Annotated in this window: 54 protein-coding genes; 26 read left to right on the top strand and 28 right to left on the bottom strand. The window is 68.6% G+C overall.

The genetic code is table 11. The features are described 5' to 3' along the window. Positions 1 to 157: 157 nt before the first annotated feature. On the top strand, positions 158 to 484 hold the full coding sequence (locus tag AC1DYK_RS24385) for a thioredoxin family protein (protein ID WP_478168628.1): 327 nt from the start codon (positions 158 to 160) through the stop codon (positions 482 to 484). A gap of 264 nt (positions 485 to 748) precedes the next feature. Here the strand turns inward: AC1DYK_RS24385 and AC1DYK_RS24380 are convergent, their stop codons facing one another. Next, the gene (locus AC1DYK_RS24380) at positions 749 to 1504 is read right to left on the bottom strand and encodes a TOBE-like domain-containing protein (protein WP_478168627.1); all 756 of its coding nucleotides are present in this window, start codon (positions 1502 to 1504) and stop codon (positions 749 to 751) included. Positions 1505 to 1547: 43 nt separating this feature from the next. Here AC1DYK_RS24380 and modA point away from each other — a divergent pair, with 43 nt between their 5' ends. From modA to modC, 3 genes are read left to right on the top strand one after another with little or no spacing between them, the layout of a single operon-like run. Continuing rightward, on the top strand, positions 1548 to 2342 hold the full coding sequence (gene modA, locus AC1DYK_RS24375; RefSeq protein ID WP_478168626.1) for a molybdate ABC transporter substrate-binding protein: 795 nt from the start codon (positions 1548 to 1550) through the stop codon (positions 2340 to 2342). A 13-nt stretch (positions 2343 to 2355) separates the two neighbouring features. After that, positions 2356 to 3030, top strand: coding sequence for a molybdate ABC transporter permease subunit (gene modB, locus AC1DYK_RS24370; RefSeq protein ID WP_478168625.1), 675 nt, complete (start codon positions 2356 to 2358; stop codon positions 3028 to 3030). Beyond that, on the top strand, positions 3027 to 4118 hold the full coding sequence (gene modC / locus AC1DYK_RS24365; protein ID WP_478168624.1) for a molybdenum ABC transporter ATP-binding protein: 1092 nt from the start codon (positions 3027 to 3029) through the stop codon (positions 4116 to 4118). Before modB ends, modC begins: the two co-directional genes overlap by 4 nt. A 16-nt stretch (positions 4119 to 4134) precedes the next feature. On the opposite strand, the gene AC1DYK_RS24360 is transcribed toward modC, so the two are convergent. The 5 genes from AC1DYK_RS24360 to AC1DYK_RS24340 are packed head-to-tail and all read right to left on the bottom strand — an operon-like array spanning position 4135 to position 9530. Continuing rightward, positions 4135 to 5523 carry an FAD-dependent oxidoreductase gene (locus tag AC1DYK_RS24360; protein WP_478168623.1) on the bottom strand — a complete coding sequence of 463 codons (1389 nt, stop codon included), beginning with the start codon at positions 5521 to 5523 and terminating at the stop codon, positions 4135 to 4137. Positions 5524 to 5536: 13 nt separating this feature from the next. Then, positions 5537 to 6103, bottom strand: coding sequence for a phosphonate degradation HD-domain oxygenase (locus AC1DYK_RS24355; protein ID WP_478168622.1), 567 nt, complete (start codon positions 6101 to 6103; stop codon positions 5537 to 5539). 2 nt (positions 6104 to 6105) lie between these two features. Beyond that, positions 6106 to 7554: a phosphonoacetaldehyde dehydrogenase gene (gene phnY, locus AC1DYK_RS24350; RefSeq protein WP_478168621.1), complete on the bottom strand. Its 1449-nt coding sequence runs from the start codon at positions 7552 to 7554 to the stop codon at positions 6106 to 6108. 19 nt (positions 7555 to 7573) lie between these two features. Continuing rightward, positions 7574 to 8800, bottom strand: coding sequence for a phosphonoacetate hydrolase (gene phnA, locus AC1DYK_RS24345; RefSeq protein ID WP_478089078.1), 1227 nt, complete (start codon positions 8798 to 8800; stop codon positions 7574 to 7576). Between the two features lies 1 nt (position 8801). Further along, entirely contained in the window at positions 8802 to 9530 is a 729-nt protein-coding gene (locus AC1DYK_RS24340) for a phosphonate utilization associated transcriptional regulator (protein ID WP_478089079.1), read from the bottom strand. 139 nt (positions 9531 to 9669) lie between these two features. Here AC1DYK_RS24340 and AC1DYK_RS24335 point away from each other — a divergent pair, with 139 nt between their 5' ends. From AC1DYK_RS24335 to AC1DYK_RS24320, 4 genes are all read left to right on the top strand, one after another. Next, positions 9670 to 10716: a putative 2-aminoethylphosphonate ABC transporter substrate-binding protein gene (locus tag AC1DYK_RS24335; RefSeq protein ID WP_478157510.1), complete on the top strand. Its 1047-nt coding sequence runs from the start codon at positions 9670 to 9672 to the stop codon at positions 10714 to 10716. 233 nt (positions 10717 to 10949) lie between these two features. Then, positions 10950 to 12080, top strand: coding sequence for a putative 2-aminoethylphosphonate ABC transporter ATP-binding protein (locus AC1DYK_RS24330; RefSeq protein ID WP_478168620.1), 1131 nt, complete (start codon positions 10950 to 10952; stop codon positions 12078 to 12080). Next, positions 12077 to 13810 (top strand): putative 2-aminoethylphosphonate ABC transporter permease subunit, encoded by a 1734-nt coding sequence (locus tag AC1DYK_RS24325; protein WP_478168619.1) that lies wholly within the window; start codon positions 12077 to 12079, stop codon positions 13808 to 13810. The genes AC1DYK_RS24330 and AC1DYK_RS24325 overlap by 4 nt, the downstream gene beginning before the upstream one ends. Positions 13811 to 13852: 42 nt before the next feature. Next, positions 13853 to 14983, top strand: a complete 1131-nt coding sequence (locus AC1DYK_RS24320) for a 2-aminoethylphosphonate--pyruvate transaminase (protein ID WP_478168618.1) — start codon at positions 13853 to 13855, stop codon at positions 14981 to 14983. Between the two features lie 55 nt (positions 14984 to 15038). Here the strand turns inward: AC1DYK_RS24320 and AC1DYK_RS24315 are convergent, their stop codons facing one another. Next, on the bottom strand, positions 15039 to 16349 hold the full coding sequence (locus AC1DYK_RS24315; protein WP_478168617.1) for a D-amino acid dehydrogenase: 1311 nt from the start codon (positions 16347 to 16349) through the stop codon (positions 15039 to 15041). A gap of 129 nt (positions 16350 to 16478) precedes the next feature. On the opposite strand from AC1DYK_RS24315, the gene AC1DYK_RS24310 reads away from it, so the two are divergent. Together AC1DYK_RS24310 and AC1DYK_RS24305 are read left to right on the top strand one after the other, a co-directional pair. After that, complete coding sequence (locus AC1DYK_RS24310) at positions 16479 to 16946, top strand: winged helix-turn-helix transcriptional regulator (RefSeq protein WP_478168616.1); 468 nt, start codon at positions 16479 to 16481, stop codon at positions 16944 to 16946. Between the two features lie 44 nt (positions 16947 to 16990). Beyond that, positions 16991 to 17794, top strand: coding sequence for a ParB N-terminal domain-containing protein (locus AC1DYK_RS24305; protein WP_478168615.1), 804 nt, complete (start codon positions 16991 to 16993; stop codon positions 17792 to 17794). 68 nt (positions 17795 to 17862) lie between these two features. On the opposite strand, the gene AC1DYK_RS24300 is transcribed toward AC1DYK_RS24305, so the two are convergent. Genes AC1DYK_RS24300 through AC1DYK_RS24290 form a run of 3 tightly spaced genes read right to left on the bottom strand, consistent with a single transcriptional unit; the run spans position 17863 to position 20170 of the window. Continuing rightward, a complete protein-coding gene (locus tag AC1DYK_RS24300) occupies positions 17863 to 18708 on the bottom strand; it encodes an ABC transporter substrate-binding protein (RefSeq protein WP_478168614.1) in 846 nt (281 codons plus the stop codon). After that, positions 18705 to 19424: an ABC transporter ATP-binding protein gene (locus AC1DYK_RS24295; protein WP_478168613.1), complete on the bottom strand. Its 720-nt coding sequence runs from the start codon at positions 19422 to 19424 to the stop codon at positions 18705 to 18707. The genes AC1DYK_RS24300 and AC1DYK_RS24295 overlap by 4 nt, the downstream gene beginning before the upstream one ends. Beyond that, complete coding sequence (locus AC1DYK_RS24290) at positions 19421 to 20170, bottom strand: ABC transporter permease (RefSeq protein WP_478168612.1); 750 nt, start codon at positions 20168 to 20170, stop codon at positions 19421 to 19423. Before AC1DYK_RS24290 ends, AC1DYK_RS24295 begins: the two co-directional genes overlap by 4 nt. 127 nt (positions 20171 to 20297) lie before the next feature. Here AC1DYK_RS24290 and AC1DYK_RS24285 point away from each other — a divergent pair, with 127 nt between their 5' ends. Next, positions 20298 to 21413 carry a substrate-binding domain-containing protein gene (locus tag AC1DYK_RS24285; protein WP_478168611.1) on the top strand — a complete coding sequence of 372 codons (1116 nt, stop codon included), beginning with the start codon at positions 20298 to 20300 and terminating at the stop codon, positions 21411 to 21413. Positions 21414 to 21432: 19 nt separating this feature from the next. Here the strand turns inward: AC1DYK_RS24285 and AC1DYK_RS24280 are convergent, their stop codons facing one another. From AC1DYK_RS24280 to AC1DYK_RS24250, 7 genes are all read right to left on the bottom strand, one after another. Next, entirely contained in the window at positions 21433 to 22905 is a 1473-nt protein-coding gene (locus AC1DYK_RS24280) for a M81 family metallopeptidase (RefSeq protein WP_478168610.1), read from the bottom strand. Next, positions 22902 to 24194 (bottom strand): Zn-dependent hydrolase, encoded by a 1293-nt coding sequence (locus AC1DYK_RS24275; protein ID WP_478168609.1) that lies wholly within the window; start codon positions 24192 to 24194, stop codon positions 22902 to 22904. The genes AC1DYK_RS24280 and AC1DYK_RS24275 overlap by 4 nt, the downstream gene beginning before the upstream one ends. Before the next feature lie 32 nt (positions 24195 to 24226). Next, a complete protein-coding gene (locus AC1DYK_RS24270; protein ID WP_478168608.1) occupies positions 24227 to 24934 on the bottom strand; it encodes an ABC transporter ATP-binding protein in 708 nt (235 codons plus the stop codon). Next, on the bottom strand, positions 24931 to 25701 hold the full coding sequence (locus tag AC1DYK_RS24265; protein ID WP_478168607.1) for an ABC transporter ATP-binding protein: 771 nt from the start codon (positions 25699 to 25701) through the stop codon (positions 24931 to 24933). Before AC1DYK_RS24265 ends, AC1DYK_RS24270 begins: the two co-directional genes overlap by 4 nt. Beyond that, a complete protein-coding gene (locus tag AC1DYK_RS24260) occupies positions 25698 to 26690 on the bottom strand; it encodes a branched-chain amino acid ABC transporter permease (RefSeq protein ID WP_478168606.1) in 993 nt (330 codons plus the stop codon). Before AC1DYK_RS24260 ends, AC1DYK_RS24265 begins: the two co-directional genes overlap by 4 nt. Before the next feature lie 5 nt (positions 26691 to 26695). After that, a complete protein-coding gene (locus tag AC1DYK_RS24255) occupies positions 26696 to 27556 on the bottom strand; it encodes a branched-chain amino acid ABC transporter permease (RefSeq protein ID WP_478168605.1) in 861 nt (286 codons plus the stop codon). Positions 27557 to 27694: 138 nt separating this feature from the next. Further along, positions 27695 to 28900, bottom strand: coding sequence for an ABC transporter substrate-binding protein (locus tag AC1DYK_RS24250; RefSeq protein WP_478168604.1), 1206 nt, complete (start codon positions 28898 to 28900; stop codon positions 27695 to 27697). Positions 28901 to 29107: 207 nt separating this feature from the next. Between AC1DYK_RS24250 and AC1DYK_RS24245 the strand changes: the two genes are divergently transcribed. Then, positions 29108 to 29872 (top strand): FadR/GntR family transcriptional regulator, encoded by a 765-nt coding sequence (locus AC1DYK_RS24245; protein WP_478168603.1) that lies wholly within the window; start codon positions 29108 to 29110, stop codon positions 29870 to 29872. 134 nt (positions 29873 to 30006) lie between these two features. On the opposite strand, the gene AC1DYK_RS24240 is transcribed toward AC1DYK_RS24245, so the two are convergent. Genes AC1DYK_RS24240 through AC1DYK_RS24230 form a run of 3 tightly spaced genes read right to left on the bottom strand, consistent with a single transcriptional unit; the run spans position 30007 to position 33484 of the window. Next, a complete protein-coding gene (locus AC1DYK_RS24240; RefSeq protein ID WP_478168602.1) occupies positions 30007 to 31035 on the bottom strand; it encodes an alcohol dehydrogenase catalytic domain-containing protein in 1029 nt (342 codons plus the stop codon). Positions 31036 to 31058: 23 nt separating this feature from the next. Further along, positions 31059 to 32351: an SUMF1/EgtB/PvdO family nonheme iron enzyme gene (locus AC1DYK_RS24235; protein WP_478168601.1), complete on the bottom strand. Its 1293-nt coding sequence runs from the start codon at positions 32349 to 32351 to the stop codon at positions 31059 to 31061. Between the two features lie 50 nt (positions 32352 to 32401). Beyond that, positions 32402 to 33484, bottom strand: a complete 1083-nt coding sequence (locus AC1DYK_RS24230) for a TRAP transporter substrate-binding protein (RefSeq protein WP_478168600.1) — start codon at positions 33482 to 33484, stop codon at positions 32402 to 32404. A 115-nt stretch (positions 33485 to 33599) separates the two neighbouring features. On the opposite strand from AC1DYK_RS24230, the gene AC1DYK_RS24225 reads away from it, so the two are divergent. The 5 genes from AC1DYK_RS24225 (at position 33600) to AC1DYK_RS24205 (ending at position 38173) form a co-directional block, all read left to right on the top strand. Beyond that, positions 33600 to 34751, top strand: coding sequence for an ABC transporter substrate-binding protein (locus tag AC1DYK_RS24225; protein WP_478168599.1), 1152 nt, complete (start codon positions 33600 to 33602; stop codon positions 34749 to 34751). Between the two features lie 150 nt (positions 34752 to 34901). Then, entirely contained in the window at positions 34902 to 35783 is an 882-nt protein-coding gene (locus tag AC1DYK_RS24220) for a branched-chain amino acid ABC transporter permease (RefSeq protein ID WP_478088633.1), read from the top strand. Between the two features lie 7 nt (positions 35784 to 35790). Next, entirely contained in the window at positions 35791 to 36654 is an 864-nt protein-coding gene (locus AC1DYK_RS24215; protein WP_442281715.1) for a branched-chain amino acid ABC transporter permease, read from the top strand. Beyond that, positions 36651 to 37448 (top strand): ABC transporter ATP-binding protein, encoded by a 798-nt coding sequence (locus tag AC1DYK_RS24210; RefSeq protein WP_478168598.1) that lies wholly within the window; start codon positions 36651 to 36653, stop codon positions 37446 to 37448. The genes AC1DYK_RS24215 and AC1DYK_RS24210 overlap by 4 nt, the downstream gene beginning before the upstream one ends. After that, the gene (locus AC1DYK_RS24205) at positions 37445 to 38173 is read left to right on the top strand and encodes an ABC transporter ATP-binding protein (RefSeq protein WP_478168597.1); all 729 of its coding nucleotides are present in this window, start codon (positions 37445 to 37447) and stop codon (positions 38171 to 38173) included. The genes AC1DYK_RS24210 and AC1DYK_RS24205 overlap by 4 nt, the downstream gene beginning before the upstream one ends. On the opposite strand, the gene dxs is transcribed toward AC1DYK_RS24205, so the two are convergent. From dxs to xseB, 3 genes are all read right to left on the bottom strand, one after another. Continuing rightward, a complete protein-coding gene (gene dxs / locus AC1DYK_RS24200) occupies positions 38170 to 40020 on the bottom strand; it encodes a 1-deoxy-D-xylulose-5-phosphate synthase (RefSeq protein WP_478168596.1) in 1851 nt (616 codons plus the stop codon). The genes AC1DYK_RS24205 and dxs overlap by 4 nt on opposite strands. A 16-nt stretch (positions 40021 to 40036) precedes the next feature. Further along, positions 40037 to 40954 carry a polyprenyl synthetase family protein gene (locus AC1DYK_RS24195; protein ID WP_478168595.1) on the bottom strand — a complete coding sequence of 306 codons (918 nt, stop codon included), beginning with the start codon at positions 40952 to 40954 and terminating at the stop codon, positions 40037 to 40039. A gap of 100 nt (positions 40955 to 41054) precedes the next feature. Beyond that, positions 41055 to 41321, bottom strand: coding sequence for an exodeoxyribonuclease VII small subunit (xseB, locus tag AC1DYK_RS24190; RefSeq protein WP_478168594.1), 267 nt, complete (start codon positions 41319 to 41321; stop codon positions 41055 to 41057). A gap of 243 nt (positions 41322 to 41564) precedes the next feature. Between xseB and AC1DYK_RS24185 the strand changes: the two genes are divergently transcribed. From AC1DYK_RS24185 to AC1DYK_RS24155, 7 genes are all read left to right on the top strand, one after another. Continuing rightward, on the top strand, positions 41565 to 42815 hold the full coding sequence (locus tag AC1DYK_RS24185) for an aromatic ring-hydroxylating oxygenase subunit alpha (RefSeq protein WP_478168593.1): 1251 nt from the start codon (positions 41565 to 41567) through the stop codon (positions 42813 to 42815). A gap of 139 nt (positions 42816 to 42954) precedes the next feature. Then, complete coding sequence (locus AC1DYK_RS24180; protein ID WP_478168592.1) at positions 42955 to 43887, top strand: DMT family transporter; 933 nt, start codon at positions 42955 to 42957, stop codon at positions 43885 to 43887. A gap of 165 nt (positions 43888 to 44052) precedes the next feature. Further along, entirely contained in the window at positions 44053 to 44970 is a 918-nt protein-coding gene (locus AC1DYK_RS24175) for a sulfurtransferase (RefSeq protein ID WP_478168731.1), read from the top strand. After that, a complete protein-coding gene (locus tag AC1DYK_RS24170) occupies positions 44967 to 45512 on the top strand; it encodes a DUF2796 domain-containing protein (RefSeq protein WP_478168591.1) in 546 nt (181 codons plus the stop codon). The genes AC1DYK_RS24175 and AC1DYK_RS24170 overlap by 4 nt, the downstream gene beginning before the upstream one ends. Before the next feature lie 91 nt (positions 45513 to 45603). Then, positions 45604 to 46281: an ABC transporter ATP-binding protein gene (locus AC1DYK_RS24165; protein ID WP_478168730.1), complete on the top strand. Its 678-nt coding sequence runs from the start codon at positions 45604 to 45606 to the stop codon at positions 46279 to 46281. Beyond that, entirely contained in the window at positions 46278 to 47540 is a 1263-nt protein-coding gene (locus AC1DYK_RS24160) for an ABC transporter permease (protein ID WP_478168590.1), read from the top strand. Before AC1DYK_RS24165 ends, AC1DYK_RS24160 begins: the two co-directional genes overlap by 4 nt. Before the next feature lie 2 nt (positions 47541 to 47542). Continuing rightward, positions 47543 to 48145, top strand: coding sequence for a DUF3299 domain-containing protein (locus tag AC1DYK_RS24155; RefSeq protein ID WP_478168589.1), 603 nt, complete (start codon positions 47543 to 47545; stop codon positions 48143 to 48145). A 17-nt stretch (positions 48146 to 48162) separates the two neighbouring features. Here AC1DYK_RS24155 and AC1DYK_RS24150 read toward each other — a convergent pair whose 3' ends face one another. Beyond that, complete coding sequence (locus AC1DYK_RS24150; RefSeq protein ID WP_478168588.1) at positions 48163 to 49443, bottom strand: alpha/beta hydrolase; 1281 nt, start codon at positions 49441 to 49443, stop codon at positions 48163 to 48165. A 74-nt stretch (positions 49444 to 49517) separates the two neighbouring features. On the opposite strand from AC1DYK_RS24150, the gene AC1DYK_RS24145 reads away from it, so the two are divergent. After that, positions 49518 to 49727 (top strand): dodecin, encoded by a 210-nt coding sequence (locus AC1DYK_RS24145; RefSeq protein WP_442281728.1) that lies wholly within the window; start codon positions 49518 to 49520, stop codon positions 49725 to 49727. Between the two features lie 230 nt (positions 49728 to 49957). Here AC1DYK_RS24145 and AC1DYK_RS24140 read toward each other — a convergent pair whose 3' ends face one another. From AC1DYK_RS24140 to AC1DYK_RS24125, 4 genes are all read right to left on the bottom strand, one after another. Beyond that, the gene (locus AC1DYK_RS24140) at positions 49958 to 50191 is read right to left on the bottom strand and encodes a hypothetical protein (protein ID WP_478157496.1); all 234 of its coding nucleotides are present in this window, start codon (positions 50189 to 50191) and stop codon (positions 49958 to 49960) included. A 115-nt stretch (positions 50192 to 50306) separates the two neighbouring features. Then, entirely contained in the window at positions 50307 to 51191 is an 885-nt protein-coding gene (locus AC1DYK_RS24135) for a ZIP family metal transporter (protein ID WP_478168587.1), read from the bottom strand. A 78-nt stretch (positions 51192 to 51269) separates the two neighbouring features. Next, entirely contained in the window at positions 51270 to 52178 is a 909-nt protein-coding gene (locus AC1DYK_RS24130; protein ID WP_478168586.1) for a dienelactone hydrolase family protein, read from the bottom strand. A 97-nt stretch (positions 52179 to 52275) separates the two neighbouring features. Then, positions 52276 to 53160 (bottom strand): transporter substrate-binding domain-containing protein, encoded by an 885-nt coding sequence (locus tag AC1DYK_RS24125; protein ID WP_478168585.1) that lies wholly within the window; start codon positions 53158 to 53160, stop codon positions 52276 to 52278. A gap of 208 nt (positions 53161 to 53368) precedes the next feature. Between AC1DYK_RS24125 and AC1DYK_RS24120 the strand changes: the two genes are divergently transcribed. Then, on the top strand, positions 53369 to 54580 hold the full coding sequence (locus AC1DYK_RS24120; protein WP_478168584.1) for a D-amino acid dehydrogenase: 1212 nt from the start codon (positions 53369 to 53371) through the stop codon (positions 54578 to 54580). Positions 54581 to 54766: the final 186 nt, after the last annotated feature.

Genomic DNA, 54766 nt, shown 5'->3' with positions numbered 1-54766 from the left:
AAGGCGACCACTGCGCCTCTTCGTTCGGCCGGCGCAGCCAGGCCCGCTGGGGGAACACCGCGGAGCCGGCTTCGCCGGGCCGCTGGTGTTGCCCCCGGTAGGGGGTGGGCGCCCGACACGAAGTGCGGGCAACCTGGGGGTGAGCAACAATCCAGCTATGAACTCAAGCTATGCAACGGGCGAGCCTTCGCGTGCGGAGGTCGACGCTCTCCCCGGCCCTACGTTGGTCGAGTTCGGCACCGCGTGGTGCGGCTTCTGCAAGGCAGCGCAGCCGCTGCTCGCCGAAGCGCTGGCCGACGCGCCGGCGCTGCGCCACTTGAAGATCGAAGATGGGAGCGGGCGGGCACTGGGCCGCTCGTTCAAGGTCAAGCTGTGGCCCACGTTCGTCTTCATGCGCGACGGGCAGGAGCTCGGACGGCTGGTGCGGCCCGGCAGCGCCGAGCTGATCCGGCAGGAACTGGCCCGGCTCAAGGTCGCTGCCTAGGGCCTGTTCCCCCTATTTCCGGGGTCGCGAAGGCATGCCAGGACGGGCCAATCAAGGCGCGTGACGCGGCATGTGCGTTGGCACATGCTAGGAGCGCAACGCTGAGTGGCTCGTCCTGGCATGCCTTCCCTTCGGGTTGCCGCGCGAAGGGGCCGTCTGCGGCGTTGCCCGCGCTTGCAAGGCGAAAGCCTTGCTGCGCGCAGGCGCCTTGCATCCAGCCCCTTCGCGTGGCAACGCGATCCCCGGAAATAGGGTGAACAGGCCCTAGCCCGGCAGCGCAACCACGACGGCCGACTCGTCGACGATCGCGGTGACGCGCTGGCGGGTGCGCAACGCGCTGCCGCTGGCCGCGAATCCCACCAGCTGCAGGTCCGCTTCGAGCGTCACCGAGATCTCGTCGCCGTCCTCGCCGCGCGCGACGCCGGCCACCACGCCGCCGAGCTGGTTGCCCTTGCTCCGGCTCGCGGTGCCGGCGCGCTCGATGCGCACGGCGGTCGCCTTGCACAGCGCGATCGCCGCCATCCCCTCGGCGAGCCCGAGCAACTCGGCGCTCTCCTGCGTGATGCGGGCGGCGATGGTCTGGGCATGTCCCAGCCGCAGGCCGACCCGCACGATCCGGCCCGTGGACTCGATCGCGGTCACGGTGGCAGGCAACTGGTTGCGCATGCTGGTGCGGATCGCCAGCCGCGCCACCGCGCTGCCGGCGCCCGCCAGCGCCCCGGCGCCCGCCTGCACCGTGCGCCGTGCCGCCGCCAGCGCGTCGGCGAGTTCGAGCAATTTCGCGCCATGCGAGGTCAGCGACGCGCCACCGCCGCCGGCCCCGCCGACCGCGCGCTCCACCAGCGCAACGCCCGCCAGGTTGGTCAGGGTGGCGACCGCCTGCCAGGCGGCCTTGTAGCTCACGCCGGCCTCGCGCGCCGCTTGCGAGATGCTGCCGGTGCGGCCGATGCCGCGAAGGATGTCGATGCGCTTGTCGCTCAGGCCGTGGCCGAGCGCGTCGCCGAAGCGGGGTGATGCCATGCGCGGATTGTGCCGGCTGGCCTACACTCGCGCTATTCCATTCATGAATAGCGAACCACGCCAGACCTCGACCGCCATGAAAACCAGCCGCTCCCCCCGCCTGATCGCCACCGGCCTCCTCGCCTTCTGCTTGTCGCTCTGCAGCCACGCGGGCGAAGTGCAGGTGGCCGTCGCGGCCAACTTCTTCGGACCGATGAAGGTGCTGGCCGCCGATTTCGAGAAGGCGACCGGCCACAGGGCGGTGCTGTCCTCCGGCGCCACCGGCAAGTTCTACGCCCAGATCCAGGGCGGCGCGCCCTTCGACGTCTTTCTCGCCGCCGACGACGAGACGCCGGCCCGGCTCGACAAGGACGGCGCCACGGTGGCCGGCAGCCGCTTCACCTATGCCACCGGCAAGCTGGTGCTGTGGTCCGCGAATCCCGACCTGGTCGACGGCAAGGGCGAGGTGCTGCGCACCGCCAGGTTCGCCCACCTCGCGCTCGCCGCGCCCAAGCTCGCGCCCTACGGCGCGGCCGCAGTGCAGACGATCACGCGGCTCGGCCTGCTGGCCCAGCTCGAACCGAAGTTCGTGCAGGGCGAGAGCATCGGCCAGACCTACAGCTTCATCTCCACCGGCAACGCGGAGCTCGGCTTCGTGGCGCTGTCGCAGGTCTGGGAAGCCGGCAAGATCAAGACCGGCTCGGCCTGGATCGTGCCGGCCGAGCTGCACAGCCCGATCCGCCAGGACGCGGTGCTGCTGGGCCGTGCCAGGGACAACGCCGCGGCCTCGGCCTTGATGGGGTTCCTCAAGACCGAGGGCGCGAAGACGGTGATCCGCTCCTTCGGCTACGACGTCTGAGGCCCACGCAACGATGCCGTCCGCCGCCGACCTGGGCGCCGTCACGCTGACGCTGAAGCTGGCCTCGGTCACGACGCTGGTCCTGCTGCTGCTGGGCACGCCGCTGGCCTGGTGGCTGGCACGCACCCGCTCGGCCTGGAAAGGTCCGATCGGCGCGATGGTGGCGCTGCCGCTGGTGCTGCCGCCCTCGGTGCTGGGCTTCTACTTCCTGGTGTCGATGGGCCCCAACGGGCCGCTCGGTGCGCTCACCCAGTGGCTGGGCCTGGGCCTGCTCCCCTTCACCTTCACGGGGCTGGTGGTCGGCTCGATGGTCTATTCGATGCCCTTCGTGGTGCAGCCGATCCAGAACGCCTTCGAGGCCATCGGCGAGCCGGCGCTCGAAGCCGCCGCCACGCTGCGGGCCTCGCCGCTCGACACTTTCTTCAGCGTGGTGCTGCCGCTGGCGCGCCCGGGCTACCTGACCGCCATCGTGATGGGCTTCGCCCACACCGTGGGCGAGTTCGGCGTGGTGCTGATGATCGGCGGCAACATCCCCGACAAGACGCGCGTGATCTCGGTGCAGATCTACGACCATGTGGAGGCCCTCGAGTACACGCAGGCTCATTGGCTCGCGGCCGGCATGGTGGTGTTCTCGTTCCTGGTCCTGCTGGCGCTGTATGCGCTCAATCCGACGGGACGGCGGCGATGAGGGCGCCGCCATCCGAAGGCCTGCGGCTGCGCCTCGCGGTCGACTTTCCCGCCTTCTCGCTGCAGGTCGACCTGGACCTGCCCGGCCGCGGCGTGACCGCGCTGTCCGGCCCTTCGGGCTGCGGCAAGACCACCTGCCTGCGCGCCGTCGCGGGGCTGCAGCGCGCGCCGGGCGCCCTGGTCTCGGTCAATGGCGAGCGCTGGCAGGACGACGACTGCGCCATCTTCCTGCCGACGCACCGGCGGCCGCTGGGCTACGTGTTCCAGGAGACGCGACTCTTCACCCACCTGGACGTGCGGCGCAACCTCGAATACGGGATGAAGCGGGTGGCGCCGGCGCTGCGCCGGGTCTCGCTCGCGCAGGCGGTCGAACTGCTGGGCATCGGCCCGCTGCTGGCGCGCCGGCCCGACACGCTGTCGGGCGGCGAGCGCCAGCGCGTGGGCATCGCACGCGCCCTGGCGACCAGCCCGAAGCTGCTGCTGATGGACGAGCCGCTGGCCTCGCTCGACCTGGCGCGCAAGCGCGAGGTCCTGCCTTACCTCGAACGGCTGCACGCCGAACTCGACATCCCAGTGCTCTATGTCAGCCACTCGCCCGACGAGGTCGCGCGGCTGGCCGACCACCTGGTCCTGCTGGACGCCGGGCGCGTGATCGCCAGCGGGCCGACCCATGCGCTGATGACCCGCCTCGACCTGCCGCTGGCGCACGGCGACGCCGCCGGATCGGTGATCGAGGCCGTGGTCGCGAGCGTCGACGCGGCCTATGGCCTGGTCCAGGTCGACTTCTCGGGCGGCACGCTGAGCCTGCCGCACAGCGGGGTCGGCGTCGGCCAGCGCGTGCGCGTGCGCGTCCAGGCCCGCGACGTCAGCCTGACGCTGCGGCCGCAGGAGGGAACCAGCGTGCTCAACATCCTGCCCGCGACGATCACGGACCTCGCCGACGACGGGCCGGCGCAGCGGATGGTCGGACTCGATGTCGGCGGCGTGCGAATGCTGGCGCGCATCACGCGCAAGTCGGCCGACCTGCTCGAGCTGGCCGTCGGCATGGGCGTCCATGCGCAGGTCAAGGGCGTGGCGATCGTGGAGTGAGCGGGGGGAGCCCCGTTCAGCCCTTGTCCGCCTTGCCGGCCGCGTTCGCCAGCTTGCTGAGCATCCTGTCGACGATCCACGGCTGCCGGTCCTGGTCTTCCGCGCGCTCCTTTCGGCGAATCGCGTTGCGAACCGCGATGGAGCCGACATAGCGGATCGGCTCGGGCGGGAAATGCCCCAGCGGCCCCTGCGTCAAGGGGCTGCGGGTCCACGCATTGTCCTGGTCCAGCAGCATGGAGGAAAGGATCTGGCCGCCCATGTAGCTGGGGCCGACCCCGTTGCCGGAATAGCCGAAGCCGTAGCAGATGTGGGGCGCGCCATCGAGCTTGCCGAAGAAGGGAAAGCCGGTGACGGACCGGTCCGACGGCCCGTTCCAGCTGGCCGTGATCGGCGTCTCGCGCAAGGCCGGAAAGAACGAATGCAGCGCGCGCGTCAGCTCCGCCTCGTAGGGCGAACGCTGGTCGAAGACCGGCGCGATGCGGCCGCCCCAGGCGAAAGTGTTGCCGCCCTTGCCCAGCATGATCCGGCCGTCGACCGTGCTTCGGTAGTAGTAGACGAAGGTCCTTGAATCGAGCACCGAGACGCCGCTGTCGAGGCCGATCTCGCGCAGCAGGTCGGGGCACTTTTCGGTGATCACCATGTCGCTCGACACGACCGCGATGGTTCGCTCGAACTGCGGCAGGCTGCGTGCCATCCAGGCATTGAGGGCCAGCACCAGCTTCTTTGCTTCGATGCTGCCGCAAGGCGTGCGCACGACGACCGGACGGCCGCGGCTGAAGTCCAGCATCGGGCTGCGTTCGTAGATGCGGATGCCCATGGCGAGTGCGGCGCGGCGCAGGCCGCGCACGAGCTTGCCGGGATGCACCGTGGCGGCGATGGGCGAGTACACGCCCGCGAGGTTGCGGGCCGACCCGGAGCGGCGCGCCACCTCTTCGGGCGGCAGCGCGCGGTAGGAGTGGATGCCGCAGTCCTCCAGCGCCCGCATCACCGGATCGAGGGTGCCGACCTGGGCTTGCGAGGTCGCGGTGTAGAGCGTGCCGTCCTGCCGCAACTCGGCGTCGATGCCGTGCGCGCGACAGAAGTCCGCGATGTGGTCGACCACCGCTTCCGAGGCCTTGACGAGGCGGATCGCCTCGGCCTCGCCGAAGAGCCGTCGCAAGGTGAAGAACTTCGCCGACCAGGTGAGCAGGCAACCGCCGTTGCGCCCGCTGGCGCCGGCGCCGCACAGGTCGCTCTCGATGAGTGCGATGTCCAGCGACGGATCCTGCTGCTTGGCCTGGATCGCGGTCCAGAGGCCGGTAAAGCCACCGCCGACGATGCAGACATCGGCACGCTGCGCCCCTTGCAAGGCAGGCGCCAGGTCGCCGTCGTTGAAGAGCGCCTGCTCGATCCAGAAGGGCCGCATGGCAGGGCAGGCCCTAGGCCGCGACGCGCCGATGCTCGGCGGCGCAGATTTCCAGGTGGCGGACGAAATGCGCGAGAGCGGGCATGTCGGCATCGGCCGATTTCGCGCGGTCGTCCCAGCGCCGCAGCTCGACCGCATCGCCGGCAAAGGGCAAGGCCTCGAAGGCCGCCGCCTGCGCCTCGCTGAAGACGCCGCCCTGCAGCGCCAGGCTGCGCTTCGAGTCGGGCGACAGCGCCTCGAGATAGCCTGGCTCGCGGGCGCACAGGAAGCGCTTGGCATCCACGTGCAGCCGGATCGGCTCCAGCGTCGCCGGGCCGAACAGGGCGCGCAGGAAAGGCAGGCAGCGGTACTGGTGCAGGTCGTCCAGGCCCTGCTGCGTCGGCGTGCCGCCGAAATCGTGCAGCAGATGACCCAGGTCGTGCAGCAGGGACGCCGCGATCAGCGCGCTGCCGGCACCGGCCTGCTCGGCCAGGTGGGCGGACTGCAGCGCATGCTCGAGCTGCGTCACGGGCTCGCCGTCGTACTGGGCATCGCCCTTCGATTCGAACAGGCCGACGATGTCGGAAATGGTGAGGCTCATGGCTACCAGGGGAGCGAATAGGTCTTGCTGTTGGTGAAGCTCTTCATCGCCTCGAGCACGCCTTCCTTGTAGCCCAGGCCCGAGTCCTTGATGCCGCCGAAGGGCGTGAGTTCGAGCCGGTAGCCCGGCACCTCGCGCACGTTGACGGAGCCGACGTGGAGTTCGCGGATGAAGCGCGTGATGTAGTCGAGGCGGTTGGTGCACACCGACGACGACAGCCCGTAGGCCGTGCCGTTCGAGATGCGGATCGCCTCCTCGATGCTGCCGAAGCGGATGACCGGCGACACCGGGCCGAAGGTCTCGTGCCTGGCCACCGTCATCTCCGGGTCGACGTGGTCGAGGACGGTCGGCGCATACAGGGCGCCCCGGCGCACATGGCCGCAGAGCAGCTTGGCGCCGGCCGCGATCGCCTCGTTGACGACCGCCTCGAATTGGATCGCGGCGGCCTCGTCGATCACGGTGCCCATGTCGGTGTCCGGGTCCATCGGATCGCCGTATTTGAGCGCCTCGGTCTTGCGCACCAGCAGCTCGACGAAACGGTCGGCCACGGCTTCGTGCACCAGCATCCGCTTGACGGCCGTGCAGCGCTGGCCGGAGTTCTTGTAGGAGCCGCTGGCCGCGAGCGTGGCGGCCTCCTCGATGTCCGCGTCTTCCATCACGATGATCGGGTCGTTGCCGCCGAGCTCGAGGATCTGCCGCTTGTAGACGGCCTTGCCGGCGATGTACTTGCCGATCGCCACGCCGCCGGTGAAGGTCACGAGGTCGACGTCCGGATGGGTCAGCATCTCGTCGGCGATCTCGCGCGGGTCGCCGGTGATCACCGACAGCATCTGCGGCGGCAGCCCCGCCTCGTAGAGGATGTCGGCCAGGATGAAGGCGGTGAGCGGCGTCTTCTCGCTGGGCTTGAGCACGATGCGGTTGTTGGTCGCGACGGCCGGCGCCACCTTGTGGATCACCTGGTTCAACGGATGGTTGAAGGGCGTGATGGCGGTGATGACGCCCAGCAGCGGCTCGCGCAGCGTATAGACCTTGCGGCTCTTGCCGTGGTGCGTGAGGTCGCAGGAGAACACCTGGCCGTCGTCGACCAGTGCCTGGTTGGCGGCGAACAGCAGCACGTCGGAAGCGCGGCCCACTTCGTACAGCGAGTCCTTGCGGCACAGGCCGGATTCGAGCGTGATCGTGCGCGAGATCTCGTCGAGGCGCGAGGCGATGATCTCGCCGGCGCGCATCAGGATCTTGTAGCGCTCGTAGCGCGTCAGCGTCGGCTTGTAGTCGCGCGCGATGCGGTAGGCGCGCCGCACGTCTTCCAGCGTCGCCTTGGGTACGGTGGCGATCACCTCGCCGGTGTAGGGATAGCGGACCTCGATGACCTCGTCACGATAGACGCGTTCGCCGGCGATGCGCAACGCTTCGCAATGGATGTCGGCTGGCTTCGGCATGGGCTGGCTCATGGTGGTGGATCCGGACGATTTACTGGACGTGGTTCAGGGCCAGGTCGAGGGCGTCGAAGTTGCGCAGCCGGCGGCTGCCGGAGATGCCTTCGACCGGACGGTTGCAGATCAGCGGCACGCGCTGCTCGGACACGCCGCCATGCGAACGCAGCGGCACTTCCAGCGCGGAAAGATCGTGCCGGCTGGCGGACGTGCCGATCACCGTGCTGCGCTCGCTGACGACCACGATGTCGCCGATGCGGTCGGGCGGCAGCTCGAAGCGCTTCGCGGCCTCGGCGCGCGACAGCACGGACTCCATGCCGGGAACCTCCCGGATGCGCAGGATCCATTGCGCCGCGGTCGCCTCGTCGGGCGCATAGACGGTGGCGAACGAGCCGAGGGCGCCGTGGTGGACCACGTAGGGGTCGGTGATGGGCAGGATGACCCGCGCCTTGCCGGCCCCGTACCAGTCGTCCAGCACGTCCTGCAGGTAGATCACGTTGGGCTTGCCGTCCGTGTCGTGCTTGTCGTTCATGCCATGGTCGGCCGTCAGCACGATGGTGGCGCCGAGTTCGTCGAGCTGCGCCAGGTAGCGGTCCATCATGGCGTAGAAGGCATTGGCGGCCGGGCTGCCCGGCGCGGCCTTGTGCTGCACGTAGTCGGTGGTCGACAGGTACATCAGGTCGGGACGGCGCGTCTCCATCAGCTTCACGCCGGCGGCAAAGACGAACTCGGACAATTCCGCGCTGTACACCGACGGCACCGGCAGGCGCACCAGGCCGAGCACGTCCTCGATGCCGTTCTCGGCCAGCGTCACCTGGTCGGCCTTCTCGGAGGAAAAGCAGATCCCTTCCATGCGGTTGCCGAGCAGCTTGCGCAGCTTGTCCTTGGCGGTCACCACGGCCACCTTGGCGCCCGCATCCGCGAACGCGGCCAGCACGGTGCCGGCGCGCAGGTACTTGGGGTCGTTCATCATGACTTCCTCGCCGATCTCGCGGTCGAAGAAGTAGTTGCCGCAGATGCCATGGACCGCCGGCGGCGCGCCCGTGACGATCGACAGGTTGTTCGGGTTGGTGAACGAGGGCACCACGCAATCGGCCAGCAAGTTGGCGCCGGACTTCATGATGCGCCCGAGGTAGGGCGCCACGCCGGCCGCCACCGCGGCGTCGAGGTAGGCGGGCTCGCAGCCGTCGACGCAGACCACCACCACGGGGCGGCTCATCCAGCGGTAGTTCCTGGCATTGACTTCGATCGTCTCCGGTGTCATTTCAAGCTTCCTTGGTGGGTGAGTGAGTCATGGACGGGGGCTGGGCGATGTCGAGGCGGCCGAAGGCCTTGTGCATGCGGGCGCGGCTTCCGGCCACGTGCTTGCGCATCACGCGACCGGCCTGCTCGGCATCGCCGGAAGCGATGGCCTCGACGATCTCGCGGTGCTCGTCGACCGACACGCGCAGCCCGCCGCCGCCGTCGAGCGCGCGCATGCGGAACAGGGACAGCTCCTTGATCAGGCGCTTGTAGGTCTCGGTCAGCTTCTGGCTGCCCGCGGTGTCGAGCAGGATTTCGTGGAACTGCAGGTTGAGCTGCGCGTACTGCTCCAGGTCCGAGGCCTGGGCGGCCGACTTCATCGGCTCGAGCATGGCCTTGAGACGAGCGAGCGCATCCGGCGCGATGGCGCGCGTGACGCGCCGGCCGATGATCTCCTCCAGCGCCTCGCGCAGTTCGTAGATCTCATCGGCTTCCTCGAACGCGATCTCGCGCACGAAGACGCCGCGGTTTTTCTCGTTGCGGACCAGGCCGGCCTCCTCCAGCGCGCGCAAGGCCTCGCGGACCGGCCCCCGGCTGGTATTGAAGCGCAGCGACAGCTCGCTTTCATTGATGCGGCTGCCGACGGCCAGCTCGCCCGTCATGATGAGCCGTTCGATTTCTTCCTGCACCAGCATCGGAAGCGAGCTGGACTGCAGGAAAGCCAGCGCCGCGGTCGATTTGTTCGTTTGCATGGGCTGTATTCTTGGCCTCAGATTGCAAACTGTCAACAATTTTTTATTGACAGTCATCAATCGACGTTCTACATTGGATTCACCGACGCACGGCAACGAGCTCGGGCGTGACAAGCCAATCCCCCTACAGGAGTGAACGATGAACGCAAGAAAAAGCACGAGCCGCCTCGCCATGGCGCTGTGCGCCGTGGTGCTGGGCGTCGCCGCCGGCGCCGCGCTGGCACAGCAAAAAACCTCCCTGCTGGTCTACACCGCGCTCGAAACCGATGCGATGAAGCTCTACAAGGACGGCTTCGAGAAAGCCAATCCGGACATCGAGATCAAGTGGGTCCGCGACTCCACGGGCATCGTGACCGCCAAGCTGCTGGCCGAGAAGGCCAATCCCCAGGCCGACGTGGTGGCCGGCGTCGCCGCCAGCAGCCTGGCCCTGCTGGAGCAGGAAGGCATGCTCCTGGCCTACGAGCCGAAGGGCTTCAAGGAACTGTCGCCCGAGTACTCGGACAGCAAGCGGCCGCCCGCCTGGGTCGGCATGGACGTCTGGGCGGCCACGGTCTGCTTCAACACGGTCGAGGCAAAGAAGCGCGGCCTGCCCAAGCCGGAGAGCTGGAAGGACCTGACCAAGCCCATCTACAAGGGTGCGATCGTGATGCCGCATCCGGCCTCCAGCGGCACCGGCTACCTCGACGTGGCCGCGTGGCTGCAGATGTGGGGCGAGGCCGACGGATGGAAGTACATGGACGCGCTGCACGAGAACATCGCGCAGTACGTGCACTCCGGCTCCAAGCCCTGCAAGCAGGCCGGCGCCGGCGAGTTTCCGATCGGCATCTCCTTCGAGTTCCGGGCCCACCAGGTCATGAAGTCGGGCGCGCCGGTCGAGCTGGTCTTTCCGAAGGAAGGACTGGGCTGGGACATCGAGGCCACCGGCCTCATGAAGACCAGCAAGAAGATGGAGCAGGCCAAGCGCCTCGCCGACTGGATGGCCAGCAAGGAGGCCAACCAGATCACCGCCAACTGGTGGGCCGTGGTCGCCTATCCGGGGGTGGCCAAGAAGCTCGAAGGCATCCCCGAGAACTACGAAAAGCTGCTGGCCAAGAACGACATCAACTGGGCGGCGAAGAATCGTGAACGCATCCTGGCCGAGTGGAGCAAGCGCTACGAAGGCAAGGCGGAAGCCAAATCTAACTAACTAGGCTCGCCCCCAGGTTGGCTCACTTCGTGTAGCCGCCCACCCCCTACCGGGGGCAACACCAGCGGCCCGGCAAAGCCGGTTCCGCGGTGGCATTGTTGCTCGCCCCCAGGTTGGCTCACTTCGTGTAGCCGCCCACCCCCTACCGGGGGCAACACCAGCGGCCCGGCAAAGCCGGTTCCGCGGTGTTCCTGGAAGGGGTTCGCGTTTTGTGCGTCTCGGAGTTATCGAAAATGGATATGACCGCCGCCAAGTTCATCGCAGACGAACTGCAAGCCACCGCCGCGCTGGAAGTCGTCGGCATTCGCAAGGACTTCGAATCCTTCAGCGCCCTGCGCGACGTGCATCTGCGCGTGAAGCCGGGCGAGATGCTGTGCTTCCTCGGCCCCTCCGGCTGCGGAAAGACCACCTTGCTGCGCATCATCGCCGGGCTGGAGACGCAGACCTCGGGACAGATCCTGCAGAACGGGCGGGATGTTTCCTGGCTGCCGCCCGACAAGCGCGACTACGGCATCGTGTTCCAGTCCTACGCCCTCTTCCCCAACCTGACCATCGCCGACAACGTGGGCTACGGCCTGGTCAACGGCAAGGCCAGGAAGGCGGAGATCAAGGCGCGCGTCGACGAGCTCCTCACGCTGGTGGGCCTGCCGACCTCGGGTGCGAAGTACCCGAGCCAGCTCTCGGGCGGCCAGCAGCAGCGCGTCGCGCTGGCGCGCGCGCTGGCCACGCGGCCGGGCCTGCTGCTGCTGGACGAGCCGCTGTCGGCGCTCGACGCGCTGGAACGGATCCGCCTGCGCGGAGAGATCCGCCGACTGCAGAAGCAGGTCGGCATCACCACCATCATGGTCACGCACGACCAGGAGGAAGCGCTGTCGATGGCCGATCGCATCGTGGTCATGAACCACGGCGTCATCGAGCAGGTCGGCACGCCGATGGACATCTACGAGCGGCCCGCCACGCCTTTCGTCGCCGATTTCGTCGGCAAGGTCAACGTGCTGCGCGGCCACGCGCTGGGCGGCAACCTCTTCCGCGTCGGCGACATGGAGCTGCAGTGCGACGCCTGCGACAGCGGCTTCGAGCCCGGCGACGCCGTGAACCTCTACCTGCGGCCGGAAGACCGCATCGCAGAGCACCTGGGCCCCGACACGCCCAACCGCCTGAGCGCACTGGTCACCAAGGTCGAATTCCTCGGTGGCCTGTGCATCGCCGAAGTCACCGCCGACGAGTTGCACGGCCAGAGCCTCGGCCTGCACTTCTCGCTCAACCAGTTGCACGACCTCGACATTCGCGAAGGCAACCGCATCGACATCGCGCTGCGCGCGAACCGCATCCGGGCTTTCTGCGAGAGAAAGAGCAAGTCATGAACACGCTGGCACGCGTTCATCCGGCGGCCGCCGCCCGGCCTCGCCGCGCCGGCCTGCGCTGGAGCCGCGACGAGCTGATCGCCCGCGCCGTGCTGCTCGCCGTGATGGCGATGCTGTTCGTCTTCCTGATCGCGCCGCTGTTCTCGATCCTGGTCAACGCCGTGCTGGGCAAGGACGGCCGCTTCGTCGGCCTGGCCCACTTCATCACCTACTTCCAGACCCCGAGCCTGATGCGCGCGGCCTGGAACTCGATCTGGGTGTCGACCGTGGTGGTGCTGATCTCGGTGCCCGCGGCCTTCGTCTGCGCCTACGCCATGACACGCACCTGCCTGCCCACGCCCTTCAAGGCCACCTTCCGGCTGATCGCGCTGATCCCGTTGCTGGCGCCCTCGCTGCTCTCGGCGATCTCCTTCGTGCAATGGTTCGGCAACCAGGGCGCGCTCAAGTTCCTGCTCGGCGGCGCCTCGATCTATGGCGCGCCGGGAATCATCCTGGCCGAGGTCTACAACACCTTCCCGCACGCGCTGATGATCCTCGTCACCGCGCTCTCGCTGGCCGACGGGCGGCTCTATGAAGCGGCGACGGCGCTGCGCACGCCCGGCTGGCGGCAGTTCACGACGATCACCCTGCCCTCGTGCAAGTACGGACTGATCAGCGCCTCGACGGTGGTGTTCACCTACGTCATCAGCGACTTCGGTGCGCCGAAGGTGATCGGCGGCAACTTCAACGTGCTGTCGGTGGACGTGTTCAAGCAGGTGGTCGGCCAGCACAACTTCTCGATGGGCGCGGTGGTCGGCCTGCTGCTGCTGGTGCCGTCCATCCTCTCGTTCGCCATCGACTACACGGTGCGGCGCAAGCTGAAGGCGCAGCTGACGGCGCGCTCGGTGCCGTTCAGCCCCAAGCCGCGCCGCCTCGCCGACACGCTGCTGGCACTGTTCTGCGTGGGGGTCTGCACGCTGCTGCTGGCCACGATCGGCATGGCGGTCTACACCTCGCTGATCACGCTCTGGCCCTACAACCTGTCGTTCACGCTCAAGCACTATCACTTCGCGCTGGTCGACAGCGACATGGCGGCGGCCTACACGAACAGCCTCATCCTCGCGATCTCCACCGCGATCGGCGGCTCGCTGATCGTCTTCGTGGGCGCCTACCTGATCGAGAAGACGCGCAACCTCGGCCTGATGCGGCGCGCGATGCACCTGATGGCGGTGCTGTCGATGGCGGTGCCCGGCCTGGTGCTGGGCCTGGGCTACGTGATGTTCTTCAACCATCCGGCCAACCCGCTCAACTTCCTCTACCAGACGATGGCGATCCTGATCATGTCGACGATCGTCCACTACTACACCTCGAGCCACCTGACCGCCGTCACCGCGCTCAAGCAGATCGACAACGAATTCGAAGCCGTGTCCGCCTCGCTCAAGGTGCCCTTCTTCAAGACCTTCCTGCGCGTCACGGTGCCGGTCTGCCTGCCCGCCATCCTGGACATCGGCCGCTACTACTTCGTCGTCTCGATGGCCAGCCTGTCCTGCGCGATCTTCCTGTATTCGCCCGAGACCATCCTGGCGTCGGTCGCGATCATGCACCTCGACGAAGCGGGCGACATCGGTCCGGCCGCGGCGCTCGCCAGCCTGATCGTCATCACCTCGGCCGTCGTCTGCGTGGCCTATGCGCTGCTCACGCGCGTGATGCTCGCCCGCACCCAGGCCTGGCGCAACCTGCGACGCACCTGACCCCCTCGCCTTCATCCGGACCTTCCCTCACCTGGAGACACCATGAGCCAAGCCTCTCACCCGATCCTTCTCACCCCCGGCCCGCTGACCACCTCCGACCGGACCCGGGCCGCCATGCTGCGCGACTGGGGATCGTGGGATTCCGACTTCAACCAGATCACCGCGCGCATCCGCCAGCAGGTGCTGCGCATCGTTCACGGCGAGGGCACGCACGAGTGCGTTCCGCTGCAGGGCAGCGGCACCTTCTCGGTCGAGGCGGCGATCGGCACCCTGGTGCCGCGCCACGGCCATGTGCTGGTGCCGAACAACGGCGCCTATTGCCAGCGCATCGCCCGCATCTGCAAGGTGCTGGGCCGCAAGCTGACGACCATCGACTACACCGAGGACAAGCAGGTGCTGGCCGCCGACGTCGACCGCGCGCTGGCCGCGGACCCGACGATCACCCATGTCGCGCTGGTCCACTGCGAGACCGGCACCGGCGTGCTCAATCCGCTGCACGAGGTCGCGCTGGTGGTGGCCAGGCATGGCCGCGGACTGATCGTCGACGCGATGAGCTCCTTCGGCGCGCTCGACATCGATGCGCGCAAGACGCCCTTCGATGCCGTCATCGCGGCCTCCGGCAAGTGCCTGGAAGGCGTGCCTGGCATGGGCTTCGTGATCGCCAGGCGCAGCATCCTCGAGAAATGCGAAGGCAACTGCCATTCGCTCGCCATGGATCTGTACGACCAGTGGGTGTACATGGAGAAGACGACGCAGTGGCGCTTCACGCCCCCGACCCACGTGGTGGCCGCGCTCGACGAGGCCATTGCGCAGTACGTCGAGGAAGGCGGCCTCGAGGCGCGCGGCGGCCGCTACGCGCGCAATTGCAAGGCCCTGATCGTGGGGCTTGCGGCGCAGGGTTTCCGCAGCTACCTCGACCCGGCATTGCAGGCGCCGATCATCGTCACCTTCCACGCGCCGGACGATCCGAAGTACGACTTCAAGACCTTCTACCAGGAGGTGAAGAAGCGAGGCTACATCCTCTACCCGGGCAAGCTCACGCAGGTGGAGACCTTCCGCGTCGGCTGCATGGGCCACTTCGGCGAGGCCGGCATTCCGGGCGCGGTCGCGGCGATTGCGGACACGCTCAAGGCGATGGGCATCCGGCAGGTGTCGGCGCCCGCCCTCGCTTGAACTGGCGCCGGCCTGAAGTACCGGCGAATCGCCGGACGGTCAGGCCGGTTGCGGTTCAGGCCGGAACGCCGGCCGGCCGGCCTGCGCCGCGCGGGCCCGACACCGCCGGCTGGTAGCGATCGACGGCCAGCCCGTCGGTGCGGATGTCGGGACGCCGGCCCATGACCTGGTCGGCCACCAGCTTGCCCGAGCCGCAGGCCATGGTCCAGCCGAGGGTGCCGTGGCCGGTATTGAGGAACAGGTTGCCGTAGCGCGTCGCACCGACGATCGGCGTGCTGTCGGGCGTCATCGGCCTGAGGCCGGTCCAGAAGGTGGCGCGCGGCAGGTCGCCGCAGGGGAACAGGTCGGTGATGACGCGTTCCAGGGTCTCGCGCCGGCGCGGGTTGAGGCGCAGGTCGAAGCCGCCGAGCTCGGCCATGCCGCCGACCCGGATGCGATCGTCGAAGCGCGTGACCGCCACCTTGTAGGTCTCGTCGAGCACCGTGGACTGCGGCGCCAGCGAGGCGTCGACCAGCGGCACGGTCAGCGAATAGCCCTTGACCGGATACACCGGAATGTCCAGTCCCAATGGCGCGAGGAAGTCGCGCGAATAGCTGCCGAAGGCCAGCACATAGCGGTCGGCGGTGAGCACCTCGTTCGCGGCGCCGCCCAGGCGCACGCCGGTGATGCGGCCGCCGTCGGTGACCAGGCCGTCCACCGACTGATGGAAGCGGAAATCGACGCCGAGCCCGCGCGCGATCGCGGCCAGGCCCTGGGTGAACAGGTTGCAGTCGCCGGTTTCGTCGTTGGGCAGGTGCAGGCCGCCGGCCAGCAGGTCGCCGGTGCGGGCCAGGGCCGGTTCGACCGTGGCAAGCCGGCTGCGGTCGAGCAGGGTGTAGGGCACGCCGCACTCCTCGAGCACGGCGAGGTCGCGCTGCACGGCGTCGAGCTGCGCCTGGCTGCGGAACAGCTGCAGCGTGCCTTGCGTGCGCTGCTCGTAGTGGATGCCGGTCTCGGCGCGCAGTTCGCGCAGGCAATCGCGGCTGTACTCGGCCACGCGCATCATGCGTTCCTTGTTGAGCGCGTAGCGTTCGGGCGAGCAGTTCTTCAGCATCTGCGCCATCCAGCGCAGCTGGAACAAGGTGCCGTCGGGCCGGATCGCGAGCGGCGCGTGCTTCTGGAACATCCACTTCAACGCCTTGAGCGGGATGCCCGGCGCGGCCCACGGCGTGGAATAGCCGGGCGACACCTGGCCCGCGTTGGCAAAGCTGGTTTCCTGCGCCGGGCCGCCCTGGCGATCGATCAAGGTGACCTCGGCGCCATTGCGCGCCAGGTAATACGCGGTCGTCACGCCGATCACGCCGCCGCCCAAAACGATCACTTTCATCGCCGAACTCCCAGAGAACAGGTAAGGAGTCAATGGTATGAATTCAATCCCGATAAACTCCACTGAAATAATGCCCGTCTGCAGTGATTTCAGCTGCCGCCCCGCCTCCAACCGCCCTCCAGGAGTGAAATGACCGAACTCGACCGCACCGACCGGAAAATCCTCGACATCCTGCAACGCCAGGGCCGCATTTCGATGACCGATCTGGCCGAGCAGATCGGCCTGTCGACGTCGCCCTGCTCCGAGCGCGTACGGCGCATGGAGCGCGAGGGCGTGATCACCGGCTACCACGCGCGCATCGATCCGCAGGCCGTCGGCAAGACCTTGCTGGTGTTCGTCGAGATCACGCTGTCGTCGAAGTCGGGCGACGTCTTCGACCAGGTGCGCGAGGAGCTGCTGCACGTGCCCGAGGTGATGGAATGCCACCTGGTGTCGGGCGGCTTCGACTATCTCATCAAGGCGCGGCTGCGCGCCATGAGCGACTACCGCGACCTGCTGGGCGGCCTGCTCAAGAAGCTGCCCGTGACCGCCGAATCGCGCAGCTATGTCGTGATGGAAGAGGTCAAGGAAAGCCTCTACCTGCCGATGGACCGCTGAGCCTGCACCTAGAATCCCGCCCCTCGTCCCCGAACCCCGCCTCCATGAACATCGTCGTCAACGAAGACCTGAAATCCTATATCGACCCCCTGACCCCGGAGGAATACGAAGCGCTCGAGCGCAGCATCCTGGCCGAAGGCTGCCGCGATGCCCTGGTGCTGTGGGGCGAGGTGCTGGTGGACGGCCACAACCGCTACGGCATCTGCCAGAAGCACGGCCTGCCGTTCCAGACGGTGCAGAACACACGCTTCCAGTCCCTGGAGGACGTGCACCTGTGGATGATCGACCAGCACCTGGGCCGGCGCAGCGTCTCGGACTTCCTGCGCGGCGTGCTGGCGCTGCGAAAGAAGGAGATCGTGGCCGGACGGCAAGCCCGCGCATCCGCGGCCCCGTCCGACGCCGCCGACGATCCGCCCTTCGATGCCGATCCGGCACTGCCGCCACCCGCGCCCCTGAACAGCCGCGAAGCCATCGCCAAGGCGGCGCGCCTGAGCAGCAGCCAGGTGGTGATGATCGAGAAGATCCAGAAGCAGGCGGCGCCCGAGCTGGTGGCCGCGGTCAAGTCCGGCACGATCTCGATCAATGCCGCGGCGGCCGTGGCCAGCCTGCCGGCCGAAGAACAGGTGGCCGCGGCCAACGGCGGCAAGGACGAACTCAAGCAGGCCGCCAAGCGCGTGCGCGAGGCCAAGCGCCCCACGCGTGCGGAACCTGAAAAAACGCAGGCGCCGGAAGCACCGGATGCCGTCGAGCGGCTGACGCAGCGCGTCGCCGAGTTGACGGCCGAGAACGAAGACCTGCGCCGTCAGGTCGCCGCGCTGCACGCGCTGTTGCAGGCCGCGGAGGCCTGAGCCTCAGGGCGCCAGGAAGCCGGCCTCGCGGGCGGCTACACGACGTGAGCCAACCCGGGGGGCAAGCCCTATTCAGCGTTCGGGAAAAACAATTGCTCGCCGCCGATCTTGTAGGCCGCGATGGTCGACTGGCCCACGGGCGAGATGACCCAGTCGACGAACTTCTGCGCGCCCGCGCTGTTGAGCTGCGGGAACTTCGCCGGGCTCACCACCATCACGCCGTACTGGTTGAACAGGCGCTTGTCGCCCTCCACCAGCACCGCGAGATCTGCGCGGTTCTTGAAGCTGAGCCAGGTGCCGCGGTCGGCCAGCACATAGGCGCCGCTCGACGCCGCGATGTTGAGCGCCGGACCCATGCCGCAGCCGCACTCCTTGTAGCCCGCGCCCTTCCTGTCGTTCGCCAGCGCCTGGCCGGCTTTTTCGCCGATGCCGGTCTGCGACCACATCCGGCGCTCGGCGGCATCGGTGCCGCTCTTGTCGCCGCGCGAGACGAAGGGCGCATTGGAGGCGGCGATCTTCTTCAACGCCGCGACGATGTCCTTGCCCTTGACGCCGGCCGGATCGCCCTTGGGCCCGACCAGCACGAAGTCGTTGTACATCACCGGGAAGCGTTTGGCGGCGAAGCCGTCGGCGACGAACTTCTCCTCGGCCGCCGTGTCGTGCACGAACAGCACGTCGGCATCGCCGCGCTTGGCCATGTCGATCGCCTGGCCGGTGCCGACCGCGACCACCTTGACGTCGATGCCGCTGGCCTGCTTGAAGGCCGGCAGCAGGTGCGAGAACAGGCCCGACTGCTCGGTCGAGGTGGTCGAAGCCATGGTGAGGGTCTCGGCGTGGGCCGCCAGCGCGCTCGCCGCGACGACCACCGCGCCCAGCACCGACATCAGGCTTCGGGACAGATTGAACGACTTCATGCCAGTTCTCCTTTGACAAACAGACGGGCTTCGGCCGGCAAGGGACCGCCGAAGAATTCCCGGACCGGGAGGTCGGCCAGCACGCGGCCGTGCTCCAGGTAGACGACGCGGCTCGCGAGGCGCTTGACCTGGCCGAGGTTGTGGCTGGCGAACACCAGCGTGCGGCCCTGCGCGGCCTCGGCGATCAGGGCCTCGACCTCGCGCTTGGCGGTCGGGTCGAGGCTGGCGGTCGGCTCGTCGAGCAGCAGCACGTCCGGGTGCAGCGCCCAGGCCCGCGCGAGCGCCAGGCGCTGCTGCTGGCCGCCCGACAGCGTGCGCGCATTGCGGCCTTCGAGCTCGGCCAGGCCGACCCGTCCCAGCGCCGCCACGGCCTCGCGCTGCGCCAGGCGCCACGGCGCACCGTGCAGCCAGAGCGCCAGCGCGACGTTGTTGCGCACGCTGGCGCGCAGCATGTGCGGCCGCTGGAACAGCATGGCCTGCGCCTTGCGCGGCACCCGGCTCGCGAAGACGCCCGCCGCGTGCGGGACCAGGCCATGCAGCATCCGCAGCAGGCTGCTCTTGCCGCTGCCGTTGGCGCCGATCAGCGCGACCCGCTCGCCGGCATGGATGGTCAGATGGGTCGGCGCCAGCGCCTGCACCTCGCCGAAGCGCACTTCGGCCGCATGGAGACTGAACAGAGGCGTGCCCGCAGCCGGGCCTTTTGCCGTTCGGCTCATGGCGCAACCTCCAGCCGCCGCGCGCCGGCCGCGTCGACCATGCCGCCGTCGACCCGCTCGCGCCAGCCGCGCACCGCCGCGATCGCCAGGTTGAGCACCAGCACCACGGCGAGCAATACCAGGCCCAACGCCAGCGCCAGGGGCAGGTCGCCCTTGCTGGTTTCGAGCGCGATCGCGGTGGTCATCACGCGCGTGAAGCCATCGATGTTGCCGCCGACGATCATCACCGCGCCGACTTCCGACACCGCGCGGCCGAAGGCGGCGATCACCACGGTGATCAACGCATAGCGCTCGTCCGCCACCAGGAGCAGCGAACGCACGAAGTTGCCGGCGCCGAGCGAGCGCAACTGCTCGCCGTGGGCGCGGTCGGCGTCCTCGATGGTCTGGCGCGTCAGCGCCGTGACCACCGGCAGCACGAGGATGGTCTGGGCCAGCACCATCGCCTTGAACGAGAACAGCCAGCCCAGGAAACCCAGCGGACCCGAGCGCGAGAGCAGCAGGTAGATCACCAGGCCCACCACCACCGAGGGCAGCGCCAGCAGCGTGTTGAGCAGCGTCAGCAGCAGGCCGCGCCCCGGAAAACGCGCCACCGCCAGCCAGGCGCCCAGCAGCAGGCCGAAGCCGCAGGCCAGCACGCAGGCCGTCCCACTGACCGCCAGCGAGCGGCCGACGATGGCGAGCAGCAAGGGGTCGGCGGAGACGACCAGGTGCCAGGCGGCAGCGGCACTGTCGGCGAAGGTGTTCATGCAAGGCGTGGAGCGGGGAGCGCAGCAGTATGGGCAGGCGTGCGCCACCCACCTATGCAATCACTTGCATAGGTTGAAAGGCAGCTCTGCATAATCCTCGGTGCTCCCTCTTCTCTTTTCCTCCCTCGTGCAGCAGATCGAACTCTCCTACGCCATCGCACCCCGCCGCCACGGCCGGACGCTGATTCGCAACCCGCTGATGGAGTTGCTGCACGCGGTGCGCGAACACGGATCGATCTCGGCCGCCGCACGGGCCGTGGGCTATTCGTACCGCCACGTCTGGGGCGAACTCAAGCGCTGGGAACAGACACTGGGGCACCCGCTGGTGACCGGCGACCAGGGCCGCTCGGCCCAGCTCTCCGAGTTCGGCGACAAGCTGCTGTGGGCCGAACGCCAGGCCCAGGCCCGGCTGGCACCGCAGATCGAGGCATTGCATGCCGACCTCGAACGCGCCTTCGCGCTCGCCTTCGACGACAGCACGCACGTGCTGAGCCTGCATGCCAGCCACGACGATGCGCTGGTGCTGCTGCGCGCGCACGCGGCGGCCACCGCCCGGCTGCAGCTCGACATCCGCTTCACCGGCAGCGTGGATGCGATCAGCGCGCTGAACCAGGGACGCTGCGTGATGGCGGGTTTCCACACGCTGGAACGGCCGCCGACCGGCTCGCTCGCGCAGCGCACCTACAAGCCTCTGCTCAAGCCCGGACTGCACAAGATCATCGGTTTCGCGCGCCGCACCCAAGGCCTGATCGTCGCGCCCGGCAATCCGCTCGGCTTGCGGAACCTGGCCGACGTCGCCGCCCGCCGCGCCCGCTACGTGAACCGGTCGATCGGCACCGGCACGCGGGTGCTGCTCGACGAGCTGCTGGAGCGCGACGGCCTGACGGCCGACGCCATCGACGGCTATGCCCGGCACGAGCCCTCGCACGCGGCCGCCGCGCATGCGGTGGCCGCCGGCGAGGCCGATGCGGCGCTCGGGATCGAATCGGCGGCGCTCGGCGCGGGCCTGGGCTTCGTGCCGCTGGTGCAGGAGCGCTACCACCTGGCCTGCCTCAAATCGGCGCTCGAACAGCCGGCGATCCAGGCCCTGCTGGTACTGCTGCGCGGCGCCGCCTGGCAGCACCAGCTCGGCACGCTTCCGGGCTACGAGAGCGCCAGCAGCGGCGAGGTCGAGTCGTTGAGCACGCTGCTGCCGTGGTGGAGCTTCAAGCCGAAAAAGGCCCCCTCGCGCGCCAAGTCGTAACTCCGGCCCGCGTGCACGCTCAAGCGGGATCGAGCGGGAAGACCGGGCGCCGTACCTTGGAAAACGGAAACAGCCCATAGTCCGAACTCGTCACCCCCGGGCTGTCGCACTCGACCAGCGCGGCGGACAGCGGCTCGAACACCGGCCGGCAGTACATGCGCGACTTGAGCAGCAGGAAGCGCTCGCCGCGCGGATCGAGGCCCGCGCATTCGAAGACGCCGATGTCCCAGGGTTCCTGGGTGCGCTCGGTCACGACGATGCGTGCCGCGCCGATGTCGAACAGCACCGTGCGGCCCATGCTGGCGCGCTGGCCGGTGTAGGTGGGGCCCGTGATCACGTACTCGCCGTCGCTGATGGTGCGCACCGTGCCCGTCAGTGGCAGCGGCGTCTTGGCGAGGCCGATGCCTGCCAGCGACACCTTGTTGCCGAGTGCCACCGTCACCGTCGCGCCCTCGCCCGCCGCGATGAGCTCGCTCACGGCCTGCGGGTCGCACAGCGGCCCGACGCCGATGCCGTCGAGTCCCTGGGCCAGCGCTTCCTGCAGCACATCCATGGTGTCGCAGCTGCCGCCGGACATGCAGTTGTCGCCATGGTCGAGCAGCAGCACCGGGCGGGTGGCGCCCTGCGCGATCTGCTTGGCGCGCGCGATCGATGCCGCCAGGGGTTCGCTGCGGTAGACGAAAGCCTCGCGCTCGCTCCACATCTGCCCCGCGATGCGATCAGCCGTGGCCTGGGCGCGCTCGGGCGACTGCGCATCGACCACCACCACGCTCATGCAGGGCGCCTCGATGTCGGACAGCGAGAAGCCCGCGAAGATCGACACCGCGAGCGAGTCGGCCTTCTCGGCTGCGCGCGCCGCGTCGATCGCGCGCTGCATCGCGCCGGCGAAGGACGCGCTGCGCAGCGTGTGCGCCATCAGAGGCAGCGAGTGCCACCGCATCGCGGGCCGGCTCCGCCCGGCGAGCAGGTCCAGCAGCAGGCGGCCCGCATGCTCGCCGGTTTCGTACATGTCGATGTGCGGGTAGGTCTTGAAGCCGACGATCACGTCCGCGTTGCCGACCATCGCCGCCGTCACGTTGGCATGCAGGTCGAGCGCCACGCCGATCGGCACGCCGGGCGCCGCGGCGCGCAGCCGCGCGAGCAGGTCGCCCTCGCCGTCCACGCTGTTGTGCGCCACCATCGCGCCGTGCAGGTCGAGCAGGATCGCATCGCACCCCGGCGCGGCATCGAGGATGCTCTGGCACAAGGTGGTGTAGGCCTGCGCGTCGACCGGCCCGCTGGGATTGGCCGAAGCGGACACCGGCGTGACCAGCGTCGCACCCGCCTGCTCGGCCAGGTCGATGAAGGCCGACATCGCGGTGCGCATGCCCTTGTTGTCGCGATAGGCCTGCTCGCCGAAGCTCGGGCCGTCGGGCCCGAAGGCAGCCAGCGACGTGGGCACGGGCGAGAAGGTGTTGGTCTCGTGATTGAGCCGGGCGATCAGGATTTTCACGATGCCACCACCCCCGCGCTTTGCAGCATCGCCTGCATCAGCACATTGCAACCGGCCTCCAGGTGGTCGGGCTGCGCATCCTCGATCTCGTTGTGGCTGATGCCGTCGAGACAAGGCACGAAGATCATTGCGGCCGGGCAGACGCGCGCCAGGTACACCGCGTCGTGGCCGGCGCCGCTGATCACGTTCATCCAGGTCATGCCCTGCTGCTGCGCGGCGTCGCGCACGGCCGAGACCAGCGCCGGCGCAAAGGACTGCGGCGGGAAATACACCACCTGCTCGACGCTGAGGTCCACCTTGTGCAGCGCGCCGATGCGCTGCGTCGCCTGCCTGAGCGCCGCGTCCATGGCCAGCAGCACAGTGTCGTCGGCCGCGCGCAGGTCGACGCTGAGCCGCACCCTGCCCGGGATCACGTTGCGCGAATTCGGGTAGGCATCGATCCAGCCGACGGTGCCGCGCCCATGCGGCGCCTGCGCGAGCGCGATGCGATTGACCTCGATCACCAGCTCGGAGGCGGCCAGCAAGGCGTCGTGCCGAAGTTCCATCGGGGTGGGCCCGGCATGCGCTTCCATGCCCTGCACCACCACGTCGTACCAGCGCTGCCCGAGCGCGCCCTCGACCACGCCGATCACGCGCTCGTTGGCTTCGAGCACCGGCCCTTGTTCGATGTGCGCTTCGAAGTACGCCCCCACGGGGGATGCGGCCGCCGATGCGGGCGCCGGGCCGGCATGGCCGATGGCGGCCAGCGCATCGGCCACGCTGATGCCCTCGTTGTCGCGCTGCGAGAGCGCGTGCTCGAGCGTGAAGGCGCCGGCGAAGACGCCCGAGCCCATCATCACCGGCACGAAGCGCGAGCCCTCCTCGTTGGTCCACACCGCCACCTCCAGCGGCGCTTCGGTGACGATCTGCGCATCGTTGAGGCTGCGGATCACCTCAAGGCCCGCGAGCACGCCGTAATTGCCGTCGAACTTGCCGCCCGTGGGCTGGGTGTCGATGTGGCTGCCGGTCGTGACCGGCGGCAGCGCGTTGTTGCGTCCGGCACGGCGCGCGAAGATGTTGCCGATCTGGTCCACGCGCAGCTCGCAGCCGGCCTCGCGGGCCCAGCGCGCGAAGAGCTCGCGGCCCTGCCGGTCGAGCTCGGTCAGCGCGATGCGGCAGACGCCGCCCTTCTCGGTGGCGCCGAGCTCGGCGAGTTGCATCAGCGAGTTCCAGAGACGCTGGCCGTCGACGCGAAGATGGCGCAGGTCCGGTGCGCCGGACACGGGGGAAAGTTCAGGGGATATAGTCATGGCTTTGCGAGAAAGAGGCGGGGCGGATGCGTTCAGACGAGACCGACGCCCAGGTAGCGGTCCTTCACTTCGTGGTCGGCGACGAAGTCCGCGTTGCCGGCCTCGTGCACGATCACGCCCTGCTCCAGGATGTAGTGCCGGTCGGCCAGCTGCACGCAGACCTCCAGGTTCTGCTCGACCAGCAGGATCGCCACGCCGGCGGCCTTGATCAGCTTCAGCTGGGCGACGATCTCTTCGACGATCACCGGCGCAAGGCCTTCCACCGGTTCGTCGAGGATCAGCAGGCGCGGGTGGTTCATCAGCGCGCGCCCGATGGCCAGCATCTGCTGCTCGCCGCCCGAAAGCTGGCCCCCGCCGTTGCGGCGCCGCTCCTTCAGGCGCGCAAAGATGCGGTAGATGTCGTCGAGTTGCCAGGGCGAATCGCGCCGCTGGCCGAGCAGCAGGTTCTCCTCCACGGTCAGCAGCTTGAAGATGCCGCGGTGCTCGGGCACCAGGCAGACGCCGCGGGCCGCGATGCGGTGCGGCGGGAGACCCGCGATGTCGGCCCCCTGGAACCGCACCCTGCCGCGGGTGGGTGTGACGGCGCCGGCGATGCTCTTCAGCGTGGTCGACTTGCCCGCGCCGTTGCGGCCCAGCAGCGTGACCAGTTCCGCCTCGCCCACGGTCATCGAGACGCCCTGCAGCACATGGCTCTTGCCGTAGTGGCTGTGCAGGTTCGCGACTTCGAGAATGCTGCTCATGCGCGCCCCCCGGTGATCATGTTGCCGAGGTAGGCCGTGCGCACGCGCGGATCGGAGCGGATGTCGCCCGGCAGTCCCTCGGCCAGGACGCGGCCCTGCTGCATCACGGTCACGGTGTCGGAGATGTCCATCACGATGTTCATGTTGTGTTCGATCAGCACCACGGTGTGCGCGTCGCGCAGGCCGCGGATCAGTTGCTTCATGTCGTCGAGGTCGTCGATGCCCATGCCCGAGGTCGGCTCGTCCAGAAAGATCGCCTTGGGCCGCGCCGCCAGCGCCATGCCGACTTCGAGGCGCCGCTGCTGGCCGTGCGAGAGCACGCTGGCCGGCGTGTCGGCCAGCCGCTCGAGGCCGATGCGCTGAAGCACTTCCGCCACGATGTCGGCGCAGGACAGTTCGCCGACCGGCGCGCGCCAGCAATTGAGCGCACGGCGCGGCGTCACGCCCTGCGCCGCGAGCCGCAGGTTCTCGCGCACCGGCAGGCTGGCAAACAGGCTCGTGACCTGGAAGGAGCGCGCCATCCCGCGCTGCACCCGGCGGTAGTCGGGCTCGCGCGTCACGTCGTGGCCGTCGAACACGATGCGCCCGCCCGTCGTGGTGCCGGTGCCCGTGAGCATGTGGAACAGCGTGGTCTTGCCGGCGCCGTTGGGGCCGATCACCGAATGCACGGTGTTGGGCAGGATCCGGAGGTCCACGCCGCCGAGGGCGGCGAACTTGCCGTAGTGCTTGGTGACACCGACGGCTTCGATCAGTGCGGTCTGCGTCATGCCTTCTCTCCCTGTCCGGCCAGGACCTCGGGCGGCGGCACCTGCGGCGCCCTGCGGAACACGCGGCGCCACGCGCTTTCGCCCAGGCCCCAGAGGCCGCGCTGCATGCCGATGCTCACGCCGATCAGCAACAGCCCCAGCAACAGCAGCCATCGCGGCCACAAGGTCGAGAGCCAGTCGGCCAGCAGCACATAGAAAGCCGCACCCAGCACCGAGGCGAAGAGGTTGCCGGTGCCGCCGATCACGGTGATGACCAGGATCATCTCGCTCGTGTGGTATTCGGCATTCGAGAGCGGCGCGATGCCGGTCATCATCGCGTGCAGCCCGCCCGCCAGGCCGGTGACCGCGCCCGAGATCACGAAGGCCAGCAGCTTGAAGCGCCGGAGGTTGTAGCCCACCGCGGCGGCCCGGTCCTCGTTGTCGCGGATGGCCAGCAGCGTGCGGCCGAAGATCGAATCCGACACGCGCAGCAGCAATCCGAACGCGATCAGGAACACCACGGCGACAAAGGCGTAGTAGGTCCACGGCGTGTCCATGGCCCACAGCGTGCGGCCGAACAGCGACAGCGGCGGACGCGGCACGTCGAGCAGGCCGTTGTCGCCGCCCGTGAGATCGGTCGCCGTGTAGGCGAGGAAGTAGAACATCTGCGCGAAGGCCAGCGTGAGCATCACGAAATAGGTGCCGCGCTGGCGAATCGCGACCCAGCCGACCAACGCGGCGCCGACCGCGCCCATCGCGGTCGCCGCGGCCAGCGCGACCGGCATCGGCAGCTGCAGGCGCGTCAGCATCAGCGCCAGGGTGTAGCTGCCGAGGCCGAAGAAGATGCCCTGCCCGAACGACAGCAGGCCGGTGTAGCCCAGCAGCAGGTTGCAGCCCAGTGCCGCCAGCGCGTAGATCAGCACCTCGCTCGCGAGCGACCCCGAGCGCAACACCAGCGGCAAGCCAAGCGCAACCGCCAGCGCCAGCAGGAAAGTGATTTTTCTTGGCATGGTTTTCATCCTCGGCGGCCGAGCAGGCCATGCGGGCGCAGCAGCAGCACGGCCGCCATCGCGATGTAGATCATCAGGCTCGCGCCGGGCGGCCAGAGGGTGCTCATGAGGCTTTGCACCACGCCGATGAGCAGCCCGCCCACCAGCGCCCCGCCGAAGCTGCCGAGGCCGCCGATCACCACCACCACGAAGGCGACACCCAGCGCCTCGACACCCATGAAGGGCTCGGCGCCGCGGATCGGCGCGGCCAGCACGCCGGCCAAAGCCGCCGTCGCCGCGCCCAGCGCGAACACCAGGCTGAACACGCGGAACACGTTGATGCCCAGCAGCGACACCATCTCGGTCGATTCGCTGCCCGCACGGACCGCGCTGCCCAGCCGTGTCCCTTCGAGCACCCACCACAGCAGCACCGCCAGCACGGCCGTGAAGCCGATGACGAAGAGCCGGTACTTGGGATAGACGAAGGCGCCCCACATGACCACGCCCTGCAGCAGGTCGGGCGTGGGCACGCTGTTGCCGAGCGGCCCCCACAGCACGATCACGACTTCCTGCACCGCGAGCGCAAGGCCGACGGTGACGAGGATGTGGAACTCGTGCGCCTTGGCGTAGACACGGCGCAGCAGCAGCTTCTCGGCGGCCCATCCCAGCGCGCCGACGAACAGCGGCACCAGCACCAGCGCGGCCCAGAAATCGAGGCCCCACTGCATGGCCTGGAAGCACAGGTAGGCACCGAGCAGATAGAAGGCCCCGTGCGCGAAGTTCACGAAGCGCAGCAGGCCGAACACGATGGACAAGCCAACGGCCAGCAGGAAATACAGCATGCCGATGCCGATTCCGTTGAGGGTCTGGAGCAGGTAGACGGTCATAGATGTGGGTGGTGGCGGGCTTGCGTGCACGGTCCCTTCCAGGAACACCGCGGAACCGGCTTTGCCGGGCCGCAGGTGTTTGCCCCCTGCAAGGGGGTGGGCGGCCACACGCAGTGGGCAAGCCTGGGGGTTAGCCGGTCAGCCCAGTTTGCAGCCGGTCTTGTCGACCGGAAGGAACGACTTGCCCGAGCTGACCACGTCGACGAAGTCGGCCGGGTTCTTCATCTTCGACTTGGCCTTGCCCTTGAGCAGGTAGTAGTCCTTGATCACCTGGTGATCGGCCTTGCGGATTTCCTCGGTCCCGGTCAGGCCATCGAACTTCATGCCTTCGAGCGCCGCGATCACGGCCTTCGGGTCGACCGTGCCGGCCTTGACGATGCCGTCGAGCAGGACCTTGGTGCAGACGTAGGAACCCGCGAGGCTGTAGTTGGGCACGATCTTGAGCTTGTCGGCGGTGCGCTTGACGAGGTCGCGGTTGAGCGGCGTGTCGGCCGTGTGCCAGTACTGGGCGCCGAAATAGACGCCATCGCACAGGTCCGCGCCCAAGGACTCGAACTGCTCCAATCCCGAGGCCCAGGCAATCAGGATCGTCATGTTCTTGTTCATGCCGAAGCTCACCGCCTGGCGCAGCGCATCGGACGACTGCGCACCAAAGTTGAGCAGCAGCAGCACGTCGGGCTTGGCGGCCGCCGCGTTGGTGAGGTAGCCGCTGAACTCCTTCTCGTTGAGCGAGTGGTAGCTGTTGCCCACGTGCTCGATGCCCTTCTCCTGGAAGATCGCCTTGGCCGCGCCGAGCAGGCCTTCGCCGAACACGTACTGCGGCGTGATGGTGTACCAGCGCTTGGCGTTGGGCAGCGCGGCCGCCAGCGGACGCACCGTTTGCTCGATGGCACCGAAAGTGGGCACGGACCAGCGGAAGGTGGCGCTGTTGCAGTCCTTGCCGGTGATCTCGTCAGCGCCGGCCGTGGTGATGAAGAGCCCGCCGGCCTTCTCGGCCTCCTTGCCCATCGCCAGCGATTCCGACGACAGGGTCCCGCCCGCGAAGAAGCGCACGCCCTGCTGCTGCGAGGCCTCCTGCACCTTGCGCACCGCGGTCGCCGGCTTGCCTTCGGTGTCGAGCACCGTGTAGGCCAGGGGCCGATTGAGCACGCTGCCGTACTGTTCGATTGCGAGCTTCATGCCCAGTTCGGCAAATTTGCCGTTGGCCGCGAAAGCCCCTGACATCGGCACCGGGCAGCCGAAGCGGATGGCGTCCGCCGATTGGGCGAAAGCGGCGCGACCGGCCAGCAGGGAGGCGGGCGCGGCCGAGAGGGCGGCCAGTTGGAGAAGGTGTCTGCGTTGCAATTGAGAGCTCCGATCGTGGTGTGAAGTGAAGAAATGGCTTCCGCGAGCTGCGGCGATTTAACCGGATAAATTGGATTAATATGCTAGTGAAAACCCGTTAGCAATCGCCGTGCCTGCATTCACCCCTCCTCCGCAAGAAAGCGCCTTCGCAAGCGCCAGTAAGATCGCGCGCTGGTGCGCATCTCCCGATGGGCATGGAGCGTGTGCATGACAGTGGGCCAACACCGTCCCAAGCGGCAAAAGCTCTCGGACGTCATCGTCGAAGACGTGAAGCGATGGATCGTTGCCGAGCGCAAGCAGCCTGGCGACCGGTTACCGAACGAGAAGGAACTGATCGAGCTCTTCGGCTATTCGAAGAGCACGGTGCGCGAGGCGCTGAAGGCGCTGGAGGTGCGCGGGCTGATCTCGATCCGGACCGGGCCGGGCGGCGGTGCCTACCTGCAGCAGGTGTCGGTCGACCACGCCTCGGAGCCGCTGCGCAACTTCCTGCACTTCCATCACCTGGACGGGCATCACATCTACCAGTTGCGCAAGGCCCTGGAGCCCGAACTGGCCGTGAGCGTGGTGGGCCGACTCACGCCGCAGCAGATGGCGCGCCTCGAAGAGAACATCCGCCTGTGCACCCACGAGCCTGCTTCGGAAGACGAACTGCGCATCCAGCGCGAAGCCGAACTCGCGTTTCACACCATCCTGGCCGAAAGCTGCCCCAATCCGGTGCTCTCGTTCATGTGCCGCTTCCTCAACGACCTGCTGCGCGACCTCGTGGTCTACAAGAAGGCGCTCGACCACCACCACTTCGGCGAGGCCAATGTCGACTACCACACCGAGCTGCTGGCGGCCTACCGCAACCAAGACGCCGAGACCGTGCGCCGCCTGATGGCCGAACACATGGCCGACGCGGAAGTCCACATGCACGAGATGGAAGCGCACATCGGCGCCAAGCACCTGCTGCTGCCGAGCGGCCAGCGCTGAACGGAGCGTGGGGCGAATCAGGCCGGCGCCGGGCCGCCAGCGCGGCGAAGTCCGCGCTTCGCGCTGACGGGCGGCCTGCTGCGGCCCCCTCGGGGGGCAGCGACCCACACGCAGTGGGGGAGCGTGGGGCTATGTCACCCGCGCGGATCCAGCACCACGCGGCCCTGAATGTTGCCGCGACGCATGGCCTCGAAGACCTCGTTGATCGCCGACAGCGGGCTCGATTCCACGCGGCAATGCAGCAGCCCGCGGGCGGCGAGATCGAGCACCGCGCGCAGGTCCTCGCGGGTACCGACCGCCGAGCCGATCACATGCGCCTCGCTGCCCACCAGCGCCAGGGCGGAGAACCGCAACGGCTCGGCCGGCAGGCCGATGACGCACAGCGTGCCGCCCGGCCGCAGGATGCTCATCGCCGCGTCGTAGGCGACATGGGCCGCCGAGGTAACGGCGGCCACGTGCGCGCCGCCCCGCTTGCGGATCAGCGCCAAGGCCTGCGGGTCGGCGGCATTCAGCGCATGGTCCGCACCCAGTTCGCGCGCCAGCGCCAGCTTGGCCTCGCTGACGTCGAGCGCGAAGACCTCCGCGCCCAATGCGCGGGCGATCTGCACGGCCAGATGCCCGAGCCCGCCGACGCCGAACACGGCCACGCGCTGGCCGGCGGCGACATGCGCCTTCTGCAGCGCACGATAGCTCGTGACCCCGGCGCAGAGCAGCGGCGCGGCCTGCTCGGCGCTCAACGCATCGGGGATGCGCACCGCGTAGTCCGCGTTCGCGCACATGAACTGCGCATACCCGCCATCGACCGACATGCCGGTCACGGCCGCACCTTTGCGGCACAGGTTCTCGTTGCCTTCGAGGCATTGCTCGCAACGGCCGCAGGCACGGTAGAGCCATGGCACCCCGATGCGGTCGCCGACCTTCAGCACGGTCACGCCGCCGCCGAGGCCGACGACCTTGCCGACCACCTCGTGCCCTGGAATCACGCGTGCCTTGGTCAGCGCGCGGAAGCCCGGCAAGTCGCCGTCCGCGATGTGCAGGTCCGAATGGCACACGCCGCAAGCCAGCACTTCGACCAGGACCTCGCCGGCGAGCGGCTCGGGGACGGGCACCTCTTCGATCGCCAGGGGTTTGCCGAATTCGTTGAGCACCGCCGCTTGCATCATGGAAGTCTCCTGGTGAAAGGCGCTCACAGCGCGCAGGTCCTGAAGCCGAAGAAGCCGTCGTCGCGATCGGGAAGCGCGAAGCCGCGGCGTTTCAACGAGCGCAGGCGCGCCCGGGTCGCGAAAGAGGCGCCGCGCAGCACGCGGGCCTGGCCGAAGGCGGGCCCGGGATCGAACTCCGTGCCCAGGCTCCACGGGTCGGCACGGAAGCCGGGCCAGGGCTGCAGCGTGCCCGCGGTCCACTCGTGCACGTCGGCCCAGCGGAAGCCGCGGCGGGAGGCGGTGTGGGCGGCGATTTCCCACTCGACCTCGGTGGCCACGCGCCGGCCGGCCCAGCGCGCCCAGGCATCGGCCTCCCACCAGGCGACGTGAACGGCGCTGCGGTTGCCCGCTGCGCGCACCGTGCGGCCGAACTGCTGCTGCAGCACCGAGCCCCCGGTGCCATGGCGCGCCCCGCCGATCTGTTCCACGTGACGCGGTCCGCGCCGCCCTTCGGCCTGCTGCGTCAGCCACGCCAGGCCTTCGGGGCGCCAGAATTCGGGCCGGTCGTAGCCGCCGTCATCGACGAACTCGACGTACTGGCTCCAGGTGACGGGCTGGGCATCGATCTCGAACTCGGGCACCTCGACGCGCTCGCAACCGAGCTCCTGCGCGAAGGCGAAGCCGGTCTCCGGCAGGCCGAGTTCCCAGGCGGTCGCGGGCACGCAGAGCGCCGGCCGCGTCACCGCGGCCGGCGGCATTTCGACCGCCAGCGGCAGGCCGAGGGTCTGCGCCATCACCAGCAGTTGCTCGCCGCGCAGGTCTTCGTGAAACAGCGCCAGGCGATAGAAATAGAGCCCGGCGTCGGTCTCGGCCGCATGCTCGAGCAATTCGAGCGTGCTTTCGAGGGTGTCGAGCAGGTAGGCCTTGGTCTGCGCCAGATCCGGCAGGTCGGGTGCGTCGCGGTCGGCCGGCGCGCGCTGCGAGGGATTCCACCACGCGTCGGCCCGCGGCTCGATCGCGGCCAGCCGCGTCGGGCGCACCGGGCAATCGGCGCCGAAGGCGCGCTGCGTATTGCGCGCAATCCACCACTCGGAGAACCAGCCGAGATGTCCGGCCAGCCAGACCGGCGGATCGACCCCTTCGATCCGGGGCACGGCCAGCGTGGACGCGCCCAGCGCCTGCTCGTAGAGCGACAGCAGATGCAGCGTGTGGTTGCGCGCGTCGATCAGCGCCAGCGACAGCAGCTCACGGCCGGCCCGGCGCATGTCCGGCGAGTCGATCGAATACGGCAGGCCGGGCGTGCCGAACGGCGTCGATGACGGCGGACTCGAAGGCATCGCGCATTATGGCGACCGCCGGCCGCAAGCCGGGCAAATCCCGGGCCGCCTCATAGCTTTGCGCCTTGCAGGTAGGCGTCGAACGGCGCCTCGGTGAAGCGGTCGGCGAACAACTGGTTCTGCTGGAAGGCGCGGTAGTCGTCGTGGATCTTCTTCCACGCCGGGTTGCGCGCGCCCAGTTCGCCGCACAAGGCCATCGACTCCTTGAAGGCGGCATCCAGCACCGGCCCGGGAAAGGGCTTCATCAGCGCGCCGGCGCTGGCCAGCTGCCGCAGCGCCCCCGGATTGCGGGCGTCGTACATCGCCAGCAGCTCGGCATGCACCGCGGCGCTGGCGGCCGACAGAATGGCCTTGTACTCGGCGGTGAGCGCATCGAAGGCCTTCTGGTGCACCAGCAGGTCGAGCTGCATCGCACCGGACCACCAGCCCGGGAAATGGCAGATGCGCGCGACCTTGGGCAGGCCGAGCTTCTGGTCGTCGTAGGGGCTCAGGCCCTCGGCCGCGCCGATGGCGCCCTTGGCGAGCGCGTCCCGGATGTCGAAGCCCGTCGCCGGGCCCTGTACCACCGCGCCCAGGCGCGCGAGCACGCGCCCCGCCAGGCCGTCGAAGCGGACCTTCAGGCCCTTGAAATCGCGCACGCTGCGGATCTCGCGCGCGAACCAGCCGAGCCGCTGGGCGCCCGCGCTGCCGCACGGGAAACAGAGCGCGCCGAAGCCGGCGTGGAACTCGCGGCTGAGCTTCAGGCCGTTGCCCTCTGTCATCCACGCACTCAACTGCCGCGCATTCATGCCGAAGGGGATCGCCGCCCCGAGCGCAAAGGCCTCGTTCTTGTCGAAGAAGAACGAACCCGCCGTATGACAGGCCTCGATGGCGCCGCGCTGCACGCCGTCCAGCACACCCTGGGGCGACATCAGCTCGCCCGCGGCATGGACCTCGATCTGGAACCGGCCGCCGCTCATCTCGCCGACCTTCCTGGCGAGGGCCTCGGCGGCGCCGAAGAGCAGTTCCTGCGACTTCGCGAAGCTCGACGCCAGGCGCCAGCGCGTCAGCGCCTGCGCATGCGCGGCCGGCGCGATGCCGGCCGCCAGCACGCCGGCGATACCGCCACGCTGAATCAGAAAACGACGCTGCATCGAGTGAAACTCCAGGAAATCCCGCAAGACGGGGACGCGCGATTGTAGGAATCACTGAACGCACACCTTATAAAATGGCCGCCCCGTTCCTTCCTTTCCCCGAAAGATCCTTCCAATGAGACAACTCCCGTTCAAGACTTCGCTGCTGGCCCTGGCGACTTTCGCCGCCTTCGCTGCCCAAGCCGCCGACCTGAAGATCGGCGTTGCCGAAGCCCTGTCGGGCGGTGCAGCCCAGTACGGCGTGGCGATCCGCAACGGCTTCGAGCTCGCGGCCTCCGAGATCAATGCGGCCGGCGGCGTCAACGGCAACAAGATCGAGCTGGTCGTCGCCGACGAGCAGGGCAAGAAGGAAGAAGCGATCAACGTCTTCAAGAAACTGATCTTCCAGGACCAGGTGCTGATGGTCTTCGGCCCCACCCTGTCGAACTCGGCCCAGGCCGCCGACCCGATCGCCCAGGCCGCCAAGACCGTGGCCTTCGGCACCTCCAACACCGCCGACGGCATCACCTCGATCGGCGACCACGTGTTCCGCAACTCGGTGACCGAAGCCGACGTGCTGCCCGAGACCATCAAGACCGCGGTCAAGAACGCCGGCATCAAGAAGGTCGCGGTGCTCTACGGCAACGACGACGTCTTCACCAAGAGCGGCTACGACAACTTCAAGAAGGCGCTCGAAGACCTGAAGATCCCGGTCACCACCACCGAGACCTTCGCCAAGGGCGACGTCGACTTCAAGGCCCAGCTGACCAAGATCAAGGCCAGCGGCGCCGATGCGATCGTGCTGTCGGCGCTGATCGCCGAAGGTGCGCCGATCATGGTGCAGGCCCGCCAGCTCGGCCTCAACGTGCCGATCATCGGCGGCAACGGCATGAACTCGGTCAAGGTGTTCGAGCTCGCCAAGGGCCAGTCCGACAACCTCTATGTCGGCAGCCCCTGGTCGTCCAGCAACGCGACGCCCGAGAACAGCAAGTTCATCAAGGCCTACAACGACAAGTACAAGACCGCGCCCGACCAGTTCGCAGCGCAAGCCTATGACGCGATGTACATCGCGGCCCAGGCGCTCAAGGGTGTCAAGCTGACCGGCAACCTCACGACCGACCGTGCGGCGCTGCGCGACGCGCTGCCGAACGCCAAGTGGACCGGTGCCACCGGCGCCTTCCAGTTCCGCCGCGCCACCGACAAGACCGGCAAGCCGGCCGGCTACGACGCCCAGCAGACCCCGATCGTCAGCGTGACCAAGGGCTCCGAGTTCGTAATCGCGAAATAAGGCTCTCCCCCAGGTTGGCTCACTTCGTGTAGCCGCCCACCCCCTCGCCGGGGGCAACACCAGCGGCCTGGCAAAGCCAGTTCCGCGGTGTTTCACGAACAGCGGGGACCGGCTTGGCCGGCCCCGCTTTTTTCCGGAACGGAAACTCCAATGCTTGAACAGCAACTTGTCAACGCACTGTCGCTCGGGTGCGTCTATGCGCTCTTTGCGCTCGGCTTCACGCTCATCTTCGGCGTGCTCGGCGTCATCAACCTCTCGCACGGCGCGGTCTTCATGGTCGGCGCCTATGCCGCGGTCCAGGCCATGGCGCGTTTCGAGCTGCCCCTGTGGGCCGGACTGCTGTTCGCCTTCGTCTTCTGCGGCCTGCTGGGCCTCCTGATCGACTTCCTGGTGCTGAAGCCGCTGCGCGCGCGCAATGCCCCCCACCTGATCCCGATGATCGCCACCATCGGCGTCGCGATCATCCTCAACAACGGCGTGCAGGGCATCTTCGGCGCCGAGAACGTGCGCTTCCCGGCCGGCGTGGTGTCGGGCGAATCGCTCGACCTCGCGGGCCTGCACCTGACCGCGCTCGAGCTCGGCATCATCCTGCTGTCCTTCGTGCTGATGGCGGTGCTGATGGTGGCGCTCAAGCGCACCCAGCTCGGCCGCGCGCTGCGCGCGATCGCCGAATCGCCCAAGGCGGCCTACCTGCTCGGCATCAACGTCGAGGGCCTGTTCTTCCTGACCTCGTTCGCGGCCGCCGCGCTCGGTGGCCTGGCCGGCGTTCTGATCGGACTCTATTCCAACGCCGTGTTCCCGCTGATGGGCCAGCCGATGCTGCACAAGGGCATCGCGGTGATCATCCTCGGCGGCATGGGCGACATCCGCGGCGCGATGCTGGGCGGCCTGTTCCTCGGCCTCGCGGAGGTGCTGTCGGTGGCCTACATCGGCTCGACGATGCGCGACGCGGTCGCGTTCGGACTGCTGTTCCTGGTGCTGCTGGTGCGTCCGAAGGGCCTGTTCGGCTCCATGCAGGAACGCAAGGTCTGACCCGATCATGGACGCACTCAACAACTTTTGGTCGGTCTACAGCAACCTGGTGCTCACGCTGGGCACCAACGCCCTGCTCGCGCTGTCGATCTGGCTCACCCTTTCGTGCGGCATGCTGGCGATGGCCAACGCCGCCTTCATGGGCATCGGCGCCTACACCTCGGCGATTCTCACGATGACCTACGGCGTGCCTTTCCCGGTCGCGATCGCGGCCGGCATCGCGGCGCCGGCGCTCACCGCCTTCGTGATCGGCAAGCCGACGCTGCGGCTCTCGGGCGTCTACCTCGCGATGGCCACGCTGGCCTTCGGCGAGGTGGTGCGCATCGTGGTGCTCAACGCCGAGTCGCTGACCGGCGGCGCGCTGGGCCTCAACGGCATCCCGCCCGTCACCCAGTGGTGGCACGTCGGGCTGGCGCTGGTGCTGGTGCTGATGGGCCTGTGGCGGATGCGCCGCTCCAAGGTCGGCCGCGCCTTCGAAGCCATCAAGGAAGACGAGACGGCCGCCGGCCTGATGGGCATCGACGTCGGCGCCCACAAGATGCTGGCCTTCGTGCTCGGCGGCGCGATCGCCGGCCTGGCCGGCGTGCTCAATGCGCACCAGACCTTCTTCATCGGCCCGAACGAATTCGGCTTCGACCGCGGCGTCGACATCCTCACGATGACCGTGCTGGGCGGCATCAACGGCCTCACCGGCCCGGTGCTCGGCGGCGTGATCCTCACCATCCTGCCCGAGGCGCTGCGCGCCTTCGGCGACTTCCGCCTCGTGGTGAACGGCGTGATCCTGGTGCTGATCGTGCTGTTCCTGCCCAAGGGCATCTGGGACCCGGCGCGCTTCCGGCAATGGTTCGGACGCAAGGGGGTCGCGGCATGACGACCCCTCTGCTCCAGCTCGACGGCGTGTCGCGCCATTTCGGCGGCCTCAAGGTGCTGCAGGACGTCAACCTCGAGGTGCCGCAGGGCGGCATCTTCGGGCTGATCGGCCCCAACGGTGCCGGCAAGACCACGGTCTTCAACCTGACCACCGGCCTGTTGCCGACCACCGGCGGCACGATCCGCTTCGAAGGCCGCGACCTCGCCGGCGTGAAGCCGCACGAGATCACGCGCGGCGGCATCGCGCGCACCTTCCAGAACATCCGCATCTTCAAGGAGATGTCGCTGCTCGAGAACGTGATGGTCGGCATGCACGCCAAGCTGCGCTATGGCGGCTTCGGCCTGCTGGCCTCGTCGGGCCTGTTCCGCAGCGAGGAGCGGCGCGCGCGCGACCGTGCGCGCGAACTGCTCTCGTGGGTCAAGCTCGACCACAAGGCCGACGACACCGCGGACAACCTCTCCTACGGCGACCAGCGCAAGCTCGAACTCGCGCGCGCGCTCGCCACCGAACCGAAGCTGCTGCTGCTCGACGAGCCCGTCGCCGGCATGAACAGCAGCGAGAAGACCGACCTGATGCACGAGATCCGCAACATCAGCGGCCGTGGCTACACCATTTTCATGATCGAACACGACATGCGCTTCGTGATGGGCCTGTGCGAGCACATCGCCGTGCTGAACTTCGGCCGCATCATCGCGCGCGGCGGGCCCGACGAGATCCGCAACGATCCGCAGGTGATCGAGGCCTACCTGGGCCGCGAAGAAGACGAAGCGAGCAACGAGGGAGCTTCCGCATGAGCGCGTCTTCTTCCCCGCTGCTGAAGGTCGAGGGGCTCAAGGTCGCCTACGGCCATATCGAGGCCGTCAAGGGCATCGACTTCGAACTGCACGAAGGCCAGATCACCACGCTGGTCGGCGCCAACGGAGCCGGCAAGTCGACCACGCTGCTGGCGCTGTCGGGCCTGGTGGCCAAGGCGGCCGGCCGCGTGCTGCTCGGCGGCCAGGACCTGAGCTCGCTGTCGCCGCACAAGATCGTCGCCTCCGGCATGGTGCAGGTGGCCGAGGGCCGCGCCACGCTGACCACGCTGACCGTGCGCGAGAACCTCGAGCTCGGCGCCTACACCCGGCGCGACAGCCGGGCGCAGCGCGCCGCCGACCTCGACCACGTCTACACGCTGTTCCCGCGCCTGAAGGAACGCGCCGACGGGCTGGCCGGCAACCTCTCGGGCGGCGAGCAGCAGATGCTGGCGATCGGCCGCGCACTGATGGCCAAGCCGCGCGTGCTGCTGCTCGACGAGCCGTCGATGGGGCTGGCGCCGATCATCGTGCAGGACATCTTCCGCACGCTGCGCGAGATCAACAAGGCCGGGCTGACCGTGTTCCTGGTCGAGCAGAACGTGCGCCAGGCGCTCAAGATCGCCGACCGCGCCTATGTGCTCGAAACCGGCAAGATCGTGCTGGAAGGCAGCGGCCGCGAACTGCTGGGCAACCCGAAGGTGCAGGACGCGTACCTGGGAGGCTAGGTCTGGCCGAAGCGCGCGCGGATCGACTGCTCGATCCCCGCTGCGTCCAGCCCGATCCCGGCCAGCAGCTTGGCCGGATCCCCATGCTCGATGAAGCGGTCGGGCAACCCCAGTTGCAGCACCGGCTTCTGCACACCGGCGGCCTGCAGCGCTTCGAGCACCGCACTGCCCGCACCCCCCATGATCGCGCCCTCTTCGAGGGTGACGATCGCGTCGTGCGTGCCCGCCACCTTCAGCAGCAGCTCAACGTCGAGCGGCTTGGCCCAGCGCATGTTGACCACCGTGGCGTCGAGCGCCTCGGCCGCCTGCAGCGCCGGATAGAGCAAGGTGCCGAAGGCGAGCACCGCGATGCGCTGGCCTTCGCGACGGATCTCGCCCTTGCCGAACGGCAATCCGTCGAGCGTGAGATGCGGCGCGACGCCGGCACCCGCGCCCCGCGGGTAGCGCACCGCCACCGGATGGCTCTGCGCATACGCCGTCGTGAGCAGTTGCCGGCATTCGGCCTCGTCGGCCGGACAGGCGACGCTCATGTTCGGGATGCAGCGCAGGAACGGGATGTCGTAGGCCCCCGCGTGCGTCGCACCGTCGGCCCCCACCAGGCCGGCGCGGTCGAGCGCGAACACCACCGGCAGGTTCTGGATCGCGACGTCGTGGATCAGCTGGTCGTAGGCGCGCTGCAGGAAGGTGGAATAGATCGCCACCACCGGCTTCAGGCCCTCGCAGGCCAGGCCGGCGGCGAAGGTGACCGCATGCTGCTCGGCGATGCCGACGTCGTAGTAGCGGCCAGGGAAGCGCTGCTCGAATTCGACCAGCCCCGAGCCCTCGCGCATCGCGGGCGTGATGCCGACCAGCCGGCCGTCCTGCGCCGCCGTGTCGCACAGCCAGGTGCCGAAGACCTGCGTGAAGGTCTGCTTGGGCGCGGTGGCAGGCTTGACCAGGCCGACCGCGGGATCGAACTTGGAAGGCCCGTGGTAGGCCACCGGATCGGCCTCCGCCAGCTTGTAGCCCTGGCCCTTCTTGGTGACCACGTGAAGGAACTGCGGGCCGTCCAGGTGCTTGAGGTTCTCGAGCGTGGGCACCAGCGAGTCGAGGTCGTGGCCGTCGATCGGGCCGACGTAGTTGAAGCCGAACTGCTCGAACAGCGTGGCCGGCACCACCATGCCCTTGGCATGCTGCTCGAAGCGCTTGGCCAATTCGAACAACGGAGGCGCGGCGCGCAGCACGCTCTTGCCGACGTGCTTGGCCGCGGCGTAGAAGTTGCCGCTCATGAGCTGCGCCAGATAGCGGTTGAGCGCGCCGACCGGCGGGCTGATCGACATGTCGTTGTCGTTCAGGATCACCAGCAGCTTGCAGTCGCAGACACCCGCGTTGTTGAGCGCCTCGAAGGCCATGCCGGCGGTCAGCGCGCCGTCGCCGATGATCGCGACCGAGTGGCGGTCCTCGCCCTTCTGCTTGGCGGCCATCGCCATGCCGAGCGCGGCCGAGATGCTGGTCGACGAATGCGCCGTGCCGAAGGTGTCGTACTCGCTCTCGCTGCGCTGCGGAAAGCCCGAGATGCCGCCGAGCTGGCGCAGGCTCGGCATGCGCTCGCGGCGGCCGGTCAGGATCTTGTGCGGATAGGTCTGGTGGCCCACGTCCCACACCAGCCGGTCGTGCGGCGTGTTGAAGACATGGTGCAGGGCGACCGTGAGCTCGACCGTGCCGAGGTTGGAGCTCAGGTGGCCGCCGGTGCGCGACACGTTGTCGAGCACGCAGGTGCGCACCTCGTCGGCCAGTTGCTTGAGCTGCGCACGGTCGAACTGGCGCAGCGCGGAAGGATCGTGGAGAGTGGGAAGCAGCGGAGCCATGGGGAGTGTCTTGTTGTTATCGGTCGCGATCCACGACCATGTGGGCCAGCGCCCGCAGCGCACCGGTGTCCGCCAGCCCGCTGCGATCGAGTGCGGCGAGCGCCTGGGCCAGCAGCTCGCCGGCCTGCTCGCGGGCGCCTGCCAGGCCCAGCAGCGACACATAGGTGGGCTTGTCGCTCGCGGCATCCTTGCCGGCGGTCTTGCCGAGGGTTTCCGAATCCGCGATGACGTCCAGGATGTCGTCGACCACCTGGAAAGCCAGCCCGAGCGCTGCGCCATAGTCGCGCAAGGCGGCCAGCGACGCGGTCGATGGCGTATCGCCGCAGGCCGCGCCCATCTCGACGCTGCCCTGCAGCAGCGCGCCGGTCTTCAGCCGATGCATTTCACGCAGTTGCGCCTCGTCGAGCGCCAGGCCGACGCTGGCGAGGTCGATCGCCTGGCCGCCCGCCATGCCCTGGCTGCCGGCGGCGGCGGCCAGCAGGCGGCAGAGCTGGGCCTGCACTGCGGGCGCCACCTCGTCGCCGGCGGGCGTGAGAAGTTCGAAGGCCAGCGCCTGCAGGGCGTCGCCGGCCAGCAGCGCGCCGGCTTCGCCGAACTTGACGTGCACCGTCGGCTTGCCGCGGCGCAGCACGTCGTTGTCCATGCACGGCAGGTCGTCGTGCACCAGGGAGTAGGCGTGGATCAGCTCGACTGCGCAGGCAGCGCGCAAGGCGGCCGGTGGCCGGCCGGCCACCGCCTCGCTGGCCGCGAACACCAGCAGCGGCCGCAAGCGCTTGCCGCCGTCGAGCACCGCATAGCGCATGGCGTCGCCAAGCTGCGCCGGGGCATCGACGCCGACCCATTGCGACAGCGCGGCCTCGACGCGCGCCAGATGCGGCTCGCTCCATGCGGCCAGTCGCGCCGCGTCCCAGCGCCGGGCGTCCGGGCGGCTCATAAGCAAACCTCCGTGCTTCGCACTGCGGTGCGAGCGCCTTCGGGCGGCCGGGCGCCGCTCATGCAAACCTCCGTGCTTCGCACTGCGGTGCGGGCGCCGCTCATTCGGCGGCCCAGACCTTGAGGCTGCCCGCGTCGAGCACCTTGATCTGATCCTCGACCGCCTGCAAGCGCTCGCGGCAGAACGCGAGCAGCGCCGCGCCACGCTGGTAGCTGCCGAGCAGCTGGTCGAGCGGCAGTTGGCCGGATTCGAGTTCGGTGACGAGTTGTTCGAGCTCCTGGAGCCCGGCTTCGTAGCTCGTGGGCAGGGCGCCGGTGTCGGGCGGGGCAGGCACGGCGGCCGATGGGGAGGATGGCACCTTGGGCATTCAGGAGTTTGGCGTGAAACCTGCCATTTTAGGGCGGGGGGCAGAGCGCTGCGGCGGACGCCCCCAGGGAGCGCCCGCCGCAGCACGCGGCACGCGGCTCATCCAATGGGTTCGCCGAGGGTACAATCCCCGTCTCCCAAAAGCCGGCCCTGCCGGCGCCCTCCCTTCGGGCCGTCTGCATTCCTCGACGGCAGCCTTCCGTTCCATTTCTCTCTCCCTGTGGGGAGCTTGGTCAGGTCACCCATGTCTGATTTAAGTCTTCAACTGCAGCAGGCTTCGAGCCAACTTCCGGTTTCCGCGTACTTCGACGAGGCGCTCTACGCCCGCGAGCTGCAAACGCTCTTCGCCAACGGGCCGCGCTACGTCGGCCACCGCCTCGCGGTGCCCGAGCCCGGCAGCTTCCACACGCTGCCCCAGGAGCAGCAGGGTCGCGCCCTGGTTCACACGCCCAAGGGGGTGGAGCTGATCTCGAACGTCTGCCGCCATCGCCAGGCCCTGATCCTGCAAGGCCGCGGCCAGCTCGAGGCCCAGGCCGGCGGCAACATCGTGTGTCCGCTGCACCGCTGGACCTACGCGGCCGCCGATTCGCGCACCACCGGCACGCTGATCGGCGCGCCGCACTTCGAGCAGGACCCCTGTCTCAACCTGCACAACTACCCGCTGAACGAGTGGAACGGGCTCCTGTTCGAGCAGAACGCCAACGGCCGCGGACGCGACGTCGCCGCCGACCTCGGCCGGATCGGTCCCCGCCTCGACCTCGATTTCGATGGCTATGCCTTCGACCGCGTCGAGCTGCACGAGTGCAACTACAACTGGAAAACCTTCATCGAGGTCTACCTCGAGGACTACCACGTCGGCCCGTTCCATCCGGGGCTGGGCAGCTTCGTCACCTGCGACGACCTGCGCTGGGAGTTCGGCCACCATTTCTCGGTCCAGACCGTGGGCGTGGCCAACCGGCTGGGCCGCGCCGGCAGTCCGGTCTACCAGCGCTGGCAGGAGCAATTGCTGAAATACCGCAACGGCCATCCGCCCAGGTACGGTGCGATCTGGCTCAGCTACTACCCGCACGTGATGGTCGAGTGGTATCCGCACGTGCTCACGGTCTCGACGCTGCATCCGGTCGGCCCGCAGAAGACGCTCAACATGGTCGAGTTCTTCTACCCCGAGGAGATCGTTGCCTTCGAACGCGAGTTCGTCGATGCCCAGCAGGCCGCCTACATGGAGACCTGCGTCGAGGACGACGAGATCGCCGAGCGCATGGACGCCGGCCGCCGCGCGCTGATGCAGCGCGGCGACGACGAGAGCGGCCCCTACCAGAGCCCGATGGAAGACGGCATGCAGCAGTTCCACGAGTGGTACCGCAGAGAAATGAGCTCACCCCCAGGCTTGCCCACTTCGTTTGGCCGCCACCCCCCTGCCGGGGGCGCTGCCGGGGGCCCGGCAAAGCCGGTTCCACGGCAGCCCACGAACGGGCGCACTGCGCGCAGCCGTTGAACACCCCAGCCCCTCGACCGGCACAGCCAGGCCCGTTCGTGAAACACCGCGGAACCGGCTTTGCCGGGCCGCGGGTGTTGCCCCCTGGGAGGGGGTGCCCGAGCCACACGAAGTGGGCGAGGCTGGGGGTCAGCGCCTGATGCAAGCGCTCTGGATGGTGCTGGGCGCACTGATCTTCGCCACCATGGGCGTGTGCGTGAAGTACGCCTCGGCCTGGTTCTCCAGCGCCGAGCTGGTCTTCTACCGCGGCCTGATCGGCATCGTGTTCCTCTGGGTGCTGGCGCGCAGCCGCGGCGTCTCGCTGGCCACCCGCTATCCCGGCATGCACGCCTGGCGCAGCCTGATCGGCGTCGTGTCGCTGGGTGCCTGGTTCTATGCCATCGCCCACATGCCGCTGGCCACCGCGATGACGCTGAACTACATGAGCAGCGTCTGGATCGCGGCCTTTCTGGTCGGCGGCGCCCTGCTCGCCTGGGTGCCGACGCCGGGCCGCGACGGCAGCCTGCCGCGGCCGCCGCTGCAGGGTCCGCTGGTGCTCACGGTGCTGGCCGGCTTCGGCGGCGTCGTCCTGATGCTCAAGCCGACGGTGGGAGACAACCAGGGTTTCGCCGGACTCCTGGGCCTGCTGTCGGGCCTCACGGCCGCTTTTGCCTACATGCAGGTGGTGGCGCTGTCGAGGCTCGGCGAGCCCGAGGCGCGCACGGTGTTCTATTTCGCGGTCGGCTCGGCCGTTGCGGGCGGTCTGGGCACGCTGCTGGGCGGCGCCACCCCCTGGGCCAGCTGGACCTGGAGCCATGCGCTGTGGCTGCTGCCGGTCGGCGTGCTGGCGGCGCTCGGGCAGCTCTGCATGACACGCGCCTACGCCAGCGCCAAGACCGAAAGCGGTACGCTGGTGGTCGCCAATCTCCAATACTCCGGCATCGTTTTCGCCGCGATCTACAGCGTGCTGCTGTTCGGCGACCGCATCGACGCCGCGGGCTGGGCCGGCATGGCGCTGATCGTGGCCAGCGGCATCGCCGCCACCGTGCTGCGCCAGCGCTCGCTGCCCAAGGCGCCCGCCGAAGAGCATTAGGCTCGCCCCCAGGTTGGGCTCACTGCGTGTAGCCCGCCCACCCCCTGCCGGGGGCAACACCAGCGGCCCGGCAAAGCCGGTTCCGCGGTGTTTCACGAACAGGCAAAGGCAAAGAGGCAAGGAGCGCAGGTATCGTTGGACAATCTGCTTTTCGTCGAGGCCATGATGCACAACCCTTCTTTCACCACCTTGATTTCCGCCGAACAGCTGCAGGACTTGCTGGCCGGCAGCACGGCCTCGATGGTGTTCGACTGCAGTTTCGAGCTGATGAAGCCCGACGCCGGCCCGCAGCTGTACCGCGCGGCCCACATCCCGGGCGCCGTGTATGCCAACCTCGACACCGACCTCAGCGCCAAGCACGGCGTGCCCGGCGCGCACGGCGTGGTGGTGTCGCGGGACGACGGCCCGCCGGCGTCGGGCGGCCGCCATCCGCTGCCGAGCCGCGAGCGCTTCGCGGCCTGGCTGTCCAGCGTCGGCTTCGCCAACGGCATGCAGGCGGTGGTGTACGACCGCAACGGCGCCAACTACTGCGGCCGGCTCTGGTGGATGCTCAAGTGGATGGGCCACGAAGCCGTGGCCGTGCTCGACGGCGGGCTCCCGGCCTGGCAGGCGGCCGGCGGCGAGGTCACGAACCGCGAGGAACCCGCGCACTTCCAGTCGAACTTCGTGGTCGGCGAGCCGCTGCTGAAGCTGGTCGACACGCAGACCGTGGCGGCGCGGCTCGAGCAAGCCGGCCAGACACTGGTCGACGCCCGCGCCGGCGCAAGATATCGCGGCGAGGTGGAACCTCTGGACCCGATCGCGGGTCACATCCCGGGGGCCGTGAACCGGCCCTTCACCGAGAACTTCGGTCCCGACGGCAAGTTCAAGCCGGCCGCGCAGTTGCGCGCCGAGTTCGACAGCTTGCTGGCGGGCCGGGATCCCGCGACGGTCGTCCACCAGTGCGGCAGCGGCGTGAGCGCCGTGCCCAACCTGCTCGCCATGCAGATCGCGGGCCTCGGGCCGACCGCGCTCTATGCCGGCAGCTGGAGCGAATGGAGCAACACGCCGGGGCTGCCGACCCGGCAAGGCGCCCAAGCATGACCCTTTTCCGACGCCCATTCGCCACCTTCGCCCTCACCGCTGTCCTTGCAACGCCCTTCGCGGCACCGGCCCAGAGCCCGTCCGCCCATGTCCATGGACAGATCAGGCTCAACGTCGTGATCGACGGCCCGGCCATCGTCATCGAGATGGAATCCCCGCTCGACAACTTCGTCGGCTTCGAGCGTGCGCCTCGCACCGAGGCCGAAAAGAAGGCCGCCGAGGAAGCCGTCGCGCAACTGCGCGCGGCCGACCAGCGCTTCAAGATCGACCCCAGCGCCAATTGCAAGCTGGGCCCGGTCACGCTGCGTTCCACGGCCCTGGGTCTGGGCAAGAGCGAGGAAGGCGCCGGCGAAGGCCATGCCGACCTCGATGGCAGCTTCGCCTTCAACTGCACCAATGCGGCAGCCGCCAAGTTCATCGACATCGACCTGTTCGCCGCCTTCAAGGGCCCGCGCCAGATCGAGGCCCAGATCGCCGCGCCGCAGGGCCAGTTCAAGCGCACGCTGAAGCGGCCGGCCGCGCGGCTCGCCTGGGGCAAGTGATCCGGCCGCGAGCCGCCCGGCCGCTGCGAAGGCGGGCACCGAAGCGCCGCCGCGCGAAGGTTCTCCAGTGAGCCTCGTCCTTTCGGCGCAGATGCTGCGCTTCGGCTGGCCTGGCGCCGAGCGGCCGTGCATCGACATCGAGCGCTTCGAGGTCGATGCCGGCGAGGCCGTGTTCCTGCACGGCCCGAGCGGCTGCGGCAAGAGCACGCTGCTGTCGCTGCTGGCCGGCGTGCTGATCGCCGAGGCCGGCCAGGTCAAGCTGCTCGGCCACGACTGGGCCCGGCTCTCGGGCGCCGCGCGCGACCGTGCCCGGGTCGCCCATGTGGGCTACATCTTCCAGCAGTTCAACCTGCTGCCCTACCTGAGCGTGCTCGACAACGTGCTGCTGCCCTGCCGCTTCTCGGGACGGCGCATGGCACGGGCTTCGCGCGAGGGCTCGGCCAGCGCGCAGGCCCGGGACCTGCTCGACCGCATGGGCCTGGACGCCGGCCTGTGGCAGCGCCAGGCCATGCATCTGTCGGTCGGCCAGCAGCAGCGCGTGGCCGCCGCACGCGCACTGATCGGCCACCCCGAGGTCGTGATCGCCGACGAGCCCACCTCGGCGCTCGACGAGGACCGGCGCGAAGCCTTTCTCGACGTGCTGCTCGCGGCCTGCGAGGCGAACCACAGCGCGCTGGTCTTCGTGAGCCACGACCGGCGCATCGCCGGGCGCTTCTCGCGCCACGTGCTGCTGCCCGAGATCAATCGGCAGGCGGGGGGGCTCGAATGAGCGCCCTGCTGGGCATCGCCTGGCGCAGCGCCTGGAACCGCCGATTCACGCTCGCGCTCACCGTGCTGTCGATCGCGCTCGCGACCTTCCTGCTGCTCGGCGTGGAGCGCATCCGCACCGAGTTGCGCCAGAACTTTTCTTCTTCCGTCTCGGGCACCGATCTGATCGTCGGCGCCCGCACCGGCTCGACGCAACTGCTGCTGTACTCGGTGTTCCGGATCGGCGCGGCCACCAACAACATGCGATGGCAGAGTGTGCAGGCGCTGGCGGCGCACCCGGGCGTCGACTGGGTGGTGCCGCTGTCGCTCGGCGACTCGCATCGCGGCTTCTCGGTGCTGGCGACCACGCCCGGGTACTTCGAGCACTTCCGCTACGGCAATCGCCAGCCGCTCGCGCTGCGCGAGGGCAAGGCCTTCTCGGAGCTGTTCGACGCGGTGGTCGGAGCCGAAGTCGCCGACGCGCTGGGCTACCACGTCGGCCAGAAGATCACGCTGGCGCACGGCAGCGGCGAGCTCAACGTCTCCGAGCATGCCGACAAGCCCTTCGCGGTGGTCGGCGTGCTCGCGCGCACCGGCACGCCGGTGGACCGCACGGTGCACATCGGGCTCGAGGCGATGGAGGCGATCCACCTGGAATGGATGGGCGGCGCGCCGATGCCCGGGCTCAGGATTGCGGCCGAGCAGGTGCGCAAGTTCGACCTCACGCCCAAGACCGTGACCGCGGCGCTGGTCGGCCTGAAGAACCGGGCCGCGGTGTTCGCGGTGCAGCGCTGGGTCTCGACCTTCACCGGCGAGCCGCTGATGGCGATCCTGCCGGGCGTGGCGCTCGACGAACTGTGGCGCGTCGTCGGCATCGGCGAGAACGCGCTGCTGCTGATGTCGGCGCTGGTCGCGCTGGTGAGCCTGGCCGGACTGGTGTCGGTGGTGATGGCGAGCCTCAACGAACGGCGCCGCGAACTGGCGGTGCTGCGCGCGGTCGGCGCCAGCCTGCGCCACGTGCTCGCGCTGCTGGCGCTCGAGGGCGCCATCGTGACGCTGCTGGGCGTGGTTCTCGGCGTCGCACTCGCGGCGCTCGGCATCGCCGGCTTGTCGCCCTGGCTGCAATCGCACTTCGGACTCGCGCTTTCGCTGTCCGAACCTACACTGAACGAATGGCTGTTGCTCGCGAGCCTGGTGGCGGCCGGCTGGCTGGCCAGCCTGCTGCCGGGCATCCGGGCCTACCGGCTCTCGCTGGCCGACGGCCTCTCACCGAGGATATGAACATGACGCTGCGCCCTCTTCTTCCGACACTGCTCTCGCTGGCGATGGCCGGCAGCGCGCTCGCTGCCGGTCCCGCGCCGCAAGCCACCTCGCCGACCCAGCCGCTGGGCGGCAAGGCCGCCGAGGCCAAGGCCGTGCCGGGGCAGCCGCGCCTCATCAGCTGGGAAGAGCTGGTGCCCAAGGACTGGGACCCGATGAAAGAGCTCAAGGGCATGGACCTGAGCAAGCTCGACGACAGCGACCCGCGCGCCAACGAACTGCTCATGAAGCTGCAGGAAGTCTCCAACAACGCGCCGACCAACCCGGCGCTGAACGGCGTCGAGGTGAAGATCCCGGGCTTCATCGTGCCGCTCGAGGAGAACAAGGGCGAGGTCACCGAATTCCTGCTGGTGCCCTACTTCGGCGCCTGCATCCACACGCCGCCGCCGCCGGCCAACCAGATCCTGCACGTGCGCCCCAAGCAGGGCGCCAAGTTCCGCGCCATGGACACGGTGTGGGTCACGGGCACGCTCCAGACCGTGCGCAACGACTCGATGATGGGCGTGAGCGGCTACCAGGTCACGGCCGACAGCGTCACCAAGTACAGCGGCACCCCGAAGCAGTAGGGGCTGCCCGACGCTGGCTAGCGGCTGAAGAGCCGGTAGATCCGGTCGTAGAAGTCGGCCGGGAACCGCCAGTAGCGCGCGCCGCCCGGTGTCAGCTGCTCGTCGAGCCCGCGCCGCGACGGCGGCGCGTTGAGCAGGAATTGCCCCAGCATGTCGCCGCTGACCCACGGATCGTCGTACCAGAAGGCGTGGGAGCTCTCCGGCAGATTGGGGATGTCCTTCGGGTCCACCCGGATCAGGTCGAAGCGCAGCTTGCGCGACGCCTCCACCAGGAAGCGGGTCTGCTCCTCGTCCAGTTCGGTCACGTCGGGACGGCCCGCGCGCGAGGCCCGGCCGACGATGGCCGCGAAGCGAAGCACCGAGTCGTTGAGGTTGGCCGCGATGCTCACGCGCTCGATGATGTCGATGTACCCGCCCAGTTCGTTCACGAAGCGACGGGTGTCGATATCGGGCGCCGCGAAATAGATCTGCCCCAGCCGAAGCCGCTGCTGCAGTTGGGCGCGCGTCTCGCCGGGCCGCGGCGTGCCCAGGCGGACCAGCGCGGGGCTCAGGACCTGCGCACCGGCGCTGTAGGCCAGCACGTCGATCTTCGAAGCCGTGGTGTTCTCGGCCAGCAGCTCGACCATCCGCGCGAAGGGCTCGACCGTGCTGGCCGCGTTGTTGACGTCGGTCAGGTAGCGCAGGATCGAACCCGCCGACGGCCACATGAAGACCAGCACCACCATGCGCCGCCCCGTGAAGTGGCGGAACTGCGCCGCCTGGGCCGCCGCGCGCGGCACGGTGTTGTTGGAGCCGTGCACGTAGATCAGCAGCTCGCTGTTGGGGCTCGCGGCCAGGGCCTTGTTCACAAGCGCGAAGAAGGCCTGCGCCTCGGGCGATTTCTTCACCTCTTCATCGGACTTGAGCACCGCCATCTGTTCGAGGCGCTCGAGCTGGACGAGCGGCCTCTCGTCGGGATCGGCGCTGGTGGAGAGCCGGTGCAGGGTCTCCCAGTCGAGCGTCTCGTCGCCGACCCGGACGTGCGCCACGCCCATGCGCAGATCGTCGGTGGGCACGATGGTGTGCACGGGATCCGGATGTTCGATCAGCGCCAGCCGGTTGGTGGCGTACAGCACGGGGACCTCGGTGGTCTGCAGCTTCTCGCCGATCTTCTCGAAGGGATCGACGTCGCCGTTGCTGAAGCTCACGGGGGTCGGCATCAGGCGCACGGGGGCATCGCAGCCGGCCAGCAGGGCGGCCGTCAACAGCATGAGAAAGACCGAGGCTGCCCTGGTGATTCCGAATTCGAGGTTGCGCATGCGCCGGAAGTATAGGGAGCCGCCCACAGACCGTCCGGACGTGCCACCATGGCGTCCTCAAGAAGGAGACCACCATGTCAGACCATGTCTACAAGCTTCTCGAACTCACCGGCTCCTCGCCGACCAGCAGCGACGACGCCGTGCGCCGAGCCATCGCCAAGGCCAGCGAATCGGTGCGCAACATCCAGTGGTTCCAGGTCACCGAGACCCGCGGCCACGTGGTCGACGGGAAGGTCGGACACTGGCAGGTCACGCTCAAAATCGGCTTCACCCTGGAAAGCTGACCCAAGGCCGGCGCAGCCAGGCCTCGTTGGTGAAACACCGCGGAACCGGCTTTGCCGGGCCGCTGGTGTTGCCCCCGGTAGGGGGTGGGCGGGCTACACGAAGTGAGCCCAACCTGGGGGGGAGCTCAGTACACCGCGGAACCGGCTTTGCCGGGCCGCTGGTGTTGCCCCCGGTAGGGGGTGGGAGAGCTACACGCAGTGAGCTCGACCTGGGGGCGAGCGTCAGTCAGTCAGTCCGGTGCCTGGATCACCCGGTCGAACTCCTCGTCGGCCGGCACGTTGTCGGCGTCGAGTTCGCTGGCGTCGGTGAGGTCGATGCCGGTTTCTTCGGAGAGCTCGTCCGTGGCCTCGGCGTCGGACGAACCGAATTCCTCTTCCTCCTCGGGCAAGGCGTCATCGGACTCGTCGATCTCGGGTTCGTCTGCGGCTTCTCCGGAACGCAGAGGGGGGTCGGCGCTGCTCATGATCGGGCTCCTTGGCTGATGCCTGACATGATGCACCCCTGTGGGCGCCCCTGCCGAATCAGCCTCATTGGTGCAGGGACAAATGAGCTTGTCAGAAAGCCCCCCGGGTGTCCATTCAGTGCCTGTGGTCCGGGGATTCGTGCGCGTGGTCGGGGTCGGACCCGTCGTGCGCATGGTCGTGATCGGCATGCGCGAGCCGGCTCACCAAGGTGACCAGCAGGATCCCGGCCACCAGCCAGGCGATCTGCAACGCCGTCTGGCGCGCGGGCAGGCGCTTCTGCAGTTGCGGGATCAGGTCGGCCAGCGCGACGTAGACGAAGCTGCTGGACGCCAGCACCAGGAAATACGGCAGCCAGCCGTGAAGCTGGTCGACCAGCCACCAGCCCACCAGCCCGCCGAGCGCGGTCATGGTGCCGGCCAGCGACACCTTGACCAGGGCGGCACGATGGTTGGGCGAGCTCTGGCGCAGCACCACCAGGTCGCCGATGTGGTGAGGCACCTCGTGCGCCAGCACCGCGATCGCGGCCACCACCCCCAGGCGCAGGTCGGCGGTGAAGGCCGAGGCGATCAGGATGCCGTCGCCGAAGCAATGCACGCTGTCGCCGGTGAGCACCGCCCAGCCGCCACCCCGCGACGAAGGCCCATGGTCGTGCGAATGGCCGTGCGCATGCGCGTGGTCGTGACCGTGCTCGTGCTCGTGCTCCTGGTGGTGCTCGTGCCCGTGGTGCCACAGCTCCGCCTTGTCGAGCAGGAAGAAGAAGACCAGCCCGAACAGCAGCACCCCGAACAGCACCCCCGGCGCGATGTGGCTCTCGAAGGCTTCCGGCAGCAGGTGCATGAAGGCGGTCGCCAGCAAGGCGCCTGCGGCCAGGCTCAGCAGATGCTGCGGGTTGACGCCGCCGGCGCCGCTGCGCACGCCCACGCGCAGCAGCAGGGCGGCAATCCAGACACTTCCGATGCCCGCGACCAGGGTCGCGGCGATGATGGCTAACAAATTCATGACGGCTTCGCGCTATGGAGGCAAAAACAAAAGCCGCCCATCGGACGGCTTTCGGCGGAACGCGGCTGACGGAGGCGGCTAGGCCACACCGTTGGCTTTGAACCAGGCCAGGGCGCGATTCCAGCCGTCCTCGGCGGCTCCCTTGACGTAGCTGGGCCGGTAGTCGGCATGAAAGGCATGGCCCGCTTCAGGGTACACGACGAACTGCGATGCCCTGGCCGCCGGGGTGCCGGTGGCCAGGGCAGCCTTCATCTTATCAACCGTGTCAAGAGGGATGCCCTGGTCCTTGCCGCCATAGAGGCCCAGCACCGGCGCCTTCAGGCCGGCGGCGACGTCGACCGGGTGCTTCGGCGTCCGCTCGCCGGCCTGTCCGACCAGGCGCCCGTACCAGGCCACGCCGGCCTTGACCTTGCCGGTCGCCGCATAGAGCCAGACGATGCGCCCGCCCCAGCAGAAGCCGGTGATGGCGGCATCGCTCACGTCGCCGCCATGGGCGGCCGCGTACTTGAGCGCGCCGTCGAGGTCGGCCATGACCTGGGCGTCGGACACCTTGCTGACGATGTCCGCCTGCAGTTTTGGAATGTCGGAATAGCCCTTGGGGTCGCCCTGCCGTGCATAGAGCTCGGGCGCGATCGCCAGGTAGCCGGCCTGGGCGAAGCGGCGGCAGGTGTCGGCGACGTACTCGGTCACGCCGAAGATTTCCTGCACCACCAGCACCACCGACAGGTCGGTCTTGCCCGCCGGAGCCGCTGCGTAGGCCGGCACCTCGAAGCCGTTGACCGTGTACGTCACGGGTCCGGCGACGAGGCCGTCGGTCGAGGTCTTGACCACGGTCTGCGCCGCGATCGGCAACGTCGCGGCGGCATAGCCGACGCCGATCGCGGCTTTGAGCGCGGTGCGGCGCGTGGCGCCGTGGACGGTGCTGTCGCCGGGGCGCAGCGAATCGAATTCGGCTTGCAGATCGGAACCGGTCTGGTGTTGGGGCATGCGGCGGACTCCTGTGGATTCGTCGGAGGGAAAGCGCTGCGCGCGAGGCGCAGGCCGCACTGTATGCGAATCGACCGGGGTGCGCTTGCCGTGCCGCTCAGGTCGCGGGCTTGTCGCTCGGCGACTGGATGTTCTCGCGCAATTGCGGGCTCATCGGCAGATTCAGCGGCACGCCTCTGGGCGGGATCGGCTGCATGAACCACCTGGTGTACATCTTCTCGAACTCGCCGCTCTTCATGAGGCCGATGAAGGTGTCGTCCACCAGCTTCTTGAAGGCCGGGTCGTCCTTGGCCAGCATGCAACCGTAGGGCTCGACCTGCAATGCGTCGCCGACCACCTCGAAGTCGGCCGGGTTCTTGGCGTTGGCGATCAGGCCGAACAGCAGGATGTCGTCCATCGCGAAAGCCGCGGCGCGGTCGCCCTCGACCAGCAGGAAGGCATCGGCGTGGTCCTTGCCGAGCACGATGTCCATGTCGAGGTTCTTTTCGGCGTTGTACTTGCGCATGACCAGGGCGTTGGTGGTGCCGGTGGTGCTGGCCACGGTCTTCTTCGCGAGGTCGGCGTAGTTCTTGATCTTCGAGGACTTCTTCACCAGCAGCCGGGTGCCGGTGTAGAAATGGTTGATCGCGAAACTGACGTCCTTGGCGCGCGCCGTGTTGTTGGTGGTCGATCCGCACTCGAGGTCGATGGTGCCGTTGGTGATCAGCGGAATGCGGTTCTGCGAGGTCACGGGCATCAGCGCGACCTCCAGGTTGGGCTTGTTGAGCTTCTTCTTGACCGCCTCGACCACCGCGTTGGACAGCTCGACCGAGAAGCCGATCGGCTTGTTGGGGCCGTCGAGGTAGCTGAAGGGCACGGACGATTCGCGGTAGGCCAGCGTGATCTTGCCGGTCTCGGCGATCTTGGCCAGGGTGTCGGCGGCCTGGACGCCCGTGGCGGCAACGGCGAGGAGAACGGCAGCCATCGATGCGGAGAGTTTCATGCGAGCCCTTTCGGCTGGTGGAAGGAGACGAAGTGTAGGAATCATTCACGCGCCGGTCACAATTCCTTTGGCACCGCCGGCCATGACCAAAAGTTATGGGCTGGCAAGCCATGCGCTTTGGCTATGGGCCGTCTTTCTTTTGGCATTTCCCGGCGCTGCGGCGCGGGCCTAGAGTCGACCGATCCGACAACAGCGAGAGGAAAGCGTCATGCACGTCTGCGTGCTGGGGGCCGGCATCGTGGGCCTGGCCACTGCCTGGCAACTGAACCGCGAGGGTCACCAGGTCAGCGTGGTCGACCGCGCCGCGCCGGGCGCCGGCGCGAGCGGCGGCAATGGAGCGCAGTTGAGCTATTCATACGTGCAGCCGCTGGCCGACCCGTCGATCTGGAAGCAGTTGCCCAAGCTGCTGCTCTCGCCCTCCTCCCCGCTCAAGCTGCGTCCGCAACTGGACCCGCTGCAATGGCGCTGGGCCCTGGCCTTCCTGGCGGCCTGCAACGCCCGCACCTCGCGCGAGAGCACCGCCCGCCTGCTGGCGCTCGCGGCCCGGAGCCGCGCGGCCTTCGAGGCCATGCGCGCCGACGTCGCGCCCGATTGCGACTTCTCCGCCACCGGCAAGCTGGTGCTCTACGCCGGCGCGGCGTCGCTGGCGGGCGCCCAGCGACAGCTCGATCTGCAGCGCGCGATGGGCAGCGAACAGCGCCTGGTCACGGCCGACGAGTGCGTGGCCATCGAGCCGGCGCTGGCCAGCTACCGCGCACAGATCGCCGGCGCGATCCATACGCCCAGCGAATGCGCGGCCGACTGTCTGAAGGTCTGCACGGAGCTCGTGCGGGCGCTCGATGAACGCGGTGTGCGTTTCATGCTCGACACCGAGATCCACGGATTCGACCCGCGCGGCGGCCGTGTGGCCGCGGTGCAGACCGCCGGCGGCGACATCGAGGCCGATGCCTTCGTGATGGCCCTGGGCACCGCCTCGCACCGGTTCGGGCGCCAGTTGGGCGTCTACCTGCCGGTGTACCCGCTCAAGGGCTACAGCATCACGGTCGACGTCGATCCGGCGCCTGGCGCCGCACCTCGAATGAGCGTGACCGACAGCACCCGCAAGGTGGTGTTCGCGCGCATCGGCTCGCGCCTGCGGGTGGCCGGCATGGCCGAACTGGTCGGACATGACGCGAGCATCCCCGCAGCGCGTATCGAGACCCTGGCCGAGGCCACGCGCGCGGTGTTCCCGCAGGCCGGCAAGCTCGATGCGCTGCACCCCTGGACCGGCATGCGCCCGGCCACGCCGACGGGCGTGCCGATCGTCGGCCGGCTGGAGGGAGCGCCGTCGAACATGATCTTCAATACGGGGCATGGCGCGTTGGGGTTCACGCTGGCGTTCGGGTCGGCGCAGCGGGTGGGGGAGATGCTGACGAGATAGGGATTTCTCTCGCGCGACGGCGGTGGGGTTTCATCGGCGTTGGAGGCGCAGCTGGCCGTTGAACACCCCGAAGCCCGGCATGCGGTGCGGGACGGGCGATCCCCTCTGCGCCGCTGAGGAGCGCAGCTTCAGGCGGATCAAGGGCCGCGCGTGTCTGAGCGCAGCGAGTTTGCGCGGACCCCGCCT

The organism is Variovorax sp. P2_H12 (assembly GCF_056403395.1).
The sequence above is the reverse complement of the archived record's forward strand: the minus strand, read 5'-3'. Positions and strand labels throughout refer to the sequence as shown.

Excerpts from the sequence above, each read along its gene's own strand:
- AC1DYK_RS24385 (WP_478168628.1), top strand. The coding sequence starts at position 158 with ATGAACTCAAGCTATGCAACGGGCGAGCCTTCGCGTGCGGAGGTCGAC.
- AC1DYK_RS24380 (WP_478168627.1), bottom strand. The coding sequence starts at position 1,504 with ATGGCATCACCCCGCTTCGGCGACGCGCTCGGCCACGGCCTGAGCGAC.
- modA (WP_478168626.1), top strand. The coding sequence starts at position 1,548 with ATGAATAGCGAACCACGCCAGACCTCGACCGCCATGAAAACCAGCCGC.
- modB (WP_478168625.1), top strand. The coding sequence starts at position 2,356 with ATGCCGTCCGCCGCCGACCTGGGCGCCGTCACGCTGACGCTGAAGCTG.
- modC (WP_478168624.1), top strand. The coding sequence starts at position 3,027 with ATGAGGGCGCCGCCATCCGAAGGCCTGCGGCTGCGCCTCGCGGTCGAC.
- AC1DYK_RS24360 (WP_478168623.1), bottom strand. The coding sequence starts at position 5,523 with ATGCGGCCCTTCTGGATCGAGCAGGCGCTCTTCAACGACGGCGACCTG.
- AC1DYK_RS24355 (WP_478168622.1), bottom strand. The coding sequence starts at position 6,103 with ATGAGCCTCACCATTTCCGACATCGTCGGCCTGTTCGAATCGAAGGGC.
- phnY (WP_478168621.1), bottom strand. The coding sequence starts at position 7,554 with ATGAGCCAGCCCATGCCGAAGCCAGCCGACATCCATTGCGAAGCGTTG.
- phnA (WP_478089078.1), bottom strand. The coding sequence starts at position 8,800 with ATGACACCGGAGACGATCGAAGTCAATGCCAGGAACTACCGCTGGATG.
- AC1DYK_RS24340 (WP_478089079.1), bottom strand. The coding sequence starts at position 9,530 with ATGCAAACGAACAAATCGACCGCGGCGCTGGCTTTCCTGCAGTCCAGC.
- AC1DYK_RS24335 (WP_478157510.1), top strand. The coding sequence starts at position 9,670 with ATGAACGCAAGAAAAAGCACGAGCCGCCTCGCCATGGCGCTGTGCGCC.
- AC1DYK_RS24330 (WP_478168620.1), top strand. The coding sequence starts at position 10,950 with ATGGATATGACCGCCGCCAAGTTCATCGCAGACGAACTGCAAGCCACC.
- AC1DYK_RS24325 (WP_478168619.1), top strand. The coding sequence starts at position 12,077 with ATGAACACGCTGGCACGCGTTCATCCGGCGGCCGCCGCCCGGCCTCGC.
- AC1DYK_RS24320 (WP_478168618.1), top strand. The coding sequence starts at position 13,853 with ATGAGCCAAGCCTCTCACCCGATCCTTCTCACCCCCGGCCCGCTGACC.
- AC1DYK_RS24315 (WP_478168617.1), bottom strand. The coding sequence starts at position 16,349 with ATGAAAGTGATCGTTTTGGGCGGCGGCGTGATCGGCGTGACGACCGCG.
- AC1DYK_RS24310 (WP_478168616.1), top strand. The coding sequence starts at position 16,479 with ATGACCGAACTCGACCGCACCGACCGGAAAATCCTCGACATCCTGCAA.
- AC1DYK_RS24305 (WP_478168615.1), top strand. The coding sequence starts at position 16,991 with ATGAACATCGTCGTCAACGAAGACCTGAAATCCTATATCGACCCCCTG.
- AC1DYK_RS24300 (WP_478168614.1), bottom strand. The coding sequence starts at position 18,708 with ATGAAGTCGTTCAATCTGTCCCGAAGCCTGATGTCGGTGCTGGGCGCG.
- AC1DYK_RS24295 (WP_478168613.1), bottom strand. The coding sequence starts at position 19,424 with ATGAGCCGAACGGCAAAAGGCCCGGCTGCGGGCACGCCTCTGTTCAGT.
- AC1DYK_RS24290 (WP_478168612.1), bottom strand. The coding sequence starts at position 20,170 with ATGAACACCTTCGCCGACAGTGCCGCTGCCGCCTGGCACCTGGTCGTC.
- AC1DYK_RS24275 (WP_478168609.1), bottom strand. The coding sequence starts at position 24,194 with ATGACTATATCCCCTGAACTTTCCCCCGTGTCCGGCGCACCGGACCTG.
- AC1DYK_RS24270 (WP_478168608.1), bottom strand. The coding sequence starts at position 24,934 with ATGAGCAGCATTCTCGAAGTCGCGAACCTGCACAGCCACTACGGCAAG.
- AC1DYK_RS24265 (WP_478168607.1), bottom strand. The coding sequence starts at position 25,701 with ATGACGCAGACCGCACTGATCGAAGCCGTCGGTGTCACCAAGCACTAC.
- AC1DYK_RS24260 (WP_478168606.1), bottom strand. The coding sequence starts at position 26,690 with ATGCCAAGAAAAATCACTTTCCTGCTGGCGCTGGCGGTTGCGCTTGGC.
- AC1DYK_RS24255 (WP_478168605.1), bottom strand. The coding sequence starts at position 27,556 with ATGACCGTCTACCTGCTCCAGACCCTCAACGGAATCGGCATCGGCATG.
- AC1DYK_RS24245 (WP_478168603.1), top strand. The coding sequence starts at position 29,108 with ATGACAGTGGGCCAACACCGTCCCAAGCGGCAAAAGCTCTCGGACGTC.
- AC1DYK_RS24240 (WP_478168602.1), bottom strand. The coding sequence starts at position 31,035 with ATGATGCAAGCGGCGGTGCTCAACGAATTCGGCAAACCCCTGGCGATC.
- AC1DYK_RS24235 (WP_478168601.1), bottom strand. The coding sequence starts at position 32,351 with ATGCCTTCGAGTCCGCCGTCATCGACGCCGTTCGGCACGCCCGGCCTG.
- AC1DYK_RS24230 (WP_478168600.1), bottom strand. The coding sequence starts at position 33,484 with ATGCAGCGTCGTTTTCTGATTCAGCGTGGCGGTATCGCCGGCGTGCTG.
- AC1DYK_RS24225 (WP_478168599.1), top strand. The coding sequence starts at position 33,600 with ATGAGACAACTCCCGTTCAAGACTTCGCTGCTGGCCCTGGCGACTTTC.
- AC1DYK_RS24220 (WP_478088633.1), top strand. The coding sequence starts at position 34,902 with ATGCTTGAACAGCAACTTGTCAACGCACTGTCGCTCGGGTGCGTCTAT.
- AC1DYK_RS24215 (WP_442281715.1), top strand. The coding sequence starts at position 35,791 with ATGGACGCACTCAACAACTTTTGGTCGGTCTACAGCAACCTGGTGCTC.
- AC1DYK_RS24210 (WP_478168598.1), top strand. The coding sequence starts at position 36,651 with ATGACGACCCCTCTGCTCCAGCTCGACGGCGTGTCGCGCCATTTCGGC.
- AC1DYK_RS24205 (WP_478168597.1), top strand. The coding sequence starts at position 37,445 with ATGAGCGCGTCTTCTTCCCCGCTGCTGAAGGTCGAGGGGCTCAAGGTC.
- dxs (WP_478168596.1), bottom strand. The coding sequence starts at position 40,020 with ATGGCTCCGCTGCTTCCCACTCTCCACGATCCTTCCGCGCTGCGCCAG.
- AC1DYK_RS24195 (WP_478168595.1), bottom strand. The coding sequence starts at position 40,954 with ATGAGCCGCCCGGACGCCCGGCGCTGGGACGCGGCGCGACTGGCCGCA.
- xseB (WP_478168594.1), bottom strand. The coding sequence starts at position 41,321 with ATGCCCAAGGTGCCATCCTCCCCATCGGCCGCCGTGCCTGCCCCGCCC.
- AC1DYK_RS24185 (WP_478168593.1), top strand. The coding sequence starts at position 41,565 with ATGTCTGATTTAAGTCTTCAACTGCAGCAGGCTTCGAGCCAACTTCCG.
- AC1DYK_RS24180 (WP_478168592.1), top strand. The coding sequence starts at position 42,955 with ATGCAAGCGCTCTGGATGGTGCTGGGCGCACTGATCTTCGCCACCATG.
- AC1DYK_RS24175 (WP_478168731.1), top strand. The coding sequence starts at position 44,053 with ATGCACAACCCTTCTTTCACCACCTTGATTTCCGCCGAACAGCTGCAG.
- AC1DYK_RS24170 (WP_478168591.1), top strand. The coding sequence starts at position 44,967 with ATGACCCTTTTCCGACGCCCATTCGCCACCTTCGCCCTCACCGCTGTC.
- AC1DYK_RS24165 (WP_478168730.1), top strand. The coding sequence starts at position 45,604 with ATGCTGCGCTTCGGCTGGCCTGGCGCCGAGCGGCCGTGCATCGACATC.
- AC1DYK_RS24160 (WP_478168590.1), top strand. The coding sequence starts at position 46,278 with ATGAGCGCCCTGCTGGGCATCGCCTGGCGCAGCGCCTGGAACCGCCGA.
- AC1DYK_RS24155 (WP_478168589.1), top strand. The coding sequence starts at position 47,543 with ATGACGCTGCGCCCTCTTCTTCCGACACTGCTCTCGCTGGCGATGGCC.
- AC1DYK_RS24150 (WP_478168588.1), bottom strand. The coding sequence starts at position 49,443 with ATGCGCAACCTCGAATTCGGAATCACCAGGGCAGCCTCGGTCTTTCTC.
- AC1DYK_RS24145 (WP_442281728.1), top strand. The coding sequence starts at position 49,518 with ATGTCAGACCATGTCTACAAGCTTCTCGAACTCACCGGCTCCTCGCCG.
- AC1DYK_RS24140 (WP_478157496.1), bottom strand. The coding sequence starts at position 50,191 with ATGAGCAGCGCCGACCCCCCTCTGCGTTCCGGAGAAGCCGCAGACGAA.
- AC1DYK_RS24135 (WP_478168587.1), bottom strand. The coding sequence starts at position 51,191 with ATGAATTTGTTAGCCATCATCGCCGCGACCCTGGTCGCGGGCATCGGA.
- AC1DYK_RS24130 (WP_478168586.1), bottom strand. The coding sequence starts at position 52,178 with ATGCCCCAACACCAGACCGGTTCCGATCTGCAAGCCGAATTCGATTCG.
- AC1DYK_RS24125 (WP_478168585.1), bottom strand. The coding sequence starts at position 53,160 with ATGAAACTCTCCGCATCGATGGCTGCCGTTCTCCTCGCCGTTGCCGCC.
- AC1DYK_RS24120 (WP_478168584.1), top strand. The coding sequence starts at position 53,369 with ATGCACGTCTGCGTGCTGGGGGCCGGCATCGTGGGCCTGGCCACTGCC.